41 protein-coding genes and 1 tRNA gene (2 of these 42 running past the window's edge) are annotated in these 57,671 nt (G+C 42.1%); 25 read left to right on the top strand and 17 right to left on the bottom strand.

The features are described from left to right. The 10 genes from cas1b to EXN75_RS00660 all read right to left on the bottom strand — a co-directional run. Positions 1 to 1,005: the 5' portion of a type I-B CRISPR-associated endonuclease Cas1b gene (gene cas1b / locus EXN75_RS00705; RefSeq protein WP_118255156.1), read on the bottom strand. Its footprint begins 12 nt before the window's first position; the window shows 1,005 of its 1,017 coding nt (coding positions 1-1,005); its start codon is at positions 1,003 to 1,005; the stop codon falls past the left edge of the window. Then, positions 1,002 to 1,520 carry a CRISPR-associated protein Cas4 gene (cas4, locus tag EXN75_RS00700; protein ID WP_134842397.1) on the bottom strand — a complete coding sequence of 173 codons (519 nt, stop codon included), beginning with the start codon at positions 1,518 to 1,520 and terminating at the stop codon, positions 1,002 to 1,004. The genes cas1b and cas4 overlap by 4 nt, the downstream gene beginning before the upstream one ends. Beyond that, positions 1,517 to 3,967: a CRISPR-associated helicase Cas3' gene (gene cas3 / locus EXN75_RS00695; protein WP_134842396.1), complete on the bottom strand. Its 2,451-nt coding sequence runs from the start codon at positions 3,965 to 3,967 to the stop codon at positions 1,517 to 1,519. The genes cas4 and cas3 overlap by 4 nt, the downstream gene beginning before the upstream one ends. Then, the gene (gene cas5 / locus EXN75_RS00690) at positions 3,952 to 4,662 is read right to left on the bottom strand and encodes a CRISPR-associated protein Cas5 (protein ID WP_134842395.1); all 711 of its coding nucleotides are present in this window, start codon (positions 4,660 to 4,662) and stop codon (positions 3,952 to 3,954) included. Before cas5 ends, cas3 begins: the two co-directional genes overlap by 16 nt. Then, positions 4,659 to 5,582 carry a type I-B CRISPR-associated protein Cas7/Csh2 gene (cas7b, locus tag EXN75_RS00685; protein WP_134842394.1) on the bottom strand — a complete coding sequence of 308 codons (924 nt, stop codon included), beginning with the start codon at positions 5,580 to 5,582 and terminating at the stop codon, positions 4,659 to 4,661. The genes cas5 and cas7b overlap by 4 nt, the downstream gene beginning before the upstream one ends. Before the next feature lie 4 nt (positions 5,583 to 5,586). After that, entirely contained in the window at positions 5,587 to 7,626 is a 2,040-nt protein-coding gene (locus EXN75_RS00680) for a hypothetical protein (RefSeq protein ID WP_134842393.1), read from the bottom strand. Then, a complete protein-coding gene (gene cas6 / locus EXN75_RS00675) occupies positions 7,623 to 8,405 on the bottom strand; it encodes a CRISPR-associated endoribonuclease Cas6 (protein WP_134842392.1) in 783 nt (260 codons plus the stop codon). The genes EXN75_RS00680 and cas6 overlap by 4 nt, the downstream gene beginning before the upstream one ends. Further along, entirely contained in the window at positions 8,395 to 9,393 is a 999-nt protein-coding gene (locus EXN75_RS00670) for a helix-turn-helix domain-containing protein (RefSeq protein WP_134842391.1), read from the bottom strand. Before EXN75_RS00670 ends, cas6 begins: the two co-directional genes overlap by 11 nt. Positions 9,394 to 9,731: 338 nt before the next feature. After that, the gene (locus EXN75_RS00665) at positions 9,732 to 11,519 is read right to left on the bottom strand and encodes an ATP-binding protein (RefSeq protein ID WP_134842390.1); all 1,788 of its coding nucleotides are present in this window, start codon (positions 11,517 to 11,519) and stop codon (positions 9,732 to 9,734) included. An 87-nt stretch (positions 11,520 to 11,606) separates the two neighbouring features. Beyond that, a complete protein-coding gene (locus EXN75_RS00660; protein WP_134842389.1) occupies positions 11,607 to 13,172 on the bottom strand; it encodes an ATP-binding protein in 1,566 nt (521 codons plus the stop codon). A 303-nt stretch (positions 13,173 to 13,475) separates the two neighbouring features. Here EXN75_RS00660 and EXN75_RS00655 point away from each other — a divergent pair, with 303 nt between their 5' ends. Then, on the top strand, positions 13,476 to 14,477 hold the full coding sequence (locus EXN75_RS00655) for a porin (protein WP_246031247.1): 1,002 nt from the start codon (positions 13,476 to 13,478) through the stop codon (positions 14,475 to 14,477). 213 nt (positions 14,478 to 14,690) lie between these two features. Next, entirely contained in the window at positions 14,691 to 15,386 is a 696-nt protein-coding gene (locus EXN75_RS00650) for an HAD family hydrolase (protein ID WP_022110868.1), read from the top strand. Between the two features lie 49 nt (positions 15,387 to 15,435). Here the strand turns inward: EXN75_RS00650 and EXN75_RS00645 are convergent, their stop codons facing one another. Then, positions 15,436 to 16,269, bottom strand: a complete 834-nt coding sequence (locus EXN75_RS00645) for a lipocalin-like domain-containing protein (protein WP_134842387.1) — start codon at positions 16,267 to 16,269, stop codon at positions 15,436 to 15,438. 138 nt (positions 16,270 to 16,407) lie between these two features. Here EXN75_RS00645 and EXN75_RS00640 point away from each other — a divergent pair, with 138 nt between their 5' ends. From EXN75_RS00640 to EXN75_RS00595, 10 genes are all read left to right on the top strand, one after another. Next, positions 16,408 to 17,616, top strand: a complete 1,209-nt coding sequence (locus EXN75_RS00640; protein WP_134842386.1) for a GDP-L-fucose synthase family protein — start codon at positions 16,408 to 16,410, stop codon at positions 17,614 to 17,616. A 3-nt stretch (positions 17,617 to 17,619) separates the two neighbouring features. Further along, positions 17,620 to 18,183 (top strand): dTDP-4-dehydrorhamnose 3,5-epimerase, encoded by a 564-nt coding sequence (rfbC, locus tag EXN75_RS00635; protein WP_134842385.1) that lies wholly within the window; start codon positions 17,620 to 17,622, stop codon positions 18,181 to 18,183. Positions 18,184 to 18,317: 134 nt separating this feature from the next. After that, positions 18,318 to 19,232 carry a dTDP-4-dehydrorhamnose reductase gene (rfbD, locus tag EXN75_RS00630; RefSeq protein WP_118118429.1) on the top strand — a complete coding sequence of 305 codons (915 nt, stop codon included), beginning with the start codon at positions 18,318 to 18,320 and terminating at the stop codon, positions 19,230 to 19,232. Between the two features lie 52 nt (positions 19,233 to 19,284). Continuing rightward, complete coding sequence (locus EXN75_RS00625) at positions 19,285 to 20,418, top strand: dTDP-glucose 4,6-dehydratase (protein WP_134842384.1); 1,134 nt, start codon at positions 19,285 to 19,287, stop codon at positions 20,416 to 20,418. Positions 20,419 to 20,441: 23 nt separating this feature from the next. Continuing rightward, positions 20,442 to 21,722 carry a hypothetical protein gene (locus EXN75_RS00620; protein ID WP_246031244.1) on the top strand — a complete coding sequence of 427 codons (1,281 nt, stop codon included), beginning with the start codon at positions 20,442 to 20,444 and terminating at the stop codon, positions 21,720 to 21,722. Positions 21,723 to 21,997: 275 nt separating this feature from the next. After that, positions 21,998 to 23,773, top strand: a complete 1,776-nt coding sequence (locus tag EXN75_RS00615) for an oxaloacetate decarboxylase (protein WP_118118425.1) — start codon at positions 21,998 to 22,000, stop codon at positions 23,771 to 23,773. Between the two features lie 2 nt (positions 23,774 to 23,775). Continuing rightward, positions 23,776 to 24,315 (top strand): HDIG domain-containing metalloprotein, encoded by a 540-nt coding sequence (locus tag EXN75_RS00610; protein ID WP_134842383.1) that lies wholly within the window; start codon positions 23,776 to 23,778, stop codon positions 24,313 to 24,315. 18 nt (positions 24,316 to 24,333) lie between these two features. After that, on the top strand, positions 24,334 to 27,183 hold the full coding sequence (locus tag EXN75_RS00605) for a putative LPS assembly protein LptD (protein WP_134842382.1): 2,850 nt from the start codon (positions 24,334 to 24,336) through the stop codon (positions 27,181 to 27,183). 821 nt (positions 27,184 to 28,004) lie between these two features. Beyond that, positions 28,005 to 30,224 carry a family 20 glycosylhydrolase gene (locus EXN75_RS00600; RefSeq protein WP_134842381.1) on the top strand — a complete coding sequence of 740 codons (2,220 nt, stop codon included), beginning with the start codon at positions 28,005 to 28,007 and terminating at the stop codon, positions 30,222 to 30,224. 120 nt (positions 30,225 to 30,344) lie between these two features. Next, the gene (locus EXN75_RS00595) at positions 30,345 to 32,420 is read left to right on the top strand and encodes a heavy metal translocating P-type ATPase (protein ID WP_134842380.1); all 2,076 of its coding nucleotides are present in this window, start codon (positions 30,345 to 30,347) and stop codon (positions 32,418 to 32,420) included. Between the two features lie 33 nt (positions 32,421 to 32,453). Here EXN75_RS00595 and EXN75_RS00590 read toward each other — a convergent pair whose 3' ends face one another. The 3 genes from EXN75_RS00590 to EXN75_RS00580 all read right to left on the bottom strand — a co-directional run bounded on the left by EXN75_RS00590 (position 32,454) and on the right by EXN75_RS00580 (position 36,240). After that, positions 32,454 to 34,715 carry a cation:proton antiporter domain-containing protein gene (locus EXN75_RS00590; RefSeq protein WP_134842379.1) on the bottom strand — a complete coding sequence of 754 codons (2,262 nt, stop codon included), beginning with the start codon at positions 34,713 to 34,715 and terminating at the stop codon, positions 32,454 to 32,456. A gap of 141 nt (positions 34,716 to 34,856) precedes the next feature. Then, a complete protein-coding gene (gene pepT, locus EXN75_RS00585) occupies positions 34,857 to 36,080 on the bottom strand; it encodes a peptidase T (protein ID WP_134842378.1) in 1,224 nt (407 codons plus the stop codon). Positions 36,081 to 36,166: 86 nt separating this feature from the next. Then, a tRNA-Arg gene (locus tag EXN75_RS00580) sits at positions 36,167 to 36,240 on the bottom strand. A 354-nt stretch (positions 36,241 to 36,594) separates the two neighbouring features. On the opposite strand from EXN75_RS00580, the gene asnA reads away from it, so the two are divergent. Then, on the top strand, positions 36,595 to 37,632 hold the full coding sequence (gene asnA, locus EXN75_RS00575; protein WP_134842377.1) for an aspartate--ammonia ligase: 1,038 nt from the start codon (positions 36,595 to 36,597) through the stop codon (positions 37,630 to 37,632). 118 nt (positions 37,633 to 37,750) lie between these two features. Here asnA and EXN75_RS00570 read toward each other — a convergent pair whose 3' ends face one another. Next, on the bottom strand, positions 37,751 to 39,571 hold the full coding sequence (locus tag EXN75_RS00570) for a DNA polymerase III subunit gamma/tau (protein ID WP_134842376.1): 1,821 nt from the start codon (positions 39,569 to 39,571) through the stop codon (positions 37,751 to 37,753). 69 nt (positions 39,572 to 39,640) lie between these two features. Here EXN75_RS00570 and EXN75_RS00565 point away from each other — a divergent pair, with 69 nt between their 5' ends. From EXN75_RS00565 to EXN75_RS00510, 12 genes are all read left to right on the top strand, one after another. Beyond that, positions 39,641 to 39,991, top strand: a complete 351-nt coding sequence (locus EXN75_RS00565) for an FtsB family cell division protein (protein ID WP_022110885.1) — start codon at positions 39,641 to 39,643, stop codon at positions 39,989 to 39,991. Next, positions 39,975 to 40,391 (top strand): hypothetical protein, encoded by a 417-nt coding sequence (locus EXN75_RS00560; RefSeq protein WP_134842375.1) that lies wholly within the window; start codon positions 39,975 to 39,977, stop codon positions 40,389 to 40,391. The genes EXN75_RS00565 and EXN75_RS00560 overlap by 17 nt, the downstream gene beginning before the upstream one ends. 105 nt (positions 40,392 to 40,496) lie before the next feature. Continuing rightward, positions 40,497 to 41,330: a DUF4369 domain-containing protein gene (locus EXN75_RS00555; RefSeq protein WP_134842374.1), complete on the top strand. Its 834-nt coding sequence runs from the start codon at positions 40,497 to 40,499 to the stop codon at positions 41,328 to 41,330. A gap of 14 nt (positions 41,331 to 41,344) precedes the next feature. After that, a complete protein-coding gene (locus tag EXN75_RS00550; RefSeq protein WP_134842416.1) occupies positions 41,345 to 42,679 on the top strand; it encodes a dihydroorotase in 1,335 nt (444 codons plus the stop codon). Between the two features lie 11 nt (positions 42,680 to 42,690). Next, on the top strand, positions 42,691 to 43,551 hold the full coding sequence (locus EXN75_RS00545) for a vitamin B12 dependent-methionine synthase activation domain-containing protein (RefSeq protein ID WP_134842373.1): 861 nt from the start codon (positions 42,691 to 42,693) through the stop codon (positions 43,549 to 43,551). After that, entirely contained in the window at positions 43,548 to 44,729 is a 1,182-nt protein-coding gene (locus EXN75_RS00540; protein WP_134842372.1) for a metallophosphoesterase, read from the top strand. Before EXN75_RS00545 ends, EXN75_RS00540 begins: the two co-directional genes overlap by 4 nt. Positions 44,730 to 44,774: 45 nt before the next feature. Further along, a complete protein-coding gene (locus EXN75_RS00535) occupies positions 44,775 to 45,533 on the top strand; it encodes a lysophospholipid acyltransferase family protein (protein WP_022110891.1) in 759 nt (252 codons plus the stop codon). A 104-nt stretch (positions 45,534 to 45,637) separates the two neighbouring features. Continuing rightward, positions 45,638 to 46,381, top strand: coding sequence for a polyprenol monophosphomannose synthase (locus tag EXN75_RS00530; protein WP_118118400.1), 744 nt, complete (start codon positions 45,638 to 45,640; stop codon positions 46,379 to 46,381). Between the two features lie 5 nt (positions 46,382 to 46,386). Further along, entirely contained in the window at positions 46,387 to 49,800 is a 3,414-nt protein-coding gene (mfd, locus tag EXN75_RS00525) for a transcription-repair coupling factor (RefSeq protein WP_187349058.1), read from the top strand. Positions 49,801 to 50,052: 252 nt separating this feature from the next. Further along, complete coding sequence (locus EXN75_RS00520) at positions 50,053 to 51,417, top strand: TrpB-like pyridoxal phosphate-dependent enzyme (protein ID WP_134842370.1); 1,365 nt, start codon at positions 50,053 to 50,055, stop codon at positions 51,415 to 51,417. 145 nt (positions 51,418 to 51,562) lie between these two features. Continuing rightward, complete coding sequence (locus tag EXN75_RS00515) at positions 51,563 to 53,299, top strand: CotH kinase family protein (protein WP_134842369.1); 1,737 nt, start codon at positions 51,563 to 51,565, stop codon at positions 53,297 to 53,299. A gap of 362 nt (positions 53,300 to 53,661) precedes the next feature. Then, positions 53,662 to 54,558, top strand: coding sequence for an Rpn family recombination-promoting nuclease/putative transposase (locus EXN75_RS00510; protein ID WP_456242899.1), 897 nt, complete (start codon positions 53,662 to 53,664; stop codon positions 54,556 to 54,558). 108 nt (positions 54,559 to 54,666) lie between these two features. On the opposite strand, the gene EXN75_RS00505 is transcribed toward EXN75_RS00510, so the two are convergent. Both EXN75_RS00505 and EXN75_RS00500 read right to left on the bottom strand, forming a co-directional pair. Further along, positions 54,667 to 55,221, bottom strand: coding sequence for a glutathione peroxidase (locus tag EXN75_RS00505; RefSeq protein ID WP_134842367.1), 555 nt, complete (start codon positions 55,219 to 55,221; stop codon positions 54,667 to 54,669). A gap of 303 nt (positions 55,222 to 55,524) precedes the next feature. Further along, a protein-coding gene (locus EXN75_RS00500) for a response regulator (RefSeq protein ID WP_246031243.1) crosses the window boundary here: on the bottom strand, positions 55,525 to 57,671 show its 3' portion. 1,738 nt of this gene lie beyond the right edge of the window; only the last 2,147 of its 3,885 coding nucleotides appear in the window; its start codon lies beyond the right edge, outside the window; its stop codon occupies positions 55,525 to 55,527.

The raw sequence follows: 57,671 nt of genomic DNA, 5'->3' as shown, positions 1-57,671 counted from the left end.
TTTAAAAGGTTTATATTCTTCTATTCCCAAAATATCTTTCAGTAGCTTATAGCATTCCAACTTTATAAGATGCTTATAGCTTACATTACGTCCTAAAGAACGATGACGGAACGTCTCGTCATATCGCTCTTCCATAGCCTTTACAAAAATCTTCTTTCCCTTTTCGTTCAAAAGACATTTGTTGAGTTTCTTATCAAAATGACTGGTGCTTAAAGCATGCTTATTGAGTACCTTGAAGATGACTCTATCCACGATAATAGGTTTGAAAATCTCGGATATATCCAGACATAACGAAAAACGCCTTTCTCCTGGAGTATGCAGAAAGCTTATCGTTGGATTGAGCTGAGTTTGATGAACTGCCCGGAGAGTTTCAGTATAACACATCATGTTGCCAAAAGAAATGAGAGCATTTACCTCGTTCTCTGGCGGTTGCTTGGTTCTTGATCCCATGTTGAAATCATCGAGAATGATATCGAATGCAGCATAATATGCCTGTCTGATATTTCCCTCAATTCCCATTATCTCATCCACAGCCTTGGCATCTGGTAAAGTATTACTCAATCTTTTAATAGTATCGATAATATCTTGCAGGTCTTTTCCTCTACGATTATAATAGTTGAGGTTCATAACCATATTCCAAGCTGCTCCCTGAATGAACTTTCGTGCCAATTCTACTCTTTTTTTCTTGTTTTGGTATGCAGATGTTTGTGCCAACAATGCCTTGCCAGAAAGAAGACTTTCACGTGGCATGAAGCTTCCGGTATAGTTCTCATAATAGTCGAAGAAGTGGACAGGAATACCTTTCTGCCCCAGAAAGTTGAACAAAGCACTATTTGCCCGCAGACTTCCAAAGGCATACAGTTCCGCAACATCCTCAATAGGAATGTATCGAGGTTGCTGCTTGATTTCTTCATTATCTTCATTCACGATAACAGGCGTGAACTTCAGCGTATTGTCCCTTCTTTCCATAATGCCTGGATTGAACAGATAAAAACTTCTTTTCATTCTTCTTCCTCCAACTCGTTTATATAACAAAAATCGAAATAACTACAATTCTTACAGATGCCTTTCTTGACCTTAGATGGGCAAACATCTTGAGAGATGATCTTAATGATGTCTTTAGATATAACCTGAATGTCATCTCTATCAACATCTGTCAAGATTACTTCTTTTGTCTTTCTCAAAAGAGGATATTCCAAGATGCCCTTCACGCCATCAATTCCATGTTGCTCGAAAACATACATGTAATATTTCAGTTGCCATTCATGAGCTTTATCCACCTTATTAGATTTCTTTATCTCATGGATGACCTTGTTCTTGGCATCATAGTAATCTACTTTGATACCATCAATCTCCACTTCCTCATACTTTGATGTACGTTGTGGATAACTTGATTCATGCACCAGCTTTCCTTCATAGACCAAGTCTGATTCTTGTTCCATGTTGATACCATTGGCAAACAGCCATAGTTTGCGATGGCAAAGCTGGTAATAGTTGAAATGAGTGCCAGTTATTGTCATAAGTAATTATCTCCATCAATTATAATACCAGTATCAAAATTATAACATTTAGTAGATATTTTATAAAGGCCATTATAATCTTCACCTGAAGATGTAATTGGTTTTGATTGATTTGGCTTTATCCTTATTTGTACAATCCGATTGGCCATCTTTTTTAATTGGTTGCTTAATTTTCTCTTATGGCATCGTATGATAGATATCTTGTCATCATGTAAAAGAGATTCTTTTAAATTCTTCTGGTACTTCAGAAGTAATTCAAAGTTATTATCATCACCATTACGAGGTACATAGTACAAACATTCCTCACCAAATATATTATTGTCAACAAGTGAGAATTTTCCCACTTTTTCATACATGCATTGGCTTATATCCTCCATTAAATTATTTTTCAGTTTCTCTCCATAGGCTCCAAATATAAGTTGATCACATATTTTCTCAAAGAAGGCTTTCTGTATGTTTAGCATATCCTTCTCTTCGCAATTTCCTGATTCATAGAAAGATTCTCTTGAGAAATTTATCAACTCTTTATCAGGGCCTCGATAAATCAGGCTTGAACGTTCCCCTTGATTCGTTCCCAACCTAACTACAACAACTTTTCCTTTTTCAGCATTTTTTCCATTTCTATTGCAGCGACCAGCAGATTGTACAATACTTGAAATGGTAGCAAAATCCCTATAAAGTACTGGAAAATCAATATCAACTCCCGCTTCAATAAGCTGAGTAGAGATAAGAACAACCTTATCACCTTGACATAGTTTCTCCTTAGCAATATATATTTTCTGGCTTCGGTCGCTTGGAGTAAAATGTGTATTAAGAAGCAACACATTTGTGTCATCCATATTTTTTCTGATGAAATTGTATAAGTCTTTTGTATCCTGAATAGTATTCAAGATAACAAGCACCGATTTCTCCTCCTGTAAAACTTGATGCCCCAACTGTTCTATATCTATAATTGACTTTTGTACTTCTACTGTATACCTGTTAAAAACAGGATTCTCATAATGAGAAAGTGACAACAATTTAAATGGTTGTTCATAATCCAGAAAGAATTCCTTTGCTTCTTTATTGTCATCAGGCAATCGAAGAGCTGGCTGTGTAGCTGTAGAAACTATTGCAAAACTACCTGTTAGTTTACAGAATTTATCTAAGTAAGCAACAAAAAATCCATACAATCTTGGAGGCAAAGACTGTATCTCGTCCAAGAGAAAGACACAATTGGAAAAATTAGGCAATTTCATAAGCTCATGATTCTTATTTCCCAATAGTGTCTCAAATATACGTACGAAAGTTGTAATTATGAATGGATAGCCAAAAGTATCATCTTGAAACTCTAAAGCCTCTAATTCCTGTAACAACTTTTCAGAAGGATTATCATCCAGTTCCTTCTGAATTTCATCAAAGCGAGTATTTGTAGATTTCGAGTCTATACGCTGAACAAAACATTCGTAACCTTTCAATATTTTCAACACTTCTGATTCAACTTGTTCTGTTATCGACAAGAATGGCAATCCATAAATAATTCTTTTAGCCCCCTTCGCCTTTATGATTTCGGAAGCTAAAGATAACAACATTAGCGTTTTTCCGGAACCAGTCGGAGCCGTCAATTCGAAAATCTGTTTTCCTTCTTCTAAACCTTTTTTAATACTATTAATACTTTCCAGACGTATTTTAGTTCTCTCTACATTAAGTAAAGTTTGAGAATTAAGATTGTCAAGATACCCCTGTAATATATCTGGATAGATATGAGAAAAGCTATTCAGATTTTGTTCATTCTCATCAAGCATGGATATCATATTACCAGCATCACTTTTGTCAGCTTTTACCAATGCAGAGAAAATGCTTTGTATTTCTAAATAGAATCGTAAAGCAACATTATAATCATTTGGCTTATTTACTATTCTTTTAAAAAATAATCTAATTCTATCTTCTTCTATTGATGATGGCATAGATGGCTCATTGCCTAATAACTCAGAAAAGACATTACCAAAAGATATATGCTCCTTATCAAGAAAGGCATAAAGATTGCTTACTTCATAGCCCGAAAGAATAGGATTGCCATCATTTGGTATCATATTAGGTAAGTCCCCATGATGTTTCGCAACAACAGTTATTAAAGATGTTAAGAAATTGTGCGAATTAAACTCATGTGGAACTTTAAACTTATCTGGATTTTTAATCAGAAACATGAGAAAAGCATACGCAGACAAATAGGCATGGTGATCATATCCTTTCGGACATAATCCATTTAATTTCTCTTGAAAATTAGGATTAACCTTTCCTATATCATGGAAGAGAGATACCAATCCTGCTGCATCAGAACTGGTAATTCTCTTTGACAATAAAGCTACATTTTCAAGATATACTTTTGATAATAAAGCCACATTTTCAAGATGTACTTTCAAAAGTTTTCCTGGATGTGAATAACAATTATTTAAATCAAAACCCATTGTTCAATCTCTTTATCATGAATATATTCCCAATAATCTCCTTCTACTTTAAGCATATAAGAGCATTCTGGGTATATGACGTTTACATATTTTTCTGGCAAATTCCAAAAATCATTATTCTGATATGTCGGAAGTTTGTCAAAACCAATTCGAAAGTCATCGCCAACTATTTTCAACTTATGCTCATTCGCTATAACGAAACCTTTGGTCTTAAAATCACCATTCCGCATCGTTATGAATTCTCCTTTACTAATGGAAGTCAATTCTGCTGGACAGTTAGCAATACCCAAATAAGGGTCATAGACAGCATATCCTTCTAAAATTGCATTCTGAAAATCATCGAATATACTTTGAGAGCGTTCACCATTGAGTCCCACACAAATCTTGTAGCTAACATCACGCAGCATTTCAAAAGCTTTGGGTGATTTAATAGCTGTAGGGTTTATGGCCGTGTGAGACGTAAATCCACATGATGCTTTTTTTACAGGCTTTAGCAATTCAACACCATACAACAAGTCTTCAGACAACTGAGGGAAAAGAGATTTCATCTTCTCGCGTTCAATTCCTAAAACTGCACCAATCATTCCGATTAATGCCGTTTTAGGAATAAGGTCATGAGACAATGGATTGTTGTTGGTCTCTGGCTTTTTAAAATGAGCCCAATTACCATCTATCTTGAATTGAAAACCTTTCATAAGCTCATCTCTTCAAACTTCTCACCATTAAGCTCATTCTTAATCTTATCTATCTCTGTATAGAATCTGATTTTTTCAATCTTGTCATTCTTGGCAAGATCCTTGAGTTTACTGAAATCGAGAGTATAGTCCTCCATACTACGAATTTGCTCGTCTTTCAAGCTTTCATTCGGCACAAGTTTTATGGTTCTGTCAACTCCATAAAGTTTGTCAAAATTCTCTTTGTAGTCTATGATTAACAACAAAAGCGAATCTTGTCCGACTTTTGAACGAGAGAAAGAGCTTCCTTCCCCGCCTGTTCCATACCATAAAGCTTTAAACATTTTCTGCAAATCATTTTCTTTCAAATCTGTGTTTTTAGCAACAGTTGGATTAATCCATCCGTGAATTTGAACAACAGAATAAGGAACCAAAGTTGTTGTAGCAATGGCACCTTGCGCTTTATCTCCTTTAGATGTAAAATGTGACGTGTTCTGGTGCATTCTCAAGTTGACACGATTCAAAGAAGGGTTAAGGGAAGCAAATTGCACAGGTCCCGTAAATTGCACATGCCCATTTGTAAAGTCTGTCTTACCAACTTTCATATTTTTTTCTAGCGTTGATATACCACCAAACAATCTTACATCAATGAGTTCTTTCATTATTTCAGCGATGTCGGTCTTTTGATTGGAATTCCAATTCTCAATGATCCAAGTTAATACACCTTTAGAATCTGTTTTGCCAGCTCCAGTCTTGTCTGAGACATAGATGTGCTCACCTTCGATATCCTCAAGGTATGTACGAATAAATCTTTTAATTCGAACATCACTAACAAGGATTCTCTTCGTTTCCTCATCGTAACGTTGTTCTCCTGTAAATGGATCCCCATTGGGGATGTTGTATGATGTTTCATACAAAAACAAAATTTCTGATTTCTTCATATCTTTAATTTTTATGGTTTATTTCATCAACTATCAAGTTAAGTTTACTAACTTCATCTTTTAAATCTTCATTGCCAGAATAATCAGCCAAGATTCTTTCTAAACGTTTCTGAAAATCTTTTTTCTTATCCGTCGGCTCATATTTGAAATAGCCATCCAAGAATCCGAAAGACAATTCATCCTTGTCATATTCAGATTCTGATAGATTTGCCAAGTCATCACAAACTTCAGCACACATTGTTGCCCACATTCCGTCATGCATTACAAGTTTCTGACTAATATCAGATATAAACCTGATGCAATCATCTTTTGTTGACACCCTTCTTGAAAGCAAGCCCACATAGTTCTTTTCAAAAGAACCAATAGCCTTCTTCAATGGCTTGGCCATTTTCCCTATTTTAACGCCAAGCATAAAACTTGCAGAATTAATAATTTCCATAAATTTATTTTGTTTATTATTTTGTATTGATAATATGAACATCAAATCATATTTCAAAATCTCATACCAAAACTGACCACCACCTAAACGTATAGCGGACTCTACATTAGTTACAAACGAATGGAGTAAAGACGGGTCATTATAATAATCTCCTTTATATATTAAAGGAAGCACTTTGAGAATATGACTTTCATATTTTTTCGATGCGGCTATTTTTACTTTTCCCGTTGAATCCAATTGCACATCTCCCAATAGATTGGAAAATGATTTACAACAGATAGAAAGAGACATATCTACCTTTATCTCTTTATTTCTTCCTGCGTACACTTGATACGCCTTTTTACAAATTCTTGATGTTACACGATTCAGATTACTCCGTGTTATATTTGAAATTTCCATCAGATAAGTATCATCTGGCTTGGTTCTTTCTTTTCTTGCAAAAATGAAATCAAAGAATGTAAAAGTTGAACTGTCTTCTAAAATTGACGAAATCAAATCATCCTTATATTCATTGGCAGATACTATTGCTGGTTCATTTCTCTTCTCTTGAAAGAGTTTCAAATCCTCGGCTTTCAAATTATCTCCACACGGCAAAACTATAAGTTTATAATTAGAATCAGAAAAATTCTTACCATTCTTCGCAGCATAGGTAACTCCATAAAAAAGATCTTCTATCTCTGATTCTGTAAAAGCTCTTGTCTTGTATCTATTTTCCAAATCAAAATTTGGAAATTGTATGTCATTTTTCTTATCACCAGAACATATTGTAGGCCAGCAGCTCTTTTTCAGCACAAGTCTTTCCTTGTTTTCTTTAATATCCTCAACATACTTCTTATGCATTTCTCGAATGACAAGTTCTAACGTGTTGGAAAAATCATACCAACTCTTTTCATCCCCATTACCATCTTCATAAGAGAAATGTAAAAAGATTGACGCAGAATTTAACATAAGCAATTCTTCGTCACTTTTAGCCTCACTTAATTTCTCCAGTTTTTTTTTGTTGTTTTCTTTATTTATAGTGCAACAAATATTCTTTAAGTTATCTTCATTCTCAATATATTCCTTAAAGGACGAAACGTTTACATTTTCAAAGTATTTTATAATAGCAGGAGCATATTTGAGGATTCGTTCTATCAGTATCTGTTCTTTTGCGAGTCCTGTTCTTATCTGTTGAAACTCATCTATTCCTTCAGGAGAAAAACCAGATAAAGAACAGATTTCGTTACATGTTGCAGTACCTTTATCAAAGGAACTTGGAGATTCTACTAATCTATAATTTCCACCTTCAACTGGTTTATTTATGGAGCCATTCTTGCCCAATGTACCTTTGAAAGAATAATAAATATCACCATATATATATCTACAAACAGTATCACTAGTTGAAGTTTTGTACATTAGATAATATAGACTGTTTCTTCTATTCTCAGGAACTTCTGATACCTTATCAAAAATAATATTAAAGTCTTTGTCTACTGGAAGAGAAAGACAAAAAGGCCAACATCCTTTATTGTCTTTAGGACAAGATCCAATAGCATTTGAGAAACTCATTTTCTCTTTTGAATTTCTCAAAATATTTCCGATTTTTAAGACTGTATCTAAACTCATAATTCTATATTCTTTATAAATCCAAAACCCTGTGAACATTGTTCTCCTACTCCTCCTTCATAAGCAATCTTCATCAACTCTAAAGGTGCTTTCATACGGAAGGAGCAGAGAGATCCACGTACTCTTGATTCGTATGGAGTATTGGCTTTTATTGTTATCAACTTCGACTTGACCTTATTGTCTGTCAATTCGAATGAAAACTCCTTGTCATTCATATCAAATGGTTGCCCATGAATGCTCTCATATCTTGCTTTCAATCCCTTTAATATGCCGTCAGCAAACATGGGATTATCTGGTGACAAATATTGCGTTTTGTAGTCTTCATGCAACTTGACACAAATAGGAGACATAGCTTGGAAAGCCATCTGTTCTGTCAATTGTGGCATAGGCATAGCCTCTACTCCAATAACATCAAAAGCAACACGATGTTCCTTATTGCCAATAGTAAAGCTTTGATGGGCAAATATTCCTTGAATGAATTCAAAGGTGCTTTTCTCTGGTATAAAGCTAATGTACCATACCACTTTTTCGCCAATGATATTCAAGCACCCCGCTTCAGGCAAAGGTCTTACTTTCTCAAAGATGAAGGGTGAATAACAAAATAGCTTAAACCTCTTTCTTTCATGTAAGAGATAGCCATTTTCATGAAGCCATGATGAATATTGCGTATCAGCTTGCGCCAATATGCGATAAATGACTGCCGACTGCTCGTACTGATAATTAAAGGGCAGCAAGTCACCAAATTTCCTATTTATTTTTAATGTGATTTTAAACTTCATCTTTTTTGTATTTTATTATTGTTTCCACTCTTTTTTCTCTACCTATCGTTTCTGGATAAGCGTAATGTCCTAAGCCCGATTCCCATGGATTATCTTCCAGATACTCTGCATACCACCATCGTTTGTATTCTGTTTCTATGATGCCAAAGTCACGAGCACTGAGAATCAAAGCACGAAGTGATAAACCATAGACATTTTTAAGATCTATCATTTCTTCCAAGGATATATTCGTCCTTTGGGTTCCTCCCATCTCTTCTATATATGTCTTCTTGGGGAGAATAAAGTAACCTGCAAACAAATCACAACGTTTCTCCAAAGATAATGAAGGATTGTCGGGAAATGAAAAGAGCAAATGAGCCAACTCATGCATGGCTGTATAACGAAGCTTTTCTACTGTAGTCTTGCTTGATCTCATATCAAGTACGATCAGAGGATATCTGTGATTTGCCCAGGTGCTTAATCCATAAACGGATTCTGGCAATTCTGCTGACATCACTTTGATTTCTTTTCTTTCTAATAAACGAAGAACACTGGCTATAGGACCGTCACCACAACACCATTTCTCTCGTAAAAGGTCTGCTGCCTGTATGGCATCCTCCAAAGTTGAGATTTTCGTCCCTAAAACGGGATTCTTAAAGGTGGAACTGAAACCTGCCTTATGCTCCTTCTCTAAATATTGCTCTGCCCAAAAAGAAAGTTTGGCTTCCAATGCCAACAGTTCTTTTTCTGAAATTTTGCCATTGGCATTTGTTCGTAACGTAGGCATATCTATGTCTATATTGGTTCCCCAAAAATATTTTTCACTGATGCGCAGGGCATTAGCCAAGGCCAACAATGCCGGTCTCTTTGGGCGCATGATGCCTCTTTCATACCGAGATATACTCTGCTTGGTGATGGCTCCGCCTGTTCGCTCTACCAGCTTATCCATGCTTAGTCCCATCATCATTCTTGCTTCATGTAATCGAATTGGAAATTGGTCTTTTGTCATTATGATTCTTTTTTTTGATGACAAATATACAAATTATCTCTTAAAGTGTAACTTTTTGATAACGTTATTTAACTAAAAATATAGATATTAGGTTCAGTTGCTATAAATCACCAAAACGTCTCTTGACAATGCATACTACGATCGGTCATTTGGTCAAAGTCATTTCTGGGCAAAATTATTCCCCGTATTCACTATCCACGTCCACAACGAGTTTTCCACCAAAGCCTGTCCTTGTTTCGATGTGAAGAAGGAATTAGATTCCTATTTTGAGAAAGGGGGTGGGGAATAAAATAAACAAGGCGTACGTTCCCTCGTTCAGAGGAGCGTACGCCTTGTGATTATTTCACTTCCTCGCAAACCACCATTTCCGTGCTTTTATACACTATGATAATCTTGTGTAGCTGCGTGGTCTTGATTGCAGAAGTTACTACTTCGCTTTCTGCATATCTATTCACTTGCCTGATGGCATCCTGCTTGAGTTGTTCTATATGCGCAGCGGTATCCTTAGACTTGGCATATTTGAACTCTACAATGTAGGAATGCTGCATATCGCTGAAGTTGTCAACAAGCGGACAGAGGAAGATATCGGCATAGCCTTCCTGGGTGTCCTTTTCGGATATCGGACGGTAGAACTTGTTGTCGCAAGTCATGGCAAGCGTGAATCCGTGCACGAAATATTCCCCCTTCTGATGATCTCTCTGGGATGAATATTTATGCAGACTGTCGGCGATATATTCAAAATAAGGCTTCCATTCTCCACAATATGCCAAGGCACTTTCTAAGTTTCCTTTTTCGTAGGAATCGTATTGCAAGTCGTTCTCCTTGTATGTGTCGAGAAGGTATTTGAACAGCTGCTCTCGCACCACCTCATTTGGTATCACGAACTTGGTCTTTCCCTGATAATTTCCTGCGATGGTAACCATGCCGAAGTAGTAGAGCAGACTCACGAAATTATCCGGGTCGCCTATCTGCTCGGCAGGAAAGCCGGTCTTGAGCTCGCCAGCCACAAAGCCGTTTTCTACCAGTTGCTGGATGATAGAGGCATCGTGGGCAAACTCCTTGTCCTTGCGGATGAGCATACGGAGCTTGTTGTAATCCAGTCGGATGTTTTCCTCTATCATATTCTTAGGAAGTCTTCCTCGGTTTCTGATATAATTATCGATGAAATAGAGCACCATGTTGGAATTGTACATGGTGGTTTCGCCGTATGAATCCTTTGCAAAACAATAGTTATCGTACCATGGTTTCATCAGGTCTATCAATTCATCCACGGTGTAGTTGTGGAGATGGAGGGTTTCGGTATAGTAAGTGAGCATTTCGCGCACCTCTTCTTCCGTGAAGCCCGTCATCTCGTTGAATTCGTATGAAAGGGAATAGTTGGTGCCGATGTTGAAACCGCTGGTCAGATCGTCCATGGTAACAGGACTGACGCCCGTTACGAAAACCCGCTCTAAGGTGGAATCGGTAGCCGACTTGATGGTGTCGAAGAACTTACGGAGATAACCCATGCCATGAGTTTCTGCCTGATAATTGTTGAGACAGTCTGGTTCTGCCAGGATAGTATTCGTGAAATGGTCGTACTCATCAATAAAGAGATACACTTTCTGTCCTGTCTTCTTACATTCCTTGCAAAGATAGTCCAACTGTTCTACTGCGCCATCCTTCCTGTTCATCTCTTCTTTGATGTTGGCAGGCAGATATTGTGCATACACATCGCAGAAGTAGTTAAACTCTGTGTTGCAATGTGCATCGAGTCCCTTCTTGTAATTCTCAAGATTGGCATCCACCACGGCAAAGTTGAGCGAGATAATCAGATAGGTATTATGCTCAGGTGTAGGATTCTCGCCGATATACAATCCTCCAAACAGTTCCTCAAACCTATCAGCCATATTGATGTCGTAATACTGTTTGAGCATGGAGAGGGTAAGGCTCTTGCCGAAACGACGAGGGCGGATATAGAAGAAATACATGTTGGATCTTTCTATTTCTTCTATAAAATCTGTCTTATCTACATAATAGCAGTCGTCTCTTCTCACGGTAACGAAGTTCATGATTCCGTAAGGGATGCGCTTGCGATAAATGTATTCGCGCTTGGCATTTTTCTTCTTTGTGATATTACTATCCATGAGCGATTCTCCTTATATATTTTTATTTTGTCGCAAAGTTAGTATAAATATTTGGAATAAGCATGTTTGGGTACTCCAATTTCACCATTATGTATAAGCTTCTATCTTCCAATCCGTGATATTATGCGAAGCGACATCAAAGTTGACGCCTACCTTTACGATTGGCAAGCCACATAGAGCAAAACGTTTAGGATATTCCTTGAGGTCAATCTGCTTCATCGCTGCAGCTGCATCCTTATTGAGTTTCAACTCAAAGAGATAGAGATGCGTAGCAGTTCTCAGTACCATATCCACTCTTCCTGACGGAGTGCGAACTTCTACGTCCACGTAATTATCAAGAATAGAGAATATCACATACATCATCTGCTGATAATGCCCCTCTGAATCCGCATTGTTGCAATACGGAACCGTGGCAAGAAAAGCTTGAAGCATCTGCAAAGCCCCATTCATATCATTACGGCGAATAAGAGCCGACATCTTTGCGATGGTGGTTGCTCCCTTAGGCGTAGTCATACCTATATAATTAGGTAAGAGACTACGATATAAACCAACACGGATTTCTTTGTTTGGGATATCAAGCGTGAAAAGCTCAGTTTCAGGGTCGTATCCTTTTATAGTTATATAACCACTTTGATACAGTAAAGGCATGATGGACACCATCATTTCGGTCGGTGCGTCAAAGTCTGATTTGTCTGCCTCGCAACTTCCAATTTCCGAAGGCATTACCTGGAATTTCTTAAGCATTTCTATCAGATAGGTAGGTGTGCCTGAAGTAAACCAATAATAATCCAACTTACTTTTAGCCATAGCATTCAGCAGACTATAGGGGTTGAAAATATCTGGTGACTGAGCTGCAAAATGATAACCGTCATAAAACTCTCGCAATGCATCAAGAGTCTGAGTTCGGGTTAGATTCATCTTAACTGCTAATGCATCAACATCTGCTGACATCTGAGTCTCCAATTCCTCCTTGGTAATACCGCAGATTCCAGCGTACTCATGATCCATGCTAATATTGGTGATATTATTGAGTTCACTGAAGATGCTCATCTGCGAAAATTTAGTGATGCCAGTCAGGAAAACAAAGCGAAGCATAGGTTCGCAATCCTTCAAAGGACTATAGAAATTACGCATCACATTGCGCAAATCTTTCAAATGAGCATCTTCATGCACAACATCAAGTAGAGGGGCGTCATACTCATCAATGAGTACTACCACCTGCTTGCCAGTCTTTTCGTAAGCAGTCTGAATGAGTGCGATGAGACGGTCGTTCGCATCAACAGCGGGAGTCTTGATTCCCCATACTTTTTCTTGTTCTGCAAGCCGGTTTCCCAAGTATCTTTCCTGCTGGTCCTTCTCCATGTGTTTACCGCCAGCCATGCTGAAATGCAGGACAGGATATTCCGTCCAGTCCTTTTCCAACTTTTCGATGGCAAGCCCTTTGAAGAGTTCCTTCTTTCCCAGAAAATAACTCTTTAAGGTAGAAACCAACAATGACTTTCCGAAACGGCGTGGACGGCTTAAGAAGAAATGTTTGCCACCGCTATGAGTCATGCGATAGACATATTCCGTCTTATCTACGTACAGCAGATTTCGGGTGATGATTTCCTCGAAAGTCTGGATTCCTACTGGATATAATTTCAATTCTGCCATGGTTTTTTCTTTTAAGTTTCTGGTGATAATATCTTATCAGACTCTTTGCATCTGCAAAACTAATCATTTTATTTGAAATAACAAAGGGAAAAGGCAAAAATGTATCGGTAACGTTTCATATCATGGAATGTCTGGAATATATGATTTGGGCTTTCTTCATCATTTTGTAACATCCGTGTCGTAAGAAAGAAATATATTCTTCGTATCTTTGCACCCGAATAAAGGCTATGGCCTCATGATGTGTGCTAATATATTAATAATGTGAATATGAAGAAGAAGACAATGGCCCTGCTGCTCTGCACTATGCTGTCTGCAGCGGTGTTTGCTCAGGATGAAAAGAAGGAGGTTGACCGTACTCCGAAGATTGGCGGTACGATACGCTCGAAGTACGAATTCCAGACCGAGGAAGGGGAGGGACGCTTCGAAGTGAGAACTGCCCGCATCTATGTTGCTGGTAATGTGACCAAAGAGGTGAGCTACAAGGCGGAAATCGACCTCTGCGATGAGGGCAAAATCAAGATGCTCGATGCTTATACCCGTATCAAACCATGGAGTACGCTCCAGTTTACTATCGGTCAGGAACGTGTGCCTTTCACCATCGATGCGCACCGCTCGCCTCATCAGCAGTATTTCGCCAACCGCTCGTTTATCGCCAAGCAGGTGGGTAATGTGCGTGATGTCGGTGCTGAGGTGGGTTATACCTGGAACGTGGGGTTCCCTATCATCGTGAATGCGGGTGTGTTCAACGGCTCTGGTCTTACCAACCAGAAGGATTACTGGACCAAAGGCATCAACTATTCTGCCAAGGCGCAGTTCCTCTTCCCGAATGTGAATCTCGTGCTGAGTACGCAGAAAATCAAGCCTTCTGATGTCACTGTCAATATGTATGATGCGGGTGTTACCTTCCATCGTGGCGGTCTGATCGCTGAGGTGGAATACCTCTTCAAGCATTATTCCAAGAATGCGTTTCATGATGTGCACGCCTTTGACGGTTTTGTATGCTATGATATTCCAGTGGCCAACCAGAAGAGTCTGATCAGGAAGGTTTCTCCATTGGTAAGATATGATTTCATGAGCGACCACAGTGATGGCACCCGGTATGGGGCTACGGATGAGGACCCTGGCGTGTTGAAAATCAACGACTATAAGCGCCATCGTGTGACTGGTGGTGTGACGCTCAGTCTTGCCAAGCCTTTCATCTCTGACATCCGTATCAACTACGAGAAGTATTTCTATCGCAACGGTGGTGTGGCAAAGACTTCTGAGAAGGACAAGATTGTAGTAGAGTTTATGACTCGTTTCTAAAAAGAGATCATATTCTGATATAAATAATAACTTTTGGTTCTGAAAAGTAATTCTCTATTAAGATTGAATGAATGACGGACGTGCAGCAGTCGCTTTTTGCAGATTGTTGCGCGTTTTTCTTTGTCAGTTCGGGGAAAAGTATTATTTTTGCAGATGGGGTTCTTATATAATGAGAAATTACAAATTAGAAATGAGAAATGAAAAATGAGAAATATGAAAAAACTGGATCATATCAAGGCAATCGCTTTTGATGCCGACGACACCCTCTGGGCCTTGCAGACTTACTTCGAGGAAGTGGAGGCTGAGTACTGTGACTTGCTTTCTGACTATGGAAGCAAGGAGGAAATCTCTGCTGCACTCTTTGAGACGGAAGGGGGAAACATGGAGGACTTGGGATATGGCGTCAAGGCGTTCACCATCTCATTAGTGGAAAATGCCATCAAGGTGAGCGACGGAAAGGTGCCTGCCCGCGTGATAGGGAGAGCGGTGGAATTGGGAAAGACGCTGCTGAGACTGGATGCCAAACCGCTCGAAGAGGTGGAGGAGACTTTGGCAAAACTCAGAAAGACGGAATATAAGTTGGCGGTCTTTACCAAGGGCGAACTGCAGGATCAGGAGAATAAACTCTGGCGATCGGGACTGCAGCGATATTTTGACGTGGTGAGCATCGTGAGCGACAAGAAACCGGAGGCTTATCGCCGACTTTGTCGTGAGTTGGGCGTGCTGCCGGAGGAATTGGTGATGGTGGGCAACAGTTTCAAGAGCGACATTGCACCTGCCCTCAAGATAGGGGCTTCTGCCATTCATATCCCATTTCATACGATATGGGCGCATGAAAAAACGGAGGAGTTCGAACATGAACGCCTCCGTCGTATTACTCATTTTTCGGAAATTCTCCATCTCGTTTAGTCTTGTTTCAAGGATTTCTCTCAGATTTCAAGCGATGAACGCATAAACTTTATTTGAGTTCTTCCTTGAATTTTTCCGCTGCTTTCTGGGCTGCTTTCTGGGCTGCGGCATTGGCAGTCCGCGCATTGGCCTTGCGGTGATAGCTCTGGATATTGCCCCGGGAATCACGGAGAGCGAGCGAATCATCCTTCATATAGACGAAAGAAAGCGTGTCGTAGGTGGTCTTCTCGTTGAAAACGACATTGTTAAACTCGTATCTTCCTTTCACTAAGATCAGCTTGCCGTTGTAGGCGTGCCACTCTGTGTAAAGGGGAACTTTAGGATATTCCACAGGACTGTCATCCTCTACCGAACTGTTGGTCGCCACCATTCCCACGGAGCGTGCTTCTCCCATTCGCTTGAGCGTAAATCCGTATTCGCGCGGAATCATGTAGGTTTCCACGATGCTGTCGGGCATATTGGCGAGAATGCGCTGCTGCTGCCTCTTGGAGAGGTGGGTGACATCTCTGAGATGAGGCATCACCTGATAGGTCCAGGTGGCTTTCAGTTTGTCGAGGTCGATGACCATGCTTGCCTTATTCTTTTCCTTGGCAGGGATGATGCAGATCCAGTCGCCCACTTCGATATTGCCAAATACCTGACGGTTGCGGTTGGCTTCGAGAATATTATATTTTACAGGATCGCCGCCCTGATTGGGGAGCATGATTACTACGGAGTCTGTGCATCCCATGCAGGCAAGTCCGTAAATAGCTTTGTCGCCCTTGGCTGGTTTTGACATGCTGATGGGCAAGTTCTGCTGAGATACCGGTGGCTTGGGACCACGATGGCAGGAAAGCATGGCCAAGGTGGCAAATCCGATGATTAAAAATGTCTTGATTTTCATTATGTTTATTCCTTTTGTAGTGCAAAGATACATCAAATTGCGATAAATACAAAATAAATCCCTAAAACTTTTTATTCTTTGAGAGAAAAATCGTAATTTTGCACGGAGAAAATAATAACTTAAATTTTTGATGTAAAAATGTTGAGTAAGGATAGTAAGATTTACATTGCTGGGCATCATGGCTTGGTGGGTTCCGCTATTTGGAACAATTTGAAGAAACGTGGTTACAATAACTTAGTGGGCCGTTCGCATAAAGAACTGGACCTGACCGACCAATATGCCGTTCAGAAATTCTTCGATGAGGAGCGTCCGGATGCTGTGGTCTTAGCTGCAGCTTTCGTGGGCGGCATCATGGCCAATTCGCTCTACCGCGCCGACTTCATCATGCAGAACATGAAGATGCAATGTAATGTCATCAGCAATGCTTACAGTCATGGTGTGAAGAAGCTGCTCTTCTTAGGCTCTACCTGTATCTATCCGAAGGATGCACCACAGCCTATGAAGGAGGATGTGCTCCTTACTTCTCCTCTGGAATATACCAACGAGGAGTATGCCATTGCCAAGATTGCCGGACTGAAGATGTGCGAGAGCTACAATCTGCAGTATGGCACCAACTATATCGCTGTGATGCCTACCAACCTCTATGGTCCGAATGATAATTTCCACTTGGAAAACAGTCATGTGATGCCTGCGATGATGCGCAAGATCTACTTAGCTAAACTGATTCATGAGGGCGACTGGCACAGTATTGAGGTGGATATGAACAAGCGTCCGATCAACCCTACTGATAAACTGCGCGAACTCATCGGCGAGGGCAACGTGGATGGTCATAACGACCATGAGCGTATCCTGAAAGCCCTGGAGTTCTATGGTATATATAATAATAAGGTGGTGCTCTGGGGTACAGGTACTCCGCTGCGTGAGTTCCTCTGGAGCGAGGATATGGCGGATGCCAGCGTTCACGTGCTCCTGAATGTAGATTTCAAGGACATCATCGGTATCGAGAAATACAGTTCTGTTTTCTATGGTGCCAAGGTGGACGGAGCCGTTGACCGTAACAATTCTGAGGGTCGTGGCGGTGCTATTCCTTCGCTCGGTGAAATCCGCAACTGCCACATCAATGTGGGTACTGGTAAGGAACTTACTATCCGTGAACTTTCTGAACTGATCGTGAAGACGGTGGGCTTCGAGGGTACGGTGGAGTTTGATGCTTCTAAGCCAGACGGAACTCCAAGAAAGTTGATTGATGTAAGCAAGTTGCACTCGCTCGGTTGGACCCATCAGGTGGAAATCGAGGATGGTGTGAAGAAACTTTATGAATGGTACCAGAACAGTTTAAAGGACTAAGATATGGAAGTAATCAAAACTGATATTGATGGCGTGCTCATCATTGAGCCTCGCATCTTCAAGGATGCCCGTGGCTATTTCTTCGAGAGTTTCTCTCAGCGTGAATTTGACGAGAAGGTGGCTCCGATACTGGGCCATCCTATCCATTTCTGCCAGGACAACGAGAGTATGTCGTCCTATGGCGTGATGCGCGGACTTCATTTCCAGCGCCCTCCATTCACCCAGTCTAAATTAGTGCGCTGCGTGAAGGGTGCCGTGCTCGATGTGGCAGTGGATATTCGCAAGGGTTCTCCTACCTATGGCAAGCATGTGGCTGTGGAACTGACCGAGGATAATCATCGCCAGTTCTTTATTCCACGTGGTTTTGCCCATGGCTTTGCCGTACTCAGCGAAACTGCCGTGTTCCAGTATAAGTGCGATGAGTTCTATCATCCTGAGGCTGACGGGGGAATCTCTATCCTCGACGAGAGCTTGGGCATCGACTGGAAGATTCCTACAGAGCATGCTATTCTCTCTGAGAAGGATACTAAGCATGATATGCTGAAAGACTTTGAGAGTCCTTTTTAAAGGTAAAAAGGTAAAAAAGTAAAAAGGTAAAAAGAACGTTCTTGCTTTTAAAGGTAAAAAGGGCTTGGAAGGGGCCTGAAAGGGCTTTGGAAAATGCTGATAAAAGTGGGTCTAATTGTAAAATATAAATAGAAATGAATATATTAGTTACGGGTGCCAACGGTCAGCTCGGAAATGAGATGCGTATCGTTAGCAAGAATACTACTGATCATTATATCTTTACGGATGTCAATCAGGTGGAGGGTCTGGAGACTACTTATCTGGATATTACGGATATGGATGCCATCCGAAAGATGGTGAAGGACAATGAGGTGCAGGCTATCGTCAACTGTGCTGCCTGGACCAATGTGGATGCTTGTGAAACCGATGAAAAGTTGGCTGCACTGGCTGAGAAACTGAATGCGGATGCACCAGAAAATCTTGCTAAGGCAATGAAGGAGGTGGATGGTCTGCTCGTTCAGATTTCTACGGATTATGTGTTTGGTAAGGAACCTTATAATGTGCCTTGCAATCCTGAACAGAAGGGCACTCCTACGGGCGTTTATGGTACTACTAAGCTCCACGGCGAACAGAAAATCATCGCCAGCGGCTGCAAGTATGTCATCATCCGCACCGCTTGGCTCTATTCTGAGTTTGGCAAGAATTTCTGCAAGACTATGCTCAACCTGACTGCCACCAAACCGCAGTTGAAGGTGGTGTTCGACCAGTGCGGTACTCCTACTTATGCGCTGGATCTGGCTTATGCCATCGAGACCATCTTAGAGAAGATGAAGACGGCGGAAGCGCAGGAGAAACTGGTAGGAATCTATCATTTCTCCAACGAGGGAGTTTGCTCCTGGTATGATTTCACCCAGATGATAGCAAGAATCTCAGGACATACGGATTGCGACATCCAACCATGTTACAGTTCTGAATATCCGTCTCCGGTAACCCGTCCGGCTTACTCTGTGCTCGACAAGCGTTCCATCAAGGAGACCTTCGGCGTGAAAGTGCCTTACTGGGTGGATTCACTTGAGAAATGTATTGCTAATCTGGAGGCTGCCAAGTAATATCCGGAACAGAAAGTAGCTAATTGAAATTATATACTAAAAACATATAGAAATGAAGAATATCATCATAACGGGCGGTGCTGGTTTCATCGGCTCACATGTCGTAAGACTTTTTGTGAACAAGTATCCTGAGTATCATATCATCAACCTCGACAAGTTGACATACGCAGGTAACTTAGCTAACCTCAAGGATGTTGAGGACAAGCCAAACTATACCTTCGTGAAGGGTGACATTTGTGACTTCGACCTGATGCTGAAACTGATGAAGGAGTATCAGGTGGACGGTATTATCCATCTGGCTGCAGAGAGTCATGTGGATCGCAGTATCAAGGATCCTTTCACTTTCGCTCAGACCAATGTGATGGGTACCCTGTCTTTGCTCCAGGCTGCCAAAATCTATTGGGAAAGTCTGCCAGAGGGTTATGAGGGCAAGCGCTTCTATCATATCTCTACCGACGAGGTGTATGGTGCCCTGCAGATGACTCATCCAGAGGGCATTCCTGCGCCTTTCACAACCAAGGCTTCCAGCGATAAGAACCACGAGGCTTATGGCGAGGAATTCTTCCTGGAGACTACCAAGTATAATCCTCATTCTCCATACTCGGCTTCCAAGGCAAGCTCTGACCATTTCGTACGTGCCTTCCACGATACATACGGAATGCCTACCATCGTGACCAACTGTTCCAACAACTATGGTCCATATCAGTTCCCTGAGAAGTTGATTCCATTGTTCATCAACAATATCCGTCATCGCAAGCCATTGCCAGTATATGGTAAGGGTGAGAATGTGAGAGACTGGTTGTATGTAGTGGATCATGCCCGTGCCATCGATATGATTTTCCACAAGGGAAAGGTGGCTGAGACTTACAATATCGGCGGTTTCAATGAGTGGAAGAATATTGACATCATCAAGGTGGTGATCAAGACCGTAGATCGTCTGCTCGGACGCAAGGAAGGTGAGGACCTTGACCTGATCACCTACGTGACCGACCGCAAGGGACATGATATGCGCTATGCGATTGATTCACGTAAGCTCCAGAAGGAGTTGGGATGGGAACCAAGTCTGCAGTTTGAGGAAGGTATCGAGGAAACCGTGAAATGGTATCTCGACAACCAGGAATGGATGGACAACGTGACCAGCGGTGACTATCAGAAATATTACGAGAACATGTATAAAGACAGATAATAAAAAACATTTAAATACGAAGGATGACAGTAAACACAACTCACACACAACCGGTGTGGACAGAAATCGAATATACAGCATTATGCAAAAATCCGTATCTATCTACACCATTCTATGTACCCAAGGAATCAAAGGTGTTCCAATGCAAGGAAGATGGTAGCCGCAAGGAAGCGAGAATGCTCTATCTCGTGTTTAAGGCAGCCAATGCTCCTGAAGATGCTGAATGGGAAGACGACCCTATGCCGGGAGAAATCCTGGTGGGAGTGCTGGATGATGACGATGAAGTCATAGAACCAGCCAAGGCAGTTTTCCTGGGTATGGATCTGGAAGATTTCATTGAGGTAACTGATGAGGATGAAAATACCATTACTTTCGACCTTTTCTGGCGTCATGGCGATGTAAAGGTGGAAAAGGCGGAAAAGACAAGAGACGGTTTTGTCTGCAAGAAGGAAGATTTCGGCGATGAAGGTCTGCTGGTCACTTTGACTCCGAAGAAGGAGGGTGCTCCTGTCACCATGCGCCTACAGATACCTTATCTCGGATTCTCGCTTTATGACAAGAGTGGCAACAAGATGCACGGTGATGTGGAAATCCCACACGAGAAGGTGGATGATTATCGCTATGAATTTGTGGGCGATGATAGCAACGACCGTTTCTCCCTGCATCTGGACAATGATAGGTTCATCTATATGTGTGTGCTTCGCCAGCATGAGGGCAAGTTGGTTGTGCGCGATCAGCGTGATCGCCTGTCTGTGGTGGATGAACTGCCAAGCGAAGGTAAACTGTCTGAACTGATGATGAATGCCCATGAAGCATTGATCAAGAACAAGAACTACCGTTGGCGTATTACCTTGGGAGGCAGTACGATGGATGAAGGAAGCGGGGAGGAATTTGTATTGGAACCTACTGTCTTGGGCAATTATGCCTATGAGCAGTTCCGGAAGGCTGACGGCAAAATGGACGAATTGGGCGGTCATCTCATTTCTCTGGAACAGAAATATGCTTTCCAGTGGTTCTGGCTGAATGATGAGGACTGGCGTCATGATGACCCTATGTTTGAAATGTTCATGAAGCAGCTGTTGGCATTCTCCTATATCAATCAGAAACCTATACAGGGTGACCAGTTGCAGGCACGCAACAACAAGCGCAAGATACGTCGCTGCGCCAAGATGATATTGGCTCATCGCGCTGGTGAACTGAATCTCTGGGATGAGGAGGAAGAGGCACGCAAGGAAATCCTGCGTCTCTTCAGCACTTTCCATAAGGAGTTTACCGAGGAACTGGAAAAGGGTGATGCGGAATAGGAAAACTTCGTAAGAGAAACATTCAGATTCGTAATGAAATGACAAAGGTTCTATCGGTGAAAATCGGTAGAACCTTTATAAAATAATGCAATATTTGCAAAAAAATAGCTGAATAGGCTGATAATTGGATTTTTTTGTCTAATTTTGCACCTTGGTAAATTATGCGTTGCCAGGAAGGGGCTTTCGGGCCTGTTTGATGGCAGCCGTTACTGGATGGAAAATCAATTGCAAAAAATAGATTTGTCAATCATTAGAATATAATACATTAATAAATAATGAAGAAGAAAATTCAGTTCAGTCTCGTTTATCGAGACATGTGGCAGAGCTCTGGTAAGTTCCAGCCACGTAAAGATCAGTTGGCTAAGATTGCCCCAGTTATTATCGAAATGGGCTGCTTTAGCCGTGTTGAGACGAATGGTGGTGCCTTCGAACAGGTAAATCTCCTCGCAGGCGAAAATCCTAACGAGGCAGTTCGCGCTTTCTGTAAGCCTTTCAATGAGGTAGGTATCAAGACTCACATGCTCGACCGTGGTCTGAACGCTCTTCGTATGTATCCTGTGCCTGATGATGTACGTGCATTGATGTACAAGGTGAAGGCTAAGCAGGGTACTAACATCACCCGTATCTTCGATGGTCTGAACGATGTGCGCAACATCATTCCTTCTATCAAGTGGGCTAAGGAAGGTGGCATGACTCCACAGTGTGCGCTCTGTATCACCAATTCTCCTGTTCACACGCTCGATTATTATATGAATATCGCTGATCAGCTCATCGCTGCCGGCGCAGAGGAAATCTGCTTGAAGGATATGGCTGGTATCGGTCAGCCTGCTTTCCTCGGTAAGTTGACTAAGATGATCAAGGACAAGTATCCTGAGATTATCATCCAGTATCACGGCCACTCTGGTCCTGGTCTCTCTATGGCTTCTATCCTCGAGGTCTGCAACAATGGTGCCGACATCATCGATACTGCTATCGAGCCATTGTCTTGGGGTAAGGTTCACCCAGACGTCATCTCTGTCATCAGCATGTTGAAGAACGAGGGCTTTGAGGTGCCTGAAATCAATATGAGCGCTTACATGAAGGCTCGTGCCATGACTCAGGAATTCATCGACGAGTGGCTCGGTTACTTCATCAACCCAGGCAATAAGATCATGTCTTCTCTGTTGCTCGGTTGCGGTCTTCCTGGCGGTATGATGGGTAGTATGATGGCAGACCTCGGTGGTATGCGTCAGACAATCAACAATATCCGTAAGAAGAAGGGTGAGGAAGAATTGTCTATGGACGACCTCCTGATCAAGCTCTTCGACGAGGTTGAGTATGTATGGCCACGCGTGGGTTATCCTCCATTGGTAACTCCATTCAGCCAGTATGTGAAGAACATCTCTTTGATGAACCTCCTCACCATGGAGCAGGGCAAGGGCCGTTTCGTGATGATGGACGACTCTATGTGGGGTATGATCCTCGGTAAGAGTGGTAAGATTCCTGGAACCATCGATCCAGAACTCGTAGAACTTGCCAAGAAGCAGGGCCGTGAGTTCACAGACGTAGATGCTCATACATTGCTTTCTAACGCTCTCGATGACTTCAAGAAGGAGATGGACGAGAACGGTTGGGATTACGGTCAGGACGATGAGGAACTCTTCGAGCTCGCCATGCACCCAGAGCAGTATCGCAACTACAAGAGCGGACAGGCAAAGAAGAACTTCCTGGCTGATCTCCAGAAGGCTAAGGATGCTAAGCTCGGCAGCACCTTGACTCCAGCTCAGCTCGCAGAATTCAAGCACGCTAAGGCTGATGCAATCGTAGCACCAGTAGCAGGTCAGATCTTCTGGGAGTTCCAGGGCGAGGGTGAGTGCCAGCCTGCAGTAGAGCCATTCATCGGCAAGGAATATAAGGAAGGTGATGCATTCTGCTACATTCTTGCTCCTTGGGGTGAATTTGAGACTGTTCCTGCAGCTCTTGGTGGTAAACTCGTAGAAATCAATGCTAAGCAGGGTAGCAAAATCCGCAAGGGTGATGTGATCGCTTACATTGAGCGCAACGCTGAATAATGATGGATTATCAAGCAATTATAGATAAGTATTATCCTGAGGATAATGAACTTCGTCATATCCTCATTACACATAGTCAATCTGTAGCGCGAAAAGCGCTACAGATTGTTTCGTATCATCCTGAATTGAAGTTGGATGCCCAGTTTGTCGAGGAAGCTGCTATGCTCCACGACTTGGGAATCTTCCTGACGGATGCTCCGGGCATACAGTGTTTTGGGTCTCATCCATACATCTGTCATGGTCGTATGGGAGCTGAAATCCTGCGCAAAGAAGGATATGAACGCCATGCACGGGTATGCGAACGACATACGGGGGCTGGCATTACATGTAAGCAAATCGTAGAGCAGAATCTGCCGCTGCCTCATCAGGATTTCCTTCCCGAAACAATGGAGGAAAAGGTGATTTGCTATGCTGATAAGTTTTTCAGCAAAACCCATCTCGACGAGGAAAAGTCGATAGAAAAGGCAGAGAAAAGTCTCGCTAAATTTGGCGAAGAAGGAGTGAAACGCTTCCAGGAATGGGAGAAATTGTTTGAAATATAACTTCTCAAAAGATATTGAATGAGAAAACAATCAACTATAGCTGTACTGCTCTTTGCTGCTGTCTGCATGATGGTGGCCAATCCGGGTATGCCTTCTAAGAAAAAGAAGAAGACTATGGCTGATTCTACCGCTTTGGCTGTGGGAGACTCTGTATGGGTGGATTCCTTAGGCAATGAAGTCAAGGTGGATGCTGCTAATGATACCCTGCAGATGGATTCGCTGCAGAAGGCTATATGGAAACATAATAAAGTGGTCGATGACAGTATCCGACTGGATAGCTTGAATCGCAAGAAAGCCGGTGGCGTGGATGCCCCGGTGCAATATACGGCGGAGGATTCGCTCGTCTATGATGCTCCCCATAAAGTGGCGCATCTCTATGGTAATTCCAATGTGAAATATACCAACATGGACCTTACGAGCGACAAGATTTCCATGGACATCGACAAGAGTAATGTGAAGGCTACGGGTACCGCCGATTCTACTGCTGAAGGTGGTGTCAAGGGTAAACCGGTCTTCAAGATGGGCTCTGATACCTACGATACGGATACGATTGCCTTTAATTTCAAGAGTAAGAAGGCACTTATTAATAATGTATATACAGAGCAGCAGGATGGATTCCTGACGGGTGCCCGATCAAAACGTGATTCTACTGGAGCTATCTATCTGCAACATGGTAGATATACGACCTGTGATGATCCTCATCCCGACTTCTATATTTCTCTTTCCAGAGCGAAAGTGAGACCGGGTAAGGATGTGGTTTTCGGACCGGCTTATCTCGTGGTGTGCGATGTGCCGATGCCTTTGGCAATCCCTTACGGATTCTTCCCATTTACCAAGAGCTACAGTAGTGGTTTCATCATGCCTACCTATGGTGATGAAAGCGACCGTGGCTTCTATCTCAGAGATGGTGGATATTATTTTGCCGTCAATGACAAGTGGGACTTGAAACTCCTGGGGGAAATCTACACGAAGGGCTCCTGGGGTATTTCTGCTGCAAGTAATTACCGCAAACGCTATAAGTACTCGGGAAGTTTCTTCTTCAGTTACCAGGATACGAAGACGGGTGACAAGGGAATGCCTGACTTTGCTGAGCAGGAGAGTTTCAAGGTGCAGTGGAGTCATCGACAGGACTCGAAGGCCAATCCTTTCAGCTCGTTGTCGGCAAGTGTCAACTTTGCCACATCCAGCTATGAGCGCAACAATCTCAACTCGCTCTATAATCCGCAGACGATGACGCAGAGTACGCGTACCTCTTCTGTGAGCTGGAGTACAGGATTCTCAAGTATTGGTCTGTCGCTCAGTGCTACTGCCAACCTTTCGCAGAATATGCGTTATTCCAGTTTGGCTGTGACACTTCCTGACCTCAATATTTCCATTGCCCGTTTCTATCCTTTCCGCCGAAAGAAGATGGTGGGTGATGAGAAATGGTATGAGAAGATTGCGATGAGTTATACTGGACATATCAGTAACTCAATCAATACGAAGGAAGACCAGTTCATGAAGAGTAATCTCATCAAGGACTGGAGAAATGCATGGCAGCATCAGATTCCAGTGAGTGCTTCGTTCACGCTCTTCAAGTACATCAACATCAATCCAAGTTTCAACTTCTCTGACCGTATGTACACCAATAAGGTGACAAAGTCATGGGATGAACAGAAGCAGACTGAGGTTTGCGATACAACCTATGGATTCCATAATGTCTATAATTGGAACATGAGTGTGGGTATGTCCACCAAGCTCTATGGATTCTGGGTGCCTAATCGCAAGATATTCGGTGATAAGATACAGGCCATCCGCCATGTCATCACGCCAACTGTAAGCTTCAGTTATGCGCCTGACTTTGGTGCTTCCCGCTATGGTTATTGGGAAACTTATCAGAAGACGGATGCCGATGGTAATGTTTCGCTCGTCAGCTATTCTCCATACCAGAATTCACTTTATGGTGTGCCTGGTAAGGGAAAGACAGGAAGTCTCTCTTTCACTTTAGGCAACAACCTGGAAATGAAGGTCAAGAGCGATAAGGATTCTACCGGTTTCAAGAAAATCAGTCTGATTGATGCGTTTGACATCAATATGAGCTACAATATGGCGGCGAAGGTAAGACCTTGGAGCGATATGAATATCAAACTGCGTCTGAAATGGTGGAAGAACTATACGTTCAATATGAATGCGGTCTTTGCTACCTATGCTTATGATCTGGACGAACAGGGAAATCCATACGTCGGTACTCATACTGAGTGGAGTAGAGGTCGATTCGGTCGATTCCAGGGTATGTCGCAGAACCTGTCTTTCACGCTGACACCTGAGAAACTTGCAAAACTCTTTGGTGGAAAGAGTGATGATGATGAGAAGGACAGTAAGCGTAAGGACCAGGACGAGGATGGACTGGATACTGATATAGAAAGTAATGTGGACGATACCTTGGAGAAGGGAAAGACTGCTGCCAAGAAGAAGGGTGGCAAGGCTAAGACCGATTCGGATGGTTATATGGCTTTCAAGATGCCTTGGTCGCTGACCTTCGGTTATGGTGTTACCATGCGTGAGGATACGCGCAAGGAAAAGTTCAACAAGGAGTCTATGCGCTATCCATACAAGTTTACTCAGACATTGAATATGAGTGGTAACGTAAGACTGAGTGATGGCTGGAATATCAGTTTTTCATCCGGTTATGATTTCGACAATCATAAAATGAGTATGACTACTGCAAGCTTGCAGCGTGATCTCCACTGTTTCAATATGAGTTGTTCGGTGGTGCTTTCGCCTTATACAAGTTATAATTTCACCTTCCGTTGTAATGCTTCTACATTGACGGATGCCTTGAAATATGATAAGCGCAGTGGCTATTCTAATGCTGTGCAATGGTATTAGAATATCTCTGAAATCTAAGAAAAATACAATCAATGAAATAGGGTGTGTCATGGAGTTCATGACACACCTTTTTCGTTTCTTCATTTTTTTCATCGGATTTCACGGATGAATCGAAGGCATTCTTGCTTATCGGATTTCTTACGGAATTTCGCGGAACTTTGGCCGCTGGCCAATGGCTCGCGCCCGATATGTGCTCCTGTTGTTTTTGTCACGCAGATTTCGCAGATGACGCAGATTTTTCTTCGTGGGGATTATTTTGTCCCACAGATTTCACAGATATACACAGATTTTTCTTTGTGGGGATTATTTCGTCCCACAGATTTCACAGATGACACAGATTTTTCTTTGTGGGACTTTTTCCAACCTCAGGGGGTATCTGCACCGACCGGACAGGTCGCCTCTGCGAAAATCCGTGAGTAATCGCCTCCGCCGGAAAACCTCCGAATAAATTCCGTGTCATCCGATGAATAAAAAATCTGCGTCATCTGCGAAATCTGCGTGACAAAAAAACGTCCCAAGAAAAATCTGTGTATATCTGTGAAATCTGTGGGACTTTTTCCAACCTCAGTGGGTATCTGCACCGACCGAATAGGTCGCCTCTGCGAAAATCCGTGAGTAATCGCCTCATCAAGAATACCTCCGAATAAATTCCGTGTCATCCGATGAATAAACTCATAATCCGTTATGACACATCTTCTAAAATAAAGTAAGATCCGGTTTTTTAGAAGATTTAATTCAAAAGATTTGGAAAGTTCTAATAAAATCCGTATTTTTGTCCCATTGGAATTATTAATAACTATAACCTAATGATATTCATAAGTATGAGAAAAATGTTAGCACTTTCCTTCATGCTCCTGTGTTCGCCAACTTTGTTCGCACAGACAGTAGCCAACATGGATAGCCTGAAGGCAGAAAAGAAAACAACGGCGATTTCCTTGAAGTTGACGGGCAACCTGACCACTCAAGGTAATTCAGATTTCCGGCAAATGAGAGATCTTTGCTGGCAACTCAGAAATGTAGATTTGAGTGAAGCTACTTGTCCCGTCATCCCTAAGAATGCTTTTCATTCTCGCCATCATCTGCAAAAAATCTTGCTGCCTCAAAGAGTGCTGCAGATTGGTTCGCAGGCTTTCTTTGCCTGTGATAACTTGCAGGAGCTTCATCTTCCGATGAGTTTAAGGCAGGTAGATGCTGCTGCCTTTTCGGGTTGTAAAAACTTGAAACATATCGTCATCGAAGGAACTCCACAGTTGGCTGAATATGCTTTTGCCCATTTATCGGGTTTACAGACCGTGAAGGTGAATTCCAAGATTCCTCCTCGTGCTGACGTCACGACTTTCTATGGCATCCATCGCAGTCAATGTAGGTTAATCGTTCCAAAGGGGAGCGAGAAGGCTTACCGGAAGGCACCGGGCTGGAGCCTGTTCTATGCTGACATGAAGCAGGCAAAGGAAACATGCGACCCGATGAAATGCCTGATTCCAGTGCCTATGGACTTGCAGGTAAAGAAAGATGCCCGCCTACTTCAGGTGCATGGAATTTGGAATATCGTGGCTGCTGATGGTCTTGCGAATGAAAAGGAACAGGCCGAAAGAATCCTTTCTGAACGGGACTGTTTGACAAACAATAACACTCAGGAGGGAATTTCCAGACAGAAAGCGAACGTAAAGGGTGGAAGCAAAGAACAGTTGACTTTAACGATGGAAATAGATCCTTCTCTTGCTGACGTTGAAGCTTACACTCTTGAAGTTTTGCAGCGAGGAGTAACGATTAAGGGAAAAACGGCAGCTGGTGTATTTTATGGTTTAATGACCTTTGACCAGTTGCTGCGTGGTAATGGGGCAAAGAACTGTTGTGATGCGATTCCTCAACTGGCGCTTTCAGACCAGCCACGTACTCATGTCAGAGAACTGATGGTGGATCCTTGCCGTACTTTTATCCCTTATGAGCAGTTGAAGGCTTTCATTCCTGAGATGGCCCGCTACAAACTGAATGCCATCCATCTGCATCTGGTGGATGATCAGGCTTGGCGTATCGAGATCAAGAAGTATCCTCGTTTGACGGCTGAAGCAAGCAGCAGATGGGGAATGGATGACATGAATATGCCTATCAAAGGCTATTATACGCAAGAGCAGATGCGGGATTTGGTAAGTTTTGCTGCAAAATATCATGTGCAGGTGGTTCCTGAAATCGAAATGCCTGGTCATGAAGTGGCTGCTATCAGCGTTTATCCTGAATTGACTTGTCATGGCGTGCAGGTGCCAATCCGAACGACTTGTGGTGTTTCTGATGAATTACTTTGTCCGGGTAATGAGTTCACTTACGAGTTCTTAGGAAATGTTTTCAAGGAATTGGCAGACGTATTCCCTTCTCCTTATATTCATTTAGGTGGAGATGAGGCAGGTAATCCGGCATTGGATTGTTGGACCAATTGTCCTAAATGTCAGGCGCTGAAGAAAAAAATAGGTATTACCACGACCGACCGTTCTGAGAATTGGAAATTGCAAGGTTATCTCTTCGACCGCATGATAGAACTCTTGCGCAACCGGTATCATAAGACTCCGATGTTCTGGTATGAACTGGATTTCAAGAAAATTCAACCGGGATGCGTTACCTTTGCCTGGCGTTCGGGTCTGACAGAGGAAGCTTTGAAGGCAGCCGTAGAAAACAATGCCCGTATTATGCTTTGCCCAGGTGAACATTGTTATTTTGATTATCCTATGGCGAAGGGAGATATGCCGGAAGTGAATTGGGGAATGCCTGTCACCACTCTGAAAGATACGTATCGTCTTGATCCGGGTTGGGGAATGGGTAAAGATTTTGAAAACAATAATCTTTTTGGTGTGGCTGGTACGCTATGGAGTGAGTGCATTAATACGCCTGAACGAATCTATTACCAGGCTTATCCTCGTGCCTTGGCTTTGGCAGAGGCGGGCTGGAGTATGCAAAAGAACCGTTCATGGGAAGGCTTTATCCTTCGTATGAAGCCAACTTTGGAGGATATGATGCGTCGTGGCATCACTTTCTCTATGGAATTTTAGGGAAAAAATCTATATTTTTGGTAAAAGAGGCTTTTGCAACCAAGTTGCAAAAGCCTTTTCGTAATTTTGCAGCAGAATAAAGAAAGTAATTGAAGTAGTAACTAAATGTATTGTAAAATTATGGAAGAAATGAAGCATCATCATCATTGCGATTGCCACGGTGAACATAATCATCATCATTGTGATTGCCACGGTGAACACGAGCATCATCACGAGGAAGGAAATTTAAAATCCAAACTGATTCAGATAGCTGTAACTGTCATTTTATTGGTAGTTGCTGTTTTTATTGAGAAAGAATACGATTTGGCAACTTGGCAATTGCTGCTCGTATATCTTGTGCCTTACCTCTTAGTGGGTCATGAGACCTTGGCAGAAGCGGCTGAAGGTATTGCCAAAGGAGATATGTTTAATGAGGACTTCCTCATGGCGATAGCTACTATTGGCGCTCTTTGCATCGGCTTCTTCCCAGGGAGTGAGACTGAATTTCCTGAGGCAGTTTTTGTAATGCTCTTTTTCCAAATCGGAGAACTGTTCGAGGGATATGCTGAGGGTAAAAGCCGGGATAGTATTTCGCACCTGATGAATATCCGTCCTGATGTGGCGAATGTTGAAAGAAATGGAAAGGTGGAGCTCGTTTCGCCGGAAGAGGTGGAAGTGGGGGAGATCATCGTGATTAAGCCTGGTGAGAAAGTGCCGCTTGATGGTGTGGTAATAGAGGGAAACTCTGCCTTGAATACCATTGCGCTGACGGGCGAAAGTATGCCACGGGATTTGAATGAAGGCGACCATATCATGTCAGGATGTGTCAACTTAACCGGATTGATCCGTGTTCGTACTACCAAGAGCTTTGGAGAGAGTACGGTTTCCAAGATTATTAATCTGGTAGAGAGTGCAGACCAGAATAAGTCAAAAAGTGAGGCTTTTATCACGCGTTTTGCCCGTGTTTATACTCCTATCGTTGTTTTTGCCGCACTTGCTTTGGCTGTGATTCCTCCTATGTTGGGAGGAATGGGGATTGCATCAGAATGGTTGGGCAATGGTTCTTTCGGTGATCATTTCCCATTATGGCTCAATCGCGCCTTGATATTCTTAGTGGTGTCTTGTCCTTGTGCCTTGGTCATCAGCGTTCCCCTTACTTTCTTCGGAGGCATTGGCGGCGCTTCCCGCAATGGCATTCTTATCAAGGGCAGCAACTATATGGATGCACTTGCCAAGGTGGGTACTGTCGTTTTCGATAAAACGGGCACATTGACTCATGGAGAGTTTGCTGTGGAGGCTGTTCATGTGGGTGATTCCTGCTCTTGCGGTTCATCCGCAGGCGCTCATCATGTGCATGTTGGCGAATATTCAGATCAGGAGAAAATTCTTCTTCATCTGGCAGCCCATGCCGAACATTTTACAAATCATCCGATAGGTGCAGCGCTCCGTTCCGCTTTTCCTGATGAAGCTACGGATAACTGCGTGGTTTCTGATATAAAGGAAATCGCAGGTTATGGTATTCGTGCCCAGGTGAATGGAAAGGAGGTTTGTGTGGGAAACAAGAAGATGATGGCTTCTATCGGGGCAAAATGGCATGATTGTTCTCATGTGGGTACTATCATTCATGTGGCTATAGATGGCAAATATGTGGGGCATATTGTCATTAATGATCAAATCAAGGAGGGTAGTGCGGAAGCCATTGCACAGCTCAAGGCCTTAGGTGTAGGGAAAACGGTGATGCTGACTGGCGACCGTCATGAAGTGGCTGAAAAGGTGGCGCAACAGATAGGACTTGATGTATGTCGTTCAGAACTCTTGCCAACAGATAAAGTTGTAGAAGTGGAAAAATTACTTCAAGAAAAAGAAGCGGGCAAGACCTTGGCTTATGTGGGGGATGGCATCAATGATGCTCCTGTATTGAAACGGGCTGATGTCGGCATTGCCATGGGTGGCTTGGGTAGTGATGCTGCCATAGAAGCTGCTGATGTGGTTTTGATGGATGATGAACCGCGAAAGATTGCTCTTGCTGTCAGAATCGCTCGTCGCACCATTCATATAGCCCATGAGAATGTAGCCTTCGCAATTGGAGTGAAAGTGGCAGTTCTGATTCTGGCAACTGTTGGCTTGGGAACCATGTGGATGGCTGTCTTTGCAGACGTGGGTGTTACGGTTTTGGCAGTACTGAATGCAATGAGAGCCTTGAAGAAATGCCAATAAAGGTATAGAATATAAATAAAATAATGGAGAAGGCTAAGCCCTCTCCATTATTTTTTGCAAGTCGCTTTCTTCTCCTACGATCCAAAGGATATCTCCTTTTTCAAATGTACGGGTAGGAGCTATTTTCGTTAAGTTCTCTTGTCCTTCTTCCAATCCCACAACCATACAGTTGTATTTATCGCGGATTCCACTTTCAAGAAGTGATTTCCCGCAGAATTCACTTTTACCGCTGATGATGAGTTGTCGTAGTTTCATCTCCCGTTTCTCTATTTCCAGGTCTTCTGGTATGAGATCCGTACTGAGAGCGGTTGCAAATTTCTGCAATTGGTCGTCATTGCCAATGACTTGTAATTTATCTCCTGGGAATATGACCGTATCTCCGTTAGGAATATTCAGACGTTGTGAACCACGCATGATACTGCTCATATCTACACCAAACCGTTCACGGAGATGCAGTTCTTTGAGCGTTTTCCCTCCCCATGACGAATCTTCCGGCACGTCAAAATCACTGATGTGGATGTCTCGGTCCAATAAATGTCCTTCGTAGAGCGGTTTCTTCTCGCCGTTTACCTGTGCCATAATGTCCCTTGAACGCAGGTTGTGAATGAAGAGTCTTTCCATCTTGATGCTTCGCTTCTTGGTCCATCTTGATGCTATCATCAGGGAAACGACTGCAATGCCGATGATGATCATGAGCGCATCGGTGAAACGTGTCAGATAATTGCAGATATAGAAGATGAAAGCCAATGCAATAACAAATCTCACGACGATGGTGAAGAGAAGCGGAATCCTGTTGATGCTGCTTTCTACCCATAGGCGTTTCCACTCATTGCTATGGTTCTTTTTCATGATGATGGCACGCAGGAATGGTGCTATCAGCACGAGGGTCAATATGCCTGTGATGGCGTTAGCATACCAATGCAACTTCCAGCCAGGGAAAAGACTTCGGGTGAATGGAAGTACGAAGGTAAACATCAATGCGATGACTGCTGCAGTAAGGATGGAATAGGCTACGGTGTTGATGAGCATTTGTCTGAGAAGAGACTTCCATTTGCTCTGCTGGGTCGTAGAGGGATGGCTCATCGCAAAATGATTCAGTATGTTGATGAGTCGCTTCGGCAGATGCTTCTCCATTACCTGATACGTCGGTGTGGCAAGGCGAATCATATAAGGAGTAAGGAAGGTCGTGATGACGGATACGGCAACAACTACTGGATAGAGATAGTTGCTGATAACGCCTAATGACAGACCTAAGGAAGCGATGATGAAAGAAAACTCACCAATCTGTGCCATGGAAAATCCACAGCGCATAGCTGATTTCAGAGATTCTCCACCGAGCATGAAGCCGAAGGTACCGAATATGGCTTGTCCTATGAGTATGCTACCTACTAATGCCAGAATAGGAATGGCATATTCTATCAGAATCTTAGGGTCAACGAGCATACCTACGGAAACAAAGAAGATGGCTCCAAACAGGTTCTTTACGGGTTCCACCAGTTTGATAATCTTTTCTGCTTCGATGGTTTCTGCTAAGATGCTGCCCATGACGAAAGCGCCAAAAGCACTGGAGAATCCTACCTTGGTGGAGAGTACTGCCATGCCGCAACAGAGTCCTAATGCTACAATCAGAAGGGTTTCGTTGTTGATAAGTTTGCGTACAGAACGGAGGAAAAGTGGGATGGCAAAGATGCCTACTATAAACCAAAGGATAAGGAAGAAGGTAATCTTTATCACAGAACCGATCATCTGTTCTCCATCAGGATTGTTGCCTCCTGCAATGGCCGACAGCATCACCATCATGACAATGGCAAGTATGTCTTCCAGTATCAGAACGCTCATCACCATGCCCGCAAACTTCTGTTGTCGCAGCCCCATATCATCAAAAGCCTTGTAAATAATGGTGGTGGAACTCATGGCAAGCATACCGCCCAGGAAAATACAGTCCATCTTGCTCCACCCAAAGCCATGTCCTATGCTGATGCCGAGCATCATCATGGAGAACACGATGACTATGGTTGCAATGATAGGGGAGGCTCCCATTTTTACGATTTTCTTGAAAGAGAAGTCAAGACCGAGTGAGAATAGGGTAAAGATAACTCCGATGTCAGCCCAAGTCTTGATATCTGTTTCATCAATGACCGACATGGTATATGGCATGTGTGGTGAAACAAGAAAACCAGCAACGATGTATCCTAACACAAGGGGTTGCTTGAGCTTCTTGAAAATGATGGTTACGATGCCTGCAACCATCAGTATGAGTGCCAAATCTTTTACTAAAAATGGAATTTCTGCCATTCGAAAGAAAATTAAGTTTGATATGTAAGTGAAAACAGTTTATCGTCTATTGGAGTATCAGGTCATAATATGAAAATAATCTATAGTCCCATCAGCATTCATGCTTTCTGGGATTATAGATTATTATGATTGATACGAAGCTTAGTCGTTGTATTCTGCTGTGATTTCTGCAATCTTCACGATGGTCTGTACTACTTTCTCCATTACCTGGATGCTGACAAACTCATGTGGGCCATGGAAATTGACGCCGCCTGCAAAGATGTTTGGACAAGGAAGTCCCTTGAAACTCAACTGTGCTCCATCGGTACCGCCACGGATAGGTTCTACGCGTGGAGGAACGCCATTTTCCTGCATCGCTCTCAAGACGATGTCGATGACATGCATGTTAGGGTCGATTTTCTCTTTCATGTTGTAGTACTGATCGTAAATCTCAGCCCCACATGTTCCTTCGCCATATTTCTCGTTGATTTTCTTCACGCAGTCAGCAATGAATGCTTTGCGATCTTCAAATTTATCACGGTCGTGGTCGCGAATGATATAAGCCAACTTAGCTTCTTCACAGTGGCTTTCAATGCCCAGCAAGTGGTAGAAGCCCTGATAACCTTCTGTGGTTTCAGGAAGGTCGGTCTCTGGTATCATGTTTTGGAATTCCACTGCAAGTCTGCTTGCGTTGATCATCTTACCCTTAGCATAACCCGTATGTACACTCACACCTTTGATGCGGATCTTGGCAGCTGCGGCATTGAAGTTTTCGTATTCCAAATCGCCGAGGTCGCCTCCGTCGATGGTGTAAGCCCAGTCGCAGCTAAATTTTTCAACATCAAAGTGGTGAGCACCCATTCCGATTTCTTCGTCAGGGTTGAAACCTACACGTATATCTCCGTGCTTGATTTCATCATGGTCTCTGAGATAGCACATAGCCTGTACGATTTCAGCAATTCCTGCTTTATCGTCTGCACCAAGAAGGGTCGTGCCATCAGTTACGATGATGTCCTCGCCTTTGTGAGCTTTTAATTCTGGGAATTTATCGACTCTGGAGAAGATGCCTGGACTCAATTCAATATCTTCGCCATCATAGTTGCGGATGACGCGTGCCTTGATGTCTTTGCCACTTGCATCTGGACTGGTGTCCATGTGAGATATAAATCCGATGGTAGGTGTCTTTTTCTTGGTATTGCCTTTCAATGTAGCGTAGATGTAACCCATATCGTCCATCTCTACATCGCTAAGCCCCTCCTCTTCCAATTCGTGTTTAAGATACTTGGCGAACTCTAACTGTTTCGCCGTACTAGGCACACTGTCGGAATCTTCGCTCGACTGTGTGTCAAATTTTGTGTAGTTTATAAAACGTTCTACTAAGTCCATGTTTTTAACTAAATAATGTGATAATTCTCTGATTCAGGATGATATTCCGTTTCTGAGGGAAGTGTATTCCCTGGATAGAGAATGTGTGATCTCGGTGGGACTCAAACCCACGACCTTTTGAACCGGAATCAAACGCTCTATTCAACTAAGCTACGAGACCAAGATATTCATACCTTATTATATATATGCAAAATCTCTTCCATATATACAGTTTGCAGATACGTTTGCAAAATTACTGATTTTATTTGAAATAACCAAATATTTGAGTAAAAAAACTTATTGAGAGGCGTAGGGAAGACTTTTTATTTAGGATAATAAAGAGAAAATGATACGAAAATAGTGCAAATAGATAGTGAAATATTAAAAATCCTATCATTTTGAAAAATAAAATAGAAAAACGCTTGCAGATTAATAATAATTTAGTACCTTTGCACCGTCAAATAGAAAACAGGCGTACTAACCTGCATTTCATTTGTCCCTAAATACATAAAAACAAAGAAAAAATATATATATTATGAGTAATGTAATAAAACCAGTAGGCTATAAGGCACTTCTTGATATGCGCCAAACCGAAATGGGAATCAAACTGATTAAGGAGTTCTTTCAGGCAAATCTTTCCACAGAACTTCGTTTGCGTCGTGTGACTGCTCCTCTTTTCGTATTGAAAGGTTTGGGTATTAATGATGATCTCAATGGAGTGGAACGTCCTGTAACTTTCCCTATCAAAGATTTGGGAGATGCTAAAGCAGAAGTGGTTCATTCTCTGGCAAAATGGAAGAGATTGACATTGGCTGAATATAAAATAGAACCTGGATATGGCGTCTATACCGATATGAATGCTATTCGTGCTGACGAAGAACTCGATAATCTCCACTCTCTGTATGTTGACCAGTGGGATTGGGAGGCTGTGATTGAAAAGAAAGATCGCAACTTGGCATTCTTGGAAGGCGTGGTGCGTCGCATTTATGCTGCTATCCGCCGTACTGAATATCTCACCTGTGAGCATTATCCACAGTTGAAGCCTTTCTTGCCAGAACAGATTCATTTTGTTCATGCGCAAGATTTGCTTGACATGTATCCTGATAAGACTCCTAAAGAGCGAGAGGATGCTATCTGCAAGAAATATGGCGCAGTATTCGTAGAGGGTATTGGTGGTAAGTTGAGTGATGGTAAGAAGCATGATGGACGTGCTCCTGACTATGACGATTGGAGTACTATTGCCGAGAATGGAAAGATGGGCCTTAATGGTGATATTCTGATCTGGTATCCGGTTCTGGAGCGTAGTTTTGAGTTGAGTTCCATGGGTATTCGTGTGGATAAGGAAAGCTTGCTTCGTCAGTTAAAACTTGAAGGTAAGGAAGATCGCGAGAAACTCTATTTCCACCAGCAACTCTTAAATGATAAGTTGCCTTTGAGTATCGGTGGTGGTATAGGACAAAGCCGCCTCTGCATGGTCTTGCTTCATAAGGCGCATATTGGTGAAATACAGGCAAGTATCTGGCCTGATGAAATGCGCAAGGAATGTGAGGAAAATGGTATGACTCTGATCTAAAATAAAAATCCTATGGATGTAGCTCGATATGCTTTATCCATAGGATTTTTTAGTTTATCTTAAAAAATAGTTTCTCGTTTTTTTAAATTATTGTTTTGAAAAATCTGCCATAGCTGAATTATGCCATGACTAATTTGAATTCCTGTACCAATTTGTCAAGTGCAGGATTTTTCTTTTTCATGTCATCGAAGATTTCCCGTTTATTACGTATCTTTCCGATTTCTTCTTGCTTGGCTACACGGTAATTGATAATGATGTCGTCATTGTTCAATCCTAATACGAGTGTACTTCTGATGCGGTTTTTGATTTTTCCGATTTGATCAAGAAGTATCGGATTATCAATGATGATTTCCACCGAAGGATAATCTGTGATTTTGGGAGTTAGCATTTTCAGGCGTTGTGACAAACCATACAGTTCGTTGATACCTTGCATTCTCATACACATACTCATCCATTGACCGTATAAAAGCTCATTATCGAAAGGTTGCTTTTTATCTTCGGCTATTGACGCAGTTTCTGTTGTGTCGCTGATGGCAGAATAATTGTTTTTGTCTTCTTCTTTGTGTTTCTTAAGATTCTTGAACGTCATGCCGATACTGCCAAGTTTGATACTTCCCTTTGGCTTGTTGCTTGTTGTAGAAGTATCTTTCGCTGAGGCAGTTTCATTAGTCTCGGATTTTTGGGCAATAGAATGCCCGACAGCAGGAACGGCTTCAACCTTCTTGCTGTCAACTTGCTCTTTACCTGCACCCTGAGAAGCAGGTTTAAGGGGAGCAATCAATTTCTGAAACAGGGATTTTAATCTATGGGGCGTACGCCCCGCACCTGGCACATCTTGATCTTCTGGTTGCGTTATCTGACCTACTTGGATGAGGGTCAGTTCTACCAGCAGGCGCTTGTTTGAACTCTGGCGGTATTGAACATCGCAGTCGTTCATGATTTTTAGTGCCTTATATAAGAAAGGTGTAGGGGCTTTTTGAGCCTGTGCCTGGAATTTGGCCTTTTGCTCTTCACTGGTTTCCAAGAGTGGCAGAGTCTGGGGATCTTTTGCCATCATGACATTACGCACATGTTGGGCAAGACCTTGGACAAGAATGCCTCCGTCGAAACCTTTGTTGAGAATATTGTTCAGCAGCACCATCATCTCGCTCACTTTGTTGGAGAGAGCGAGGTCAACCAAGTTGAAATAGTTGTCGCTATCCAGAACGTTCAGGTCCTCGATTACCTTTTTATAAGTGATGTCGCCTTGACAGAAACTGGCAGCCTGGTCAAAGATAGAGAGTGCATCGCGCATACCGCCATCGGCTTTTTCTGCGATGACGGCCAAAGCCTGTTCCTCATATTTGATTCCTTCTTTTTCTGCTACCATAGCCAGATGCTTGATCGTGTTAGGAACGGTCATTCGCTCGAAATCGTAAATCTGACATCTACTGAGAATGGTAGGCAGAATCTTGTGCTTCTCCGTGGTCGCCAGGATAAAGATGACATGCGATGGTGGCTCCTCCAATGTCTTGAGGAATGCATTGAAGGCAGCAGAACTCAGCATGTGTACCTCATCGATGATAAACACTTTGTACTTGCCAATCTGTGGCGGGATGCGGGTTTGCTCCATGAGAGCCTTGATTTGCTCTACACCATTATTGCTGGCGGCATCAAGCTCAAAGATGTTGAATGAGCGCTGCTCGTTGAAAGCTGTGCAACTTTCGCACTCATTGCAGGCTTCTCCGTCTTCACGGGGATGCTCGCAATTGATAGCCTTGGCAAAAATACGGGCACAGGTAGTCTTTCCGACACCACGAGGACCGCAAAAAAGGTATGCGTGAGCGAGCTTTCCACTCTTCACCGCATTCTTTAAAGTTGTTGTCAAAGCACTCTGTCCAACCACCGTATCGAAGGTCATCGGACGGTACTTTCTTGCAGAAACAATATATTCTTCCATTATTTTTTCTTAAATGATGATGCAAAGATAACAAAAAAATATTATCTTTGCAAACAAATATCGAAATAAATGAGTAAACAATTAGGTGTAATATGGGGCTATCTCTCTCATTATAAGTATCTTATAGTGATTGTAGTGGGTGTTTTGGTAGTAGGTGCAATTGATGACAATAGTATCTACCAGCATGTGAAATACCAGATTCAGATCAATAATTTGCGTTCTGAGATAAAAAAATATACTGCGCGTTATCAGGCAGACACCAAACTGCTGAGGGAAATGCGCGTGGATCCGAAGGCTTATCAGAAAATAGCCAGAGAAAACTATTTCATGAAGGCAGACGATGAGGATATCTTCGTCTTGAGCACCGATTTGCCTAATAATAATAACGAAGAAGATTTAGAAAATGAAACAGTTGAGTAAAATTCAGAGTGCCATATTCCTCTTGGGTGGCGTGCTGATGGTTGTCGGTGCAGGTTGCTATGCGTTTGGATTTATCTATCCTAAAATGTTGCTTTATACCTGTTGGGTATTCTTAGTAGGTACGGTGCTTTTTAGTGTGATACAAGCCATGCAGTTATACGAAGGAAAATCGTTTGTCATTCATCGTCTGAAGCGCATACAGGCAATGGCGGATATTTGTTTTATATTGTCGGGCATTTCTATGGTTGATACGGTATATGCTTTTGCCCGTAATTGGTTTTCCAACTATGAGACGTATATCACCTACTTTTATAATAAGTGGGTGCTTCTGCTGCTTATCGCAGCTTTGTTGGAATTATATACGACACATCGTATTTCCCGTGAACTGGAGAAGGAATAATGCCAAAAAATACTAAATACAGACGATATTCAATTAAATAGCATAAATTTATTTCCGTACTTCAATTTAAGATTGTACTTTTGTTACCCGAAATACAGACAGATTATGAATAAGATACTTTATGCATTTATCACCTTGTTGGCAATGACATCGTGTGCCAATAGCTACAATATCCAAGGTACGTCTAATGTAAGTACATTGGATGGAAGGATGCTATACCTGAAAATCCTGAAAAACAATGATTTTAAAAATATTGATTCCTGTGATGTTGTGCATGGTCAATTCCATTTTGACGGAAATCTGGATTCTGTGAGAATGGCTAATATCTTCATGGATGATGAGGCTGTCCTCCCATTGGTGCTGGAGAGCGGTGACATTAATGTGAAATTAGATGATGCTCAACAGATAGTTAGCGGCACTCCTTTGAATGATAAACTGTTTAAATTCTTCAAGAAATACCAGCAGTTGCAGAACCAGCAGATGGAATTGGTGCATAAGCATGACCAGGCTATCATGAATGGTAGTGATATGGAGATGGTAACAAGAAAACTGAACGAGGAAGCTATTCAGTTGGCTGATCAGGAAGATAAACTGGTCACTTCTTTCGTGACCGAGAATTTTGATAATGTCTTGGGTCCTGGAGTATTCTTCATGGTAACCATGAGAAATCAATACCCGATGCTTTCTCCTTGGATTGAGGATATCATGAGTAAGGCTACTGAGCATTTCAAGAATGATCCATACGTGAAGGATTATTATCAGAAGGCTCAGGAAAATGAGCAGATTATGAATGGTACAAGAGATGCAGGACAGGATGCTTCTGCAATGCAAGCACCTCAAGTGGATCCGAATGCAGCTCCGGCTCCAACTGCTAATGATCTGGCTAAACCTACTATTCCGGAGAATCAGGCTGCGGAAGGTAATGGCTTCGGTAATTAATCTGTAGAATTATGATGAGAACATTAATAAAAAACGGAACTATTGTCAATGAAGGACGCTCTTTCTTGGGCGACCTTGTTGTCAATGGTGAACAAATTGAAGAAATATATGAAGGTAAGGCACCTCGTGGAATCTATGATCAAGTCATTGATGCCTCGGGGTGTTTTGTTTTGCCTGGTGTGATAGATGATCATGTGCATTTCCGTGAACCGGGTTTGACACGTAAGGCTGATATTGAGAGCGAGAGTAGAGCTGCCGCCTTTGGTGGTGTGACTTCTTACTTCGAAATGCCTAATACCAATCCTCAAACTACGACTTTGGAGGCTTTGGAGGATAAGTTTGCATTAGGTGCTCAGAAAAGTCATGTTAACTATAGTTTCTTTTTTGGTGCAACCAATGATAATGTAGATTCATTTGATAGATTGGATGTTCATCGTATTCCGGGTATTAAACTCTTTATGGGTTCCAGCACGGGCAATATGCTGGTGGATAAGTATGAGTCTTTGCAACAGATATTTGTTAAAGCCAAGAAATTGGGACTGCCTGTGATGACTCATTGCGAGGATACTGACATCATCAATCGCAATATGGCTGCCTATCAGAAAAAATATGGTGAAGATCCTGATGTGAAATTCCATCCGGAAATCCGTAGTGCTGAGGCTTGTTACGAAAGTAGTAGCCTGGCTGTTAAATTGGCAAAGGAGTCTGGGGCTCATCTGCATATTGCGCATGTGACTACCGCTCGTGAACTTGAATTCTTCGGAAAAGATGAGAATATTACGGGTGAAGCTGTCATTGCGCATCTTTATTTCTCGGATGAGGATTATGCAGACAAGAAAGCTTTCATCAAATGTAATCCTGCTATTAAGACAGTGAAAGATAGGCAGGCATTACGTGAGGCTTTGGCTGATGGACGAATTTCGGTTGTTGGCACTGATCATGCTCCTCATGAATGGAAAGACAAGCAGGGTGGTTGTGCCAAGGCTGCTTCGGGTATGCCGATGGTGCAATTCTCGTTGGTAAGTATGTTGGAATTGGTGGACGAAGGCGTTCTTTCTATTGAAAGAATGGTAGAGGTGATGTCTCATTGTCCTGCCAAACTCTTTCATGTGGACAAACGTGGCTTTTTGCGTCCGGGCTATCAGGCAGATATTGTCATTGTTCGCCCTCATACTGCTTGGACTGTTCAGAAAGAAATCATCCAAAGTAAATGCGGGTGGAGTCCTATGGAGGGACATGAATACCAATGGCAAGTGGAGCAAACGATCTGTAATGGACACCTTATATATAATAAGGGAGAGTTTGATGAGGCTTATCGTGGTGAAGAACTTACTTTTAGAAAATCATAAATTCTAAGATTTTGAAAAAGGTTTTGACATACGATATTGCGGATATAGTACCGTATATCAATTGGCTCTATTTCTTTCATGCTTGGGGACTGAGTGGTAAGCCTGCAGGCGAAAAAGAAAAAATGAAACAGGAGGCGCTTCTGATGTTGAAGTCTTGGTATGGTAAATATCATACTCATGCTTTGTTTCGATTGATGAAAGCCTGTAGTGATGGGGATGATATCGTCTTAATCGATGATTTGAATGATCAAACCAACGGTCAGACCATTCGCTCGGAGGTTCGTATTCCCATGCTCCGTCAGCAAAAGGTTTCTGCGGATGGGCAACCTAATTTGTGTCTGTCAGATTTCTTGCGCCCCATCTATATGGAAAAGACGGATTGCTTGGGTATCTTTTGTGCTACGGTTGATGCGGAAATTGTGGAGTTGTATCGTCATGATGATTATCAGTCGATGTTGGCACAAACGCTTAGTGACCGGTTGGCAGAAGCTACAGCTGAGCGTATGCATCAGGAAGTTAGAACTACTTTCTGGGGATATGCTGCAGATGAAAAGTTGACGATGGAGCAGCTCCTTAGAGAGGACTATCAGGGTATTCGCCCTGCAGTGGGCTATCCTTCCATGCCGGATACCAGTATCAATTTTCTCCTGGATGAAATTCTTGGGATGAAAGAGGTTGGTATCAGACTTACTGAAAGTGGTATGATGACGCCCCATGCCAGTGTGTCGGGCTTGATGTTTTCTCATCCAAAGGCACATTATTTTGAACTGGGAAAGATAGGGGAGGATCAGTTGAGAGATTATGCAAATAGACGTGGTATTCCAGTGGAACTCATGCGGCGATTCTTGCAATCAAGTTTGATGAAAAAATGATATATAGAATACTTATACCCATTATATTGGGTACTATGTTGCCTTATTTATGGATATTCAAGACTGAATTCCAGAAGGTAACTGGTAGAAAAAGGTTTCTGTTGTGGATTCCTGCTATGATAGTTTTGGGATATAGTGTATATTTGGCTTTTCTGCCAAACTTTGTACCGAAAAATCCCTTGCTGGTTGATATCTGGTTCGCTCTGATGGCGGTCTGTGCTGTGCCGGAGTTTGTCTTTGCTTTCTGCAGTTCCTTAGGATGGTGCTGCAAAAGATATTTTCATTTAGAGAAGAATTGGGGACGAACGGTTGGACTCGTTTTGGCTATTGTGGCTTTCGTGACGTTTGTCTATGGATTTACTTTAGGCTTCCGTAAGCTGGAAGTGAAACAAGTTACCATATATCTGTCTGATTTACCAAAGAACTTCGATGGGTATAGAATAGTCCTGTTTAGTGATTTCCATCTCGGCTCCTATTATGGTTGGAGATCGGATATTCCTCAGCGGGATATTGACAGCATTCAGGCACAGCATCCTGACATGATTTGCTTTACGGGTGATTTGCAAAATGCACATCCTTCAGAATTAGTACCTTATTATCAGATGCTTCGTTCGTTGAAAGCAAAGGATGGAGTTTATAGTATCTTGGGCAATCACGATTATAGTTATTATGTTGATGCAGATCCTGATGAACAGGTTGAAATAGAGAAAAGGGTACAGGATTTTGAGCGAAGTTTAGGATGGCAACTGCTGAATAATGAACATCGGGTGGTGTATAGAGGACAGGATTCCATCTATATAGCTGGAACGGAAAATTATGATAAACCGAAGCGGACAAGTGTGGCGAAATCACTTGAATCCATCAAACCGGGAAATTTTATCTTGATGCTCCAGCATATACCAACGCAGTGGAAAGATATGGTTCCTTCTAAAATTAATGAGGTGTATGGATCTAAAGATACGGTTTTAGTGGCACCACAATTGACATTCAGCGGTCATACTCATGCAGGACAAGTTGAGGTCTTGGGCATCCGACCAACCATGTTTGCCAGTTATGACTATGGTTTGTATGAGCGTGAAGGTTGCCAGCTCTTTACGACTGCCGGATTGGGTGGCGTGATTCCTATTCGTATAGGAGCTACCGCCGAGATCGTAGTTGTCACATTAAAGAGAAAATAAGAATTACCATATAAAAGTATTATCAGCGTAAAAAATATTGAGATTATGAAATATTTATATCGTTTATACCAATTATTGGTGTGCTTGCCTATCTTGGTATTGGCAAGTATTATTACGAGTATTACCACAGTTGTGGGGTGTATGTTAGGTAATGGTCATTTCTGGGGATATTATCCTGGTAAGATCTGGTCACAGTTGTGGATACGTATTCTCCTGTTGCCTGTAAAGGTAGAAGGACGTGAAAATTTGGAGAAAAAGCAGAGCTATGTTTTTGTAGCCAATCATCAGGGAGCCTTTGATATTTTCCTGATATATGGTTTTTTGGGACGTAATTTCAAGTGGATGATGAAGAAAGGTCTTCGTAAGATTCCTTTGGTAGGAGTGGCTTGCGAGTATGCTCATCATATCTTCGTAGATAAGAGCGGACCTTCCAAAATCCGTGCTTCCTATGACAAGGCTCGTGAAGAACTCAAGGAGGGAATGTCATTAGTGGTGTTCCCTGAAGGTGCCAGAACTTTTACCGGTCATATGGGTGTTTTCCGTCGAGGTGCTTTTATGTTGGCAGACGAACTGCAGTTGCCGGTTTGTCCTCTTACCATCAATGGAAGTTTTCAGGTGAAGCCGCGTATGAAAGATATTTTTTGGGTGTTTTGGCATCCGTTGAAGTTGACTATACATAAGCCAATAGCTCCTATAGGCAGAGGTGCTGACAATATTAAGCATCAGATGACGGAGAGTTATGAGGCAATTATGAATGGTTTAGACAAGGAATATCAGGGTTTTGTAGAAAATCCTGACCAATAAATGAAAAAATAATCAAAAATATAGTGGAATTGTGATAAAAGTCGTATCTTTGCATATCATATTTAACTATAAGAATTATTGGTACTTGATTAATAAAAACTATTATGAAGAGCGATAGCATAGTAATCATTCCTACTTATAATGAGAAGGAAAACATAGAGAAGATCATTCGGGCAGTCTTTGGGCTCGAAAAGCAATTTGATATTCTTGTGATTGACGATGGAAGTCCTGATGGTACGGCTGCTATTGTCAAGAATCTGATGGCGGGTGAGTTTAATGGACGTCTTCATATCTTGGAGCGTTCTGGTAAATTAGGTTTAGGCACTGCTTATATCACAGGCTTTAAGTGGGCGCTCCAACAGGGATATGATTTTATCTTTGAAATGGATGCTGACTTTAGTCATGATCCTAATGATTTGCCACGTCTTTATGCTGCTACTCATGATGAAGGATATGATGTTGCAGTAGGTTCTCGTTATGTTTCGGGCGTCAATGTGGTTAATTGGCCTATCGGTCGTGTCCTTATGAGTTATTTCGCATCCAAGTATGTTCGTCTGGTTACAGGATTCAAGGTGCACGATACAACGGCAGGATTCGTTTGCTATCGTCGCAAGGTGTTGGAAACCATCGAATTGGATAAAATTCGTTTCAAAGGATATGCTTTCCAAATCGAGATGAAGTTCACTTCTCATAAGATAGGATTTAAGATCAAAGAGGTACCTGTTATCTTCGTCAACCGTCGCGAGGGTGTGAGCAAGATGAATGGAGGTATCTTTGGAGAGGCTTTCTTTGGTGTAATGCGCCTTCGTTTGGATGGCTGGTTTAAGAAGTATCCTAAGAAAAACTAAAAAGCGTGACCATACAAGAGATTGAAAATATTTACGGGCATTCGTCACAGACGAAGGCCCTTTTGGATTTATTGGGGAAAAAACAGGTTAAAATGATTTCCCTTAAGGGATTGGTGTGTTCTTCTGCACCAATCTTTTTTGCGTCTGTATATCAGCAATTAGGACAAACCGTACTTTTTGTTTTGGATGATGCTGATGAGGCTGGCTATTTTTATCACGACCTGACACAAATGATGGGACAGGAAAATGTGTTTTTCTTTCCTTCCAGCTATCGTCGTGCTATCAAGTATGGGCAAAAAGATGCTGCCAATGAAATTCTTCGAACGGAAGTCTTGGCTCGTTTATCGCAAAATAGAAATTTATTTATAGTTTCTTATCCTGATGCCTTGGCAGAATTGGTTGTTACCAAAAAGAAACTGGATGAGCGCATACTTAAACTTTCTGTTTCTCAAGAGATTGCCTTGAGCAATATTGTGCATACGCTGAGAGATTTTGGCTTTGAGGAGACTGATTATGTTTATGAACCAGGACAATTTGCTGTCCGTGGTAGTATTCTGGATGTATATTCTTATAGTTGTGAATTTCCTTTTCGTATAGATTTCTTCGGAGATGAGATCGATTCCATCCGTACCTTTGATGTGGAAAGTCAGTTGTCGAAAGTTAAGAGGGAATGTATAGAGATTGTGCCTGAATTATCTTCTCTTGAAAGTGAAAAACAACCGATATTTTCTTTTTTGGGTGAGGATACAATTGTTGCCATGAAGGATTTCGTCTTTCTTCATGATCGTATCGAACAGATTTATCATGATGGTTTCTCAGCTCAAAGTTTGGCAGAACAGCTGGAAGGGGCTACAGAAATGGAGGCTGAGCAAATCAGACAGCGGATGAAGAAAGAGTTGAATCTCTGTACTACGACTCAGTTGAAAGAGGGATTGGCGGAAAGAGTGCGCATAGAAATGGGGCATGTGGATAAAAATCCAAATGCTTTGGAGGGAGAAGGTAAGTCTTCTGCTTGCATTCATTTTAATATCCAGCCACAACCTTTATTCCATAAGAATTTTGAATTGTTGGCTAAAACTCTTGAGGATTATCTCCTTCAGAAATATACTTTATATATTTTAGCTGACAGTCAGAAACAGCAGCAAAGATTGAAGGATATTTTTGATAGTGAAGATTTGCAACGTTATCAGATTTCTTTTGTTCCTGTAGATAAAACCATTCACGAAGGGTTTGTGGATTCTGACAAAAAATGCTGTTTCTTTACAGATCATCAGATTTTTGACCGTTTTCATAAATACAACTTGCGTTCTGATTCTGCTCGTGCTGGTAAAATGGCGCTTACGATGAAGGAGTTGCAGGAAATGGAACCGGGCGACTTTATCGTACATGTGGATTTTGGAATCGGTAAGTTTGGCGGCTTGGTTCGTGTTCCTACTGGTGAAAGCTATCAGGAAATGATACGCATCGTCTATAAGAATAACGATAAAGTGGATGTTTCTATCCATTCGCTCTACAAAATCAGCAAATATAGAAGTGCCGATACCGGTGAACCTCCTCGTCTTTCTACCTTAGGTACTGGTGCCTGGGATAGGATGAAGGAAAAGGCAAAGAAGCGTATCAAGGATATAGCACGCGACCTGATTAAGTTGTATGCTAAGCGTCGTCATGAAAAGGGCTATGCTTTTAGTCTGGATGGATATTTGCAACATGAGTTGGAAGCTTCTTTCCTCTATGAAGATACGCCTGACCAGAATAAGGCTACCATGGAGGTGAAGGCTGATATGGAAAGTTCCCGTCCTATGGACAGACTGGTGTGTGGAGATGTTGGCTTCGGAAAAACGGAGGTAGCCATTCGTGCGGCCTTTAAAGCTGCTTGTGACAGTAAACAGGTGGCAGTACTGGTTCCTACTACCGTTTTGGCATTTCAGCATTATCAGACATTCAAGTCGCGTCTTGAGGGAATGCCTGTGAGGGTAGAATATTTGAGCCGTGCCCGATCTGCAAAGGAAACCCGACAGATTTTGGCTGACTTAAAGGATGGTAAAATAGACATTTTGATAGGTACGCATAAATTGATTTCCAAATCGGTTGTATGGAAAGATTTAGGTTTGCTCATTATTGATGAGGAACAGAAGTTTGGAGTAGGTACAAAGGAGAAACTGCGCCAGATGAAGGTCAACGTGGATACGCTGACCATGAGTGCTACGCCTATTCCTCGTACCCTCCAGTTCTCGCTGATGGGAGCAAGAGATATGAGTATCATGCGTACACCGCCACCTAACCGTTATCCGATCCATACGGAGCTGACCAGTTTTTCTTCAGAAGTGATTGCTGATGCCATCAATTTTGAAATGAGTCGTAATGGACAGGTGTATTTTGTCAATGATCGGATTTCCAAACTTCAGGAGATTAAACTCCTGATAGAGAAACATGTACCTGATTGTCGAGTTGTCATCGGACATGGTCAGATGAAGCCTGAGGAGTTGGAAAAGATTATCATGGGCTTTATCAACTATGACTATGATGTGCTGCTTTCTACAACCATTGTGGAAAATGGTATCGATATTTCCAATGCCAATACGATCATTATCAATGATGCGCATCATTTCGGCTTAAGTGATCTGCACCAGATGAGAGGACGAGTTGGCAGAAGTAACAAAAAGGCGTTTTGCTATTTGTTGGCACCCCCTAAAAGCGTACTGACAATTGAGGCTCGGAGACGTTTGGAGGCGTTGGAAACTTTCAGTGACTTGGGAAGTGGATTTAATCTTGCCATGCAGGATTTAGATATTCGTGGAGCAGGTAACTTGTTGGGTTCTGAACAGAGTGGTTTCATGGAAGATTTGGGATATGAAACCTATCAGAAGATCTTGTCGCAGGCTGTGACCGAGTTGAAGAATGAAGAATTCAATGATTTGTATCAGGAAGACTTGGATCAAAGTAAGGTGCTCACGGGTGACGACTTTGTAGATGACTGTTCTGTGGAGAGCGACTTGGAGATATATTTCCCTGATTCGTATGTTCCTGGTAGTAGTGAACGAATGCTTTTATATCGGGAATTGGATTGTATAGAGAATGATGATGATCTGGCTGCTTATAAAAAGCGATTGATAGATCGTTTCGGTCCAGTGCCTCATGAGGCCGAAGAACTGATGCATGTGGTTACCCTGCGTAGATTGGGCAAGCGTATGGGATGCGAGAAGATGATGCTGAAGCAAAATGTTCTTCAATTACAGTTTGTGAGCAATGTGCAGAGTCCTTTTTACAGGAGTGTCATGTTCTCTAAGGTGTTGGATTATGTAACCAAACATGTGAGGATGTGCAACTTGAAAGAGAAAAGCAACAAGCGCTACTTGCGTATTTCTGGTATCAGGAGTGTAGAGCAAGCTGTATCTATATTGAATGATATTGAGCAATAAACGGGGCATAAATTTATCGTTTGTATGAATTTTGTAGTTTTTTGTATAAGTAAAAGATGATGAATAGCGTTTCACAACGCCTCTTGTTTTAACTGATTTTCTGCCGTTTTACGATATTTTTCAGATAAAAAGCAAAAATATTGCCGTTTTTTCTTTTATCTCAAATGTTTTTTGTAATTTTGTCGCAAAATGAATTTATCTATTAACAAAATGTAAGAAAAGACATAATAATTAATATAAAAATGATATCACATGAGACAGAAGAAATTTATTTTGCAGGAGAGTGAACTCCCAACACAGTGGTATAATATTCAGGCAGATATGCCTAATAAGCCATTGCCTCCATTGAATCCTCAGACTCACCAGCCTCTCAATGCTGATGATCTTTCACATATATTTAATAAGGAATGTTCCAAGCAGGAATTGGATCAGGAGCATGCGTGGATAGATATTCCTGAAGACGTATTGGAAAAATATACTTTCTATCGTTCTACTCCTCTGGTTCGTGCTTATGCTTTGGAAGAGGCTTTAGGTACTCCTGCTCATATCTATTTCAAAAATGAGAGTACCAACCCTTTAGGTTCACATAAGATTAATTCTGCTCTTCCTCAGTGCTACTATTGTAAGCAAGAGGGTGATACGAATGTCACAACAGAAACGGGTGCTGGTCAGTGGGGTGCTGCTTTGTCTTATGCTGCCAAACTCTATGGATTGGAAGCGGCTGTTTATCAGGTAAAGATTACCATGCAGCAAAAACCATATCGTTCCAGTATTATGCGTACCTTTGGTGCTACAGTAGAGGGTTCTCCTTCTATGAGTACAAGAGCTGGTAAAAACATCATTACCCGTGATCCTCATCATCCAGGTTCATTAGGTACTGCCATCAGTGAGGCTGTAGAGTTGGCTACAACAACTCCTGGTTGTAAATATACTTTGGGTTCTGTGTTAAATCACGTGGCTCTTCATCAGACAGTCATTGGTCTGGAGGCAGAAAAGCAGATGGCTATGGCTGGTGAGTATCCTGATACTGTGATAGCTTGTTTTGGTGGTGGTAGTAACTTTGGTGGAATCGCCTTCCCTTTCATGCGTCATAAGATTAAGGATGGAAAGAATACTGAATTTATTGCAGCAGAACCTGAAAGCTGCCCTAAGTTGACTCGTGGTAAGTTTGAATACGACTTTGGTGATGAGGCTGGTTATACACCATTGCTTCCAATGTACACCTTGGGTCATGATTTCAAGCCTGCGAATATCCATGCTGGCGGTTTGCGTTATCATGGTGCCGGTATGATTATTTCTCAGTTGATTAAGGACGGATATATGCATGGTGTAGATATTCCACAGTTGGAGTCATTCAAGTCTGGTATGCTCTTTGCTCGTACCGAGGGTATCATTCCTGCGCCAGAGAGCTGTCATGCGATTGCTGCTACTATTCGCGAGGCGCTCAAGGCTAAGGAGAAAGGCGAGAAGAAGGTTATTCTCTTCTGTCTTTCAGGACATGGTCTTATTGATATGCCTTCATACGACAGTTATATCAATGGTGACTTGCAAAACTATTCTGTCAGCGATGAAGAAATAGAAAAATTCCTCAAGGATGTGCCACAGGTAGAGATGTAGGCCAAGGCGTAAGTGTGCTTATGCTGATTTTTCAATATATATATGTGAGAGAAGGCGCAACTTCATCAGGCAATGATGCGCCTTCTCTTTCTGCTTCTAATAACTTGTTATAACTTGAAATTTTGAATCATTAGACTTATATTTTATGTTTAGTAAAGAAAAGTTACTATTGTTGCTGCTCGTTGTGATGTGCAACTTGGGCAGTCTGTCTGCTGTCCATGCCGCAACAGATCCAACCATGACATCAGCTTTGAAACCATCGGGGACTTTACCCGTCATGTATGTTAACACTCAGGATGCACAGCCTATCACTTCCAAAGAAACTTATGTGTCAGCCACGGCCTATATTGATGCCTTGGGATTGGAGGGATATGAGAATATGGCTTCTGCAGATAAACCAGAAACCTTGATAATTAAAGGACGTGGTAACTGGACGTGGGAAGGGTTTGACAAGAAACCTTATCGCTTGAAGTTTGATAGTAAGGTGAGCCCTGTGGGTATGGTGAAGAGCAAGCACTTCTTGCTCATGGCTGGTGCCGATGATGATTTGGGTTTTCTCCGCAATCTGGTAGGCTATGAATTGAGCCGTCGTGTGGGCTTGCCTTATACCACAGATTCACAACCTGTTGAATTGGTGCTCAATGGAAAATATCAGGGCTTGTATTTCGTAACCGAAAAGATACGGGTTGATAAAAAACGAGTTAACATCGTAGAGCAGGCTGACAAGGCGACTGATCCTGAGGCTATCACGGGCGGATGGCTCGTGGAGATAGACAATTATGATACAGATCCTCATATCAATGTGAAGTTGGGCAGCCAGAACATGGTGCTTACTTATCATACCCCAGAGGCGCTCTCCGCAGAGCAAGAGAACTATTTGCAGACACAGTGGAATGCCATCGCCAAGGCTATCTGTAGCAATAATGAAAACGATACGGAATGGGAAAAGTATGTAGACATCGAGTCTTTGGCAAAGGTGTATATCGTGCGTGAGCTGTTGCAAGATGAGGAGGGATTTCATGGCAGTTGCTATCTCTACAAGCAAAAAGGTGCAGATACCAAGTGGACTTTTGGCCCTGTATGGGACTTTGGTAATGCTTATAATGAAACCAATTTCCGTCATTTTATCTTCCAGGGAGATAAGTTTGAGCAGTTTATCATTGATCGTGCCTGGAATTTTAAGCACTTCCGCGACAAGGTGAAGGAGGTATGGCAGGAGTTTTATGCCAATCAATATGCAGAGATGAACGCTTATATTGATGGTGTGGCGGCAAAGATTTCCGATGCTGCAGCTAACGACTATCTATGTTGGAAGAATAGCAGCAATGTCGCCAAGAACCAAGATGAACTGGCCAAGGCTGCCGTTTTTAAGAACTATATGCGCCAAAAGGCCACATGGCTTGTTGAGCAATGGGGTGGTGGCGAGGCTCCTTCTGACAAGATGAACATCTATGTGACTTGCGACGAGGATCGTGTGCCTTACCTCTTTGCTTGGGGTGAAGGAAACAACGGAGGATGGCCAGGCAATCAACTGACCGATACCAGGATGATAGGTGGCAAACTCTTCTATCATATTTCTTTGCCTTATGGAACCAATATCATCTTCAGCTATGGTGATCAGGAAACGCAGACAGAGGATATCTTGAATGTGTCTCGCGATATCTATTATCGCTTCTATCAAGCTCCAGAGAATGAGCATAAGGAGAAGAAGAATGGCCGTTTCGAGGATATCACACAGAAAGTGCTCACTGGCATCAGTGCAGTAGTTACGTCAAAGCCGCAGCCTGCGAAAGCTGCGATATACAATATGAACGGACTGCGTGTGGATGGTAGCTATCATGGTCTTGTCATCAGCAATGGTCGGAAATATATATCTAAATAGAAAAAGAACGAGGGTGTGTCACAGACTTATGACACACCCTCTTCTTTTTTATCAATATGATTCAGGTGACGCAAAGCAACTGCTATTTAATATGTTTTTTTGTCCCTCTACCCACTTTTATTTTTCCCTGCCCACGGAAAAATTCTTGCGTGGGCAGGGAGAAAATACCTCTTGTAGCGACTTTCACTTCTCATAGCTTTTCACCAGCGGCTATTCATATTGAAAACCTTACTCATTTTAGCTAAAAAACAGCCTAAAAATTTGGAAGTTACTAAATTTCAGAGTATCTTTGCAAAAGTATAAAACGTATCAAGACAAAGAAATCAAAACGTATCCCTGCAAAGGAATAAAATGAAATGCGTATGAGACAGGTAGAAGAAAGATATATCAGCTTGCTGACCGACTTCGGCTTCAAGCGAATTTTTGGAACAGCAATGAACAAGGATTTGCTGATTTGTTTTCTCAACAGCTTGTTTGATGGCAAACAGGTTGTGAAGGATGTATCATATCTGAACCCTGAGCATGTGGGAGATGTCTATACCGACCGCAGAGCCATCTTTGATGTATATTGCGAGGGCGAAAACGGCGAGAAGTTCATCGTAGAAATGCAGAATGCCTATCAGGCATATTTCAAGGACCGTTCCCTGTTCTATTCCACATTCCCAATCCGTGAGCAGGCACCAAAGGGGAAGGATTGGGATTTCAAACTCAACAATGTATATACCGTTGCCCTGCTCAACTTCGACATGAACGAGGAAGCCTTCGAAAAGGAAAAAATCCGCCATAGTGTGCAGTTGTGCGATACCGCCACTCATAAAGTATTCTACGACAAGCTGGAGTTCATCTATGTAGAAATAGCCAAGTTTAACAAATCGCTGGCGGAACTGGAGACGCTTTACGACAAGTGGCTCTATGCGCTGAAGAATCTCTACAAGCTTACCCAGCGCCCTAAGGAGTTATGCGACAAGGTCTTCGACCGCCTCTTCGAGGAAGCCGAGATTGCCAAGTTTACTCCGCAGGAATTGAGAGAGTACGAGGCCAGCAAGATAGCGTATCGCGACATCAAGAATTCCGTAGACACCGCCAAGCGTGAAGGTATTGCTGAAGGAATGGAAAAGGGAATGAAGAAAGGAATGGAAAAGAAAAGCCTTGAGATTGCCAAGAAGATGCTGACAAAGGGCATGGATGAAGCGACTGTGATGGAAATAACGGGACTGACGGCAGAACTGATACAGCAGCTATCCAAAAGTCAAGGCTAAGCACCGCATTAGTTAGAGTGTCGGTAAAAAAACGAGAATGCTACAAGCATTCTCGTTTTTTATTGTTTATATAGCCGTGATTCTTTCAATCAATGCGATAGACTTCTGTTATTTGCTCAGCCATTCTTCAATAGCCTTGGCAATTACTTCAAAGTTAGTGGTAGGCTCAAAACGAGCTACAACCTGACCTTTTTTGTTAATCAGGAATTTAGTAAAATTCCATTTGATGTCATTACTCTCTTTGTAGTTAGGATCAGCTTCGCTGAGCATTTTGTCGAGCACTGGATAGAGAGGATGAGATTCATCCCAACCAGCAAATCCTTTGCTTTCCTTCAGGAATTTGTAAAGAGGAGCAGCGTCATCGCCATTTACCTTTATCTTTTTGAAACGAGAAAATTCTGTACCGTATGTAAGTTTACAGAATTGGTGGATGCTTTCGTCTGTTCCTGGAGCTTGTTGACCAAACTGGTTGCAAGGGAAGTCTAAGACTTCAAAACCCTGAGAGTGATAGGTCTCATATAATTTCTCCAGTTCTTCATACTGTGGAGTAAAACCACATTTTGTGGCTGTGTTGACGATGAGTAATACTTCATTAGCATACTCTTTGAGGGAAACATCCTTTCCCTTTCTGTCCTTGACAGAGAATTCGTAAACAGTTCTCATTTTTGTTTGTATCTATATATTTTATTCTTATTTCTTCTTTTAGAGTGCAAAGATACTATTTTTCTTTTAGAAGAGTAAATTATGACTGATAATTTTTCTAAAAAAGTAATAACTTAGAAAATAAAAAGACCCAGGATTTTCACAAACCCTGGGTTTTTTGAACTTCTGTATGGATAACTACTTGTATCTTAAGAAGTTCACAAAAAATCTATCATTTAACTTTTCTAAGAACTGATGCAAAAGTATAATAAATTTCTTTTTTTATGGTGTATTTTTTGTTTTTTAGGGTATATCAAACTGTTTTTATTTGTTTTTCTCCCTATATTCGCTTGGAATTATACCCATTTCTTTCTTAAACACCTTAGAAAAATATTTCGGATCACTGAAGCCTACAGCGAATGCAATGCTGGTCAGCGTTTCATCAGTATCCCGTAACATCTCGATGGCTTTCATAATTTTGATGTGGCGGACGAAATCAATAGGAGTCAATCCTACCGCATTTTTGATTTTTCCATAGAGTACACTGCGACTCATGCCCATGGCCTGTGCAATATCGTCTATCTTCATGTCTGGATCAGAAATGTTTTCCAAGACAAACTTCAGCACTTTCTTGATGGTATGATCCTGTATGCTAATGGTAGATTCGCCAATCGTAATACGTTGAGGCTCCTCTGCTTTGTTTTGAACAGTCGTGTTATGACTCGTTTGCGTTTCGTCTTCAAAATGAATATTTCTGAGCAATTCTTGTTGCAGACTCTTGCGATAGTTGATCGCCGCTTCAATTCTGCCTTTCAGGTAAGTGGCAGAGAATGGTTTGGTCAGATAACCATCGATTCCTTCTTCAAATCCCTTGAGGTGGTCTTCCAGGCTGGCCTTGGCAGAGAGTATGATGATTGGAATATGGGAGATATTGCTGTCTTGTTTGATGTAATGTATCATGGTGATTCCATCCATGATAGGCATGGTAACATCAGTTAAGATGAAGTCTGGTACAAATTTGCGTGCCATTTCAAGACCTCTCTTTCCATTTTCTGCAAGTAATACATTGTAGTCCTTTCTCAGAATTGTATCCAGGAAGGTGCGTAGGTCCGCATTGTCTTCTACCACGAGTATGGTGATATCTTTTTCTCCCTTTTCAAATTCTTCTGCAGAGTCTAAAGCTACATCTTCTATGTAGTTCTTGGCATTTGAGTCTTCTATCTCTCCATTTCCTTGGATTACATGAGAATCTTTGTCAAGACCTCCATCTTCATAGAAATTGCTATTGTTGTCAAACTTCAGCATTTGGTTGACCATCTGGTACGTCTCTCTGGCATTCCTCTGAACCAAAGTCAAGAGGTTTCTGCCTTCTTCTGAGAGTCCTTCTTCATTTTCCAGCACTTCTGTTATTGGACCGCCTATCAGAGAGAGAGGGGTTCTCAATTTGTGTGAAGCATTGCTGAAGAAATGGTTCTTCAGTACACTCATGTCATGGCTGAGTTTTTGTATTTGTCGGTTGTTATACATATAGAATACTAAGCCAAGACCTAAGATGAACAATATGAAAAGAATGACTTTTCCCAATATGCTCTCCCAGAAAGTGGGTTCGATTTCTATCGGGAGTTCTGCGATATATTTACTCCAGACGCCATGTGTATTGGTGGCTTTTACCTTGAGGATGTATTTACCATGAGGAATGCGGTTGAAACCAATCATATTTTGACTTCCTAATGGAATCCATACGCCTTCTGGTGTATGACCTTCCAGACGATATGCATAGTATGTCTGATACTTTCTGGTATAGTCAAGTGCTGCAAAGGTTATGGTCAGATTTCTCTTGTCAGAAGGAATGACTATATTTGACCTATGCAGGATAGGAATGGTATGAGCCTCTCCGTTGAAGTGCAGAGAGGTAAACAGTATTTTCGGTTGATAGGTAGTCTTATTGAGTACCTTCGGATCAAAGGTTATGCTCCCCATAGGGGTACCGAGTGTAATCTTGTCCGTTGAAGGATCATGGAAAGGGCGGCATTCTGTAAACGTCATGTGGAAATCAAAATCGTTTGGTCCAAAAACATCTATTTTTCCTGTGTTTGGATTGAATTTATCGACACTGGATTCCCTGATAATCCAGATATTTCCTGCATTATCTTCTATCATACTCTGTACGATACCTTCGTCCTGGTTGATATTCTTGACGAATTCGACTCTTATATTATTTTCTAATAATGATTTACTGGTTGTAATTTGCAGACAACCACCTAATGTAGAGATATAAGTATCTCCGTTAGAACGAACCAATGTATAGTTGACATCGCTTGCCATGAGGGAAGCTGTATCACCTATAATATGATTAGAATGATAGAATTTAATCTTGGAATAATCCTTGATTTCGTCGGAGAATGTAACAAGTCCGTCGGTTGTTGCTACTAATATGGTACCTTTGTTGGTACATGTAATTCGGCGTAATC

The organism is Segatella hominis (assembly GCF_004535825.1).
Classification (GTDB): domain Bacteria; phylum Bacteroidota; class Bacteroidia; order Bacteroidales; family Bacteroidaceae; genus Prevotella; species Prevotella hominis.
The sequence above is the reverse complement of the archived record's forward strand: the minus strand, read 5'-3'. Positions and strand labels throughout refer to the sequence as shown.

Coding starts and splice junctions, on each gene's coding strand:
- cas4 (WP_134842397.1), bottom strand. CDS start 1,520: ATGACAATAACTGGCACTCATTTCAACTATTACCAGCTTTGCCATCGC.
- cas3 (WP_134842396.1), bottom strand. CDS start 3,967: ATGGGTTTTGATTTAAATAATTGTTATTCACATCCAGGAAAACTTTTG.
- cas5 (WP_134842395.1), bottom strand. CDS start 4,662: ATGAAAGGTTTTCAATTCAAGATAGATGGTAATTGGGCTCATTTTAAA.
- cas7b (WP_134842394.1), bottom strand. CDS start 5,582: ATGAAGAAATCAGAAATTTTGTTTTTGTATGAAACATCATACAACATC.
- EXN75_RS00680 (WP_134842393.1), bottom strand. CDS start 7,626: ATGAGTTTAGATACAGTCTTAAAAATCGGAAATATTTTGAGAAATTCA.
- cas6 (WP_134842392.1), bottom strand. CDS start 8,405: ATGAAGTTTAAAATCACATTAAAAATAAATAGGAAATTTGGTGACTTG.
- EXN75_RS00670 (WP_134842391.1), bottom strand. CDS start 9,393: ATGACAAAAGACCAATTTCCAATTCGATTACATGAAGCAAGAATGATG.
- EXN75_RS00665 (WP_134842390.1), bottom strand. CDS start 11,519: ATGGATAGTAATATCACAAAGAAGAAAAATGCCAAGCGCGAATACATT.
- EXN75_RS00660 (WP_134842389.1), bottom strand. CDS start 13,172: ATGGCAGAATTGAAATTATATCCAGTAGGAATCCAGACTTTCGAGGAA.
- EXN75_RS00655 (WP_246031247.1), top strand. CDS start 13,476: ATGCTGTCTGCAGCGGTGTTTGCTCAGGATGAAAAGAAGGAGGTTGAC.
- EXN75_RS00650 (WP_022110868.1), top strand. CDS start 14,691: ATGAAAAAACTGGATCATATCAAGGCAATCGCTTTTGATGCCGACGAC.
- EXN75_RS00645 (WP_134842387.1), bottom strand. CDS start 16,269: ATGAAAATCAAGACATTTTTAATCATCGGATTTGCCACCTTGGCCATG.
- EXN75_RS00640 (WP_134842386.1), top strand. CDS start 16,408: ATGTTGAGTAAGGATAGTAAGATTTACATTGCTGGGCATCATGGCTTG.
- rfbC (WP_134842385.1), top strand. CDS start 17,620: ATGGAAGTAATCAAAACTGATATTGATGGCGTGCTCATCATTGAGCCT.
- rfbD (WP_118118429.1), top strand. CDS start 18,318: ATGAATATATTAGTTACGGGTGCCAACGGTCAGCTCGGAAATGAGATG.
- EXN75_RS00625 (WP_134842384.1), top strand. CDS start 19,285: ATGAAGAATATCATCATAACGGGCGGTGCTGGTTTCATCGGCTCACAT.
- EXN75_RS00620 (WP_246031244.1), top strand. CDS start 20,442: ATGACAGTAAACACAACTCACACACAACCGGTGTGGACAGAAATCGAA.
- EXN75_RS00615 (WP_118118425.1), top strand. CDS start 21,998: ATGAAGAAGAAAATTCAGTTCAGTCTCGTTTATCGAGACATGTGGCAG.
- EXN75_RS00610 (WP_134842383.1), top strand. CDS start 23,776: ATGGATTATCAAGCAATTATAGATAAGTATTATCCTGAGGATAATGAA.
- EXN75_RS00605 (WP_134842382.1), top strand. CDS start 24,334: ATGAGAAAACAATCAACTATAGCTGTACTGCTCTTTGCTGCTGTCTGC.
- EXN75_RS00600 (WP_134842381.1), top strand. CDS start 28,005: ATGAGAAAAATGTTAGCACTTTCCTTCATGCTCCTGTGTTCGCCAACT.
- EXN75_RS00595 (WP_134842380.1), top strand. CDS start 30,345: ATGGAAGAAATGAAGCATCATCATCATTGCGATTGCCACGGTGAACAT.
- EXN75_RS00590 (WP_134842379.1), bottom strand. CDS start 34,715: ATGGCAGAAATTCCATTTTTAGTAAAAGATTTGGCACTCATACTGATG.
- pepT (WP_134842378.1), bottom strand. CDS start 36,080: ATGGACTTAGTAGAACGTTTTATAAACTACACAAAATTTGACACACAG.
- asnA (WP_134842377.1), top strand. CDS start 36,595: ATGAGTAATGTAATAAAACCAGTAGGCTATAAGGCACTTCTTGATATG.
- EXN75_RS00570 (WP_134842376.1), bottom strand. CDS start 39,571: ATGGAAGAATATATTGTTTCTGCAAGAAAGTACCGTCCGATGACCTTC.
- EXN75_RS00565 (WP_022110885.1), top strand. CDS start 39,641: ATGAGTAAACAATTAGGTGTAATATGGGGCTATCTCTCTCATTATAAG.
- EXN75_RS00560 (WP_134842375.1), top strand. CDS start 39,975: ATGAAACAGTTGAGTAAAATTCAGAGTGCCATATTCCTCTTGGGTGGC.
- EXN75_RS00555 (WP_134842374.1), top strand. CDS start 40,497: ATGAATAAGATACTTTATGCATTTATCACCTTGTTGGCAATGACATCG.
- EXN75_RS00550 (WP_134842416.1), top strand. CDS start 41,345: ATGAGAACATTAATAAAAAACGGAACTATTGTCAATGAAGGACGCTCT.
- EXN75_RS00540 (WP_134842372.1), top strand. CDS start 43,548: ATGATATATAGAATACTTATACCCATTATATTGGGTACTATGTTGCCT.
- EXN75_RS00535 (WP_022110891.1), top strand. CDS start 44,775: ATGAAATATTTATATCGTTTATACCAATTATTGGTGTGCTTGCCTATC.
- EXN75_RS00530 (WP_118118400.1), top strand. CDS start 45,638: ATGAAGAGCGATAGCATAGTAATCATTCCTACTTATAATGAGAAGGAA.
- EXN75_RS00520 (WP_134842370.1), top strand. CDS start 50,053: ATGAGACAGAAGAAATTTATTTTGCAGGAGAGTGAACTCCCAACACAG.
- EXN75_RS00515 (WP_134842369.1), top strand. CDS start 51,563: ATGTTTAGTAAAGAAAAGTTACTATTGTTGCTGCTCGTTGTGATGTGC.
- EXN75_RS00510 (WP_456242899.1), top strand. CDS start 53,662: ATGAGACAGGTAGAAGAAAGATATATCAGCTTGCTGACCGACTTCGGC.
- EXN75_RS00505 (WP_134842367.1), bottom strand. CDS start 55,221: ATGAGAACTGTTTACGAATTCTCTGTCAAGGACAGAAAGGGAAAGGAT.